At 44.2% G+C, this 57,671-nt stretch carries 43 protein-coding genes, 1 tRNA gene and 1 riboswitch (2 of these 45 only partly in view); of the genes, 20 read left to right on the top strand and 24 right to left on the bottom strand.

Annotated features, from left to right (window positions below):
• From D1614_RS05065 to D1614_RS05050, 4 genes are all read left to right on the top strand, one after another.
• A protein-coding gene (locus D1614_RS05065; protein WP_119436807.1) for an alpha-ketoacid dehydrogenase subunit alpha/beta crosses the window boundary here: on the top strand, positions 1–296 show its end. Its footprint begins 2,173 nt before the window's first position; only the last 296 of its 2,469 coding nucleotides appear in the window; its start codon lies off the left edge, out of view; its stop codon occupies positions 294–296.
• A gap of 345 nt (positions 297–641) precedes the next feature.
• Positions 642–854, top strand: coding sequence for a hypothetical protein (locus D1614_RS05060; RefSeq protein ID WP_119436806.1), 213 nt, complete (start codon positions 642–644; stop codon positions 852–854).
• Positions 838–2,418: a hypothetical protein gene (locus tag D1614_RS05055; protein ID WP_119436805.1), complete on the top strand. Its 1,581-nt coding sequence runs from the start codon at positions 838–840 to the stop codon at positions 2,416–2,418. The genes D1614_RS05060 and D1614_RS05055 overlap by 17 nt, the downstream gene beginning before the upstream one ends.
• A gap of 6 nt (positions 2,419–2,424) precedes the next feature.
• Positions 2,425–2,859, top strand: a complete 435-nt coding sequence (locus D1614_RS05050; protein WP_119436804.1) for a hypothetical protein — start codon at positions 2,425–2,427, stop codon at positions 2,857–2,859.
• A gap of 73 nt (positions 2,860–2,932) precedes the next feature.
• Here D1614_RS05050 and D1614_RS05045 read toward each other — a convergent pair whose 3' ends face one another.
• The 3 genes from D1614_RS05045 to D1614_RS05035 form a co-directional block, all read right to left on the bottom strand.
• Positions 2,933–3,658, bottom strand: a complete 726-nt coding sequence (locus D1614_RS05045; protein ID WP_119436803.1) for a hypothetical protein — start codon at positions 3,656–3,658, stop codon at positions 2,933–2,935.
• A 221-nt stretch (positions 3,659–3,879) separates the two neighbouring features.
• Positions 3,880–4,665, bottom strand: a complete 786-nt coding sequence (locus D1614_RS05040; protein WP_119436802.1) for a peptidoglycan DD-metalloendopeptidase family protein — start codon at positions 4,663–4,665, stop codon at positions 3,880–3,882.
• Between the two features lie 115 nt (positions 4,666–4,780).
• Entirely contained in the window at positions 4,781–5,158 is a 378-nt protein-coding gene (locus D1614_RS05035) for a DUF423 domain-containing protein (protein ID WP_119436801.1), read from the bottom strand.
• A 144-nt stretch (positions 5,159–5,302) separates the two neighbouring features.
• Here D1614_RS05035 and D1614_RS05030 point away from each other — a divergent pair, with 144 nt between their 5' ends.
• From D1614_RS05030 to D1614_RS05015, 4 genes are all read left to right on the top strand, one after another.
• A complete protein-coding gene (locus D1614_RS05030; RefSeq protein WP_119436800.1) occupies positions 5,303–6,541 on the top strand; it encodes a PHP domain-containing protein in 1,239 nt (412 codons plus the stop codon).
• 107 nt (positions 6,542–6,648) lie between these two features.
• Positions 6,649–8,613, top strand: a complete 1,965-nt coding sequence (locus D1614_RS05025; RefSeq protein WP_119436799.1) for an SDR family NAD(P)-dependent oxidoreductase — start codon at positions 6,649–6,651, stop codon at positions 8,611–8,613.
• A gap of 3 nt (positions 8,614–8,616) precedes the next feature.
• Complete coding sequence (locus tag D1614_RS05020; RefSeq protein WP_119436798.1) at positions 8,617–9,288, top strand: HAD family hydrolase; 672 nt, start codon at positions 8,617–8,619, stop codon at positions 9,286–9,288.
• A gap of 173 nt (positions 9,289–9,461) precedes the next feature.
• The gene (locus D1614_RS05015) at positions 9,462–10,736 is read left to right on the top strand and encodes a zinc-binding dehydrogenase (protein ID WP_119436797.1); all 1,275 of its coding nucleotides are present in this window, start codon (positions 9,462–9,464) and stop codon (positions 10,734–10,736) included.
• Positions 10,737–10,740: 4 nt separating this feature from the next.
• Here D1614_RS05015 and D1614_RS05010 read toward each other — a convergent pair whose 3' ends face one another.
• The gene (locus D1614_RS05010; protein WP_119436796.1) at positions 10,741–11,466 is read right to left on the bottom strand and encodes a L,D-transpeptidase family protein; all 726 of its coding nucleotides are present in this window, start codon (positions 11,464–11,466) and stop codon (positions 10,741–10,743) included.
• A gap of 92 nt (positions 11,467–11,558) precedes the next feature.
• Complete coding sequence (locus D1614_RS05005) at positions 11,559–13,196, bottom strand: ABC-F family ATP-binding cassette domain-containing protein (protein ID WP_119436795.1); 1,638 nt, start codon at positions 13,194–13,196, stop codon at positions 11,559–11,561.
• 162 nt (positions 13,197–13,358) lie between these two features.
• Here D1614_RS05005 and D1614_RS05000 point away from each other — a divergent pair, with 162 nt between their 5' ends.
• On the top strand, positions 13,359–13,802 hold the full coding sequence (locus D1614_RS05000; protein WP_119436794.1) for a DMT family transporter: 444 nt from the start codon (positions 13,359–13,361) through the stop codon (positions 13,800–13,802).
• Positions 13,803–13,829: 27 nt separating this feature from the next.
• Here D1614_RS05000 and D1614_RS26410 read toward each other — a convergent pair whose 3' ends face one another.
• From D1614_RS26410 to hpt, 13 genes are all read right to left on the bottom strand, one after another.
• Positions 13,830–16,280 (bottom strand): helix-turn-helix domain-containing protein, encoded by a 2,451-nt coding sequence (locus tag D1614_RS26410; RefSeq protein WP_119436793.1) that lies wholly within the window; start codon positions 16,278–16,280, stop codon positions 13,830–13,832.
• Between the two features lie 175 nt (positions 16,281–16,455).
• Positions 16,456–18,750, bottom strand: a complete 2,295-nt coding sequence (locus D1614_RS04990) for a T9SS type A sorting domain-containing protein (protein ID WP_119436792.1) — start codon at positions 18,748–18,750, stop codon at positions 16,456–16,458.
• A 2,097-nt stretch (positions 18,751–20,847) separates the two neighbouring features.
• Entirely contained in the window at positions 20,848–21,480 is a 633-nt protein-coding gene (locus D1614_RS04980) for a response regulator transcription factor (RefSeq protein ID WP_119436790.1), read from the bottom strand.
• A 551-nt stretch (positions 21,481–22,031) separates the two neighbouring features.
• Complete coding sequence (locus D1614_RS04975; protein ID WP_119436789.1) at positions 22,032–27,026, bottom strand: FIDD domain-containing protein; 4,995 nt, start codon at positions 27,024–27,026, stop codon at positions 22,032–22,034.
• Between the two features lie 585 nt (positions 27,027–27,611).
• Positions 27,612–29,246, bottom strand: coding sequence for a thiamine pyrophosphate-binding protein (locus D1614_RS04970; protein ID WP_119436919.1), 1,635 nt, complete (start codon positions 29,244–29,246; stop codon positions 27,612–27,614).
• A gap of 171 nt (positions 29,247–29,417) precedes the next feature.
• Positions 29,418–29,918: a shikimate kinase gene (locus D1614_RS04965; protein WP_119436788.1), complete on the bottom strand. Its 501-nt coding sequence runs from the start codon at positions 29,916–29,918 to the stop codon at positions 29,418–29,420.
• 62 nt (positions 29,919–29,980) lie between these two features.
• The gene (locus D1614_RS04960; protein ID WP_119436787.1) at positions 29,981–32,602 is read right to left on the bottom strand and encodes a DNA gyrase/topoisomerase IV subunit A; all 2,622 of its coding nucleotides are present in this window, start codon (positions 32,600–32,602) and stop codon (positions 29,981–29,983) included.
• 49 nt (positions 32,603–32,651) lie between these two features.
• Positions 32,652–34,487: a DNA topoisomerase IV subunit B gene (locus tag D1614_RS04955; protein ID WP_119436786.1), complete on the bottom strand. Its 1,836-nt coding sequence runs from the start codon at positions 34,485–34,487 to the stop codon at positions 32,652–32,654.
• Positions 34,488–34,871: 384 nt separating this feature from the next.
• Entirely contained in the window at positions 34,872–36,650 is a 1,779-nt protein-coding gene (locus D1614_RS04950) for a MutS-related protein (RefSeq protein WP_119436785.1), read from the bottom strand.
• Positions 36,651–37,343 (bottom strand): phosphatase PAP2 family protein, encoded by a 693-nt coding sequence (locus D1614_RS04945; protein ID WP_119436784.1) that lies wholly within the window; start codon positions 37,341–37,343, stop codon positions 36,651–36,653.
• Positions 37,343–38,332, bottom strand: a complete 990-nt coding sequence (gene obgE / locus D1614_RS04940; protein ID WP_119436783.1) for a GTPase ObgE — start codon at positions 38,330–38,332, stop codon at positions 37,343–37,345. The genes D1614_RS04945 and obgE overlap by 1 nt, the downstream gene beginning before the upstream one ends.
• A gap of 97 nt (positions 38,333–38,429) precedes the next feature.
• Positions 38,430–39,002: an adenylate kinase gene (locus tag D1614_RS04935; RefSeq protein WP_119436782.1), complete on the bottom strand. Its 573-nt coding sequence runs from the start codon at positions 39,000–39,002 to the stop codon at positions 38,430–38,432.
• A 23-nt stretch (positions 39,003–39,025) separates the two neighbouring features.
• Positions 39,026–39,568: a hypoxanthine phosphoribosyltransferase gene (hpt, locus tag D1614_RS04930; protein ID WP_119436781.1), complete on the bottom strand. Its 543-nt coding sequence runs from the start codon at positions 39,566–39,568 to the stop codon at positions 39,026–39,028.
• Positions 39,569–39,675: 107 nt separating this feature from the next.
• On the opposite strand from hpt, the gene purE reads away from it, so the two are divergent.
• From purE to D1614_RS04905, 5 genes are all read left to right on the top strand, one after another.
• Entirely contained in the window at positions 39,676–40,182 is a 507-nt protein-coding gene (purE, locus tag D1614_RS04925; protein ID WP_119436780.1) for a 5-(carboxyamino)imidazole ribonucleotide mutase, read from the top strand.
• Between the two features lie 66 nt (positions 40,183–40,248).
• On the top strand, positions 40,249–41,067 hold the full coding sequence (locus D1614_RS04920; protein WP_119436779.1) for a hypothetical protein: 819 nt from the start codon (positions 40,249–40,251) through the stop codon (positions 41,065–41,067).
• Entirely contained in the window at positions 41,064–43,106 is a 2,043-nt protein-coding gene (locus D1614_RS04915) for a helix-hairpin-helix domain-containing protein (RefSeq protein ID WP_119436778.1), read from the top strand. Before D1614_RS04920 ends, D1614_RS04915 begins: the two co-directional genes overlap by 4 nt.
• 38 nt (positions 43,107–43,144) lie before the next feature.
• Positions 43,145–44,287, top strand: coding sequence for a 1-acyl-sn-glycerol-3-phosphate acyltransferase (locus D1614_RS04910; RefSeq protein WP_119436777.1), 1,143 nt, complete (start codon positions 43,145–43,147; stop codon positions 44,285–44,287).
• A gap of 1 nt (position 44,288) precedes the next feature.
• Positions 44,289–44,936 (top strand): HAD family hydrolase, encoded by a 648-nt coding sequence (locus D1614_RS04905; RefSeq protein WP_119436776.1) that lies wholly within the window; start codon positions 44,289–44,291, stop codon positions 44,934–44,936.
• Between the two features lies 1 nt (position 44,937).
• Here D1614_RS04905 and recJ read toward each other — a convergent pair whose 3' ends face one another.
• Positions 44,938–46,668 (bottom strand): single-stranded-DNA-specific exonuclease RecJ, encoded by a 1,731-nt coding sequence (gene recJ, locus D1614_RS04900; protein ID WP_119436775.1) that lies wholly within the window; start codon positions 46,666–46,668, stop codon positions 44,938–44,940.
• A 354-nt stretch (positions 46,669–47,022) separates the two neighbouring features.
• On the opposite strand from recJ, the gene lysS reads away from it, so the two are divergent.
• From lysS to D1614_RS04885, 3 genes are all read left to right on the top strand, one after another.
• Entirely contained in the window at positions 47,023–48,729 is a 1,707-nt protein-coding gene (gene lysS / locus D1614_RS04895; protein ID WP_119436774.1) for a lysine--tRNA ligase, read from the top strand.
• Positions 48,730–49,402: 673 nt separating this feature from the next.
• Positions 49,403–49,768: a lipocalin family protein gene (locus tag D1614_RS04890; RefSeq protein WP_119436773.1), complete on the top strand. Its 366-nt coding sequence runs from the start codon at positions 49,403–49,405 to the stop codon at positions 49,766–49,768.
• A gap of 115 nt (positions 49,769–49,883) precedes the next feature.
• A tRNA-Thr gene (locus tag D1614_RS04885) sits at positions 49,884–49,956 on the top strand.
• 177 nt (positions 49,957–50,133) lie between these two features.
• Here the strand turns inward: D1614_RS04885 and D1614_RS04880 are convergent.
• Positions 50,134–50,781: a hypothetical protein gene (locus D1614_RS04880; RefSeq protein WP_119436772.1), complete on the bottom strand. Its 648-nt coding sequence runs from the start codon at positions 50,779–50,781 to the stop codon at positions 50,134–50,136.
• Between the two features lie 51 nt (positions 50,782–50,832).
• Positions 50,833–50,928: riboswitch (SAM-I-IV-variant riboswitch) on the bottom strand.
• Positions 50,929–51,731: 803 nt separating this feature from the next.
• Here D1614_RS04880 and D1614_RS04875 point away from each other — a divergent pair.
• Positions 51,732–53,498: a T9SS type A sorting domain-containing protein gene (locus tag D1614_RS04875; RefSeq protein WP_119436771.1), complete on the top strand. Its 1,767-nt coding sequence runs from the start codon at positions 51,732–51,734 to the stop codon at positions 53,496–53,498.
• Between the two features lie 130 nt (positions 53,499–53,628).
• Here D1614_RS04875 and tsf read toward each other — a convergent pair whose 3' ends face one another.
• The 4 genes from tsf to rplM all read right to left on the bottom strand — a co-directional run bounded on the left by tsf (position 53,629) and on the right by rplM (position 56,241).
• Positions 53,629–54,453, bottom strand: a complete 825-nt coding sequence (gene tsf, locus D1614_RS04870) for a translation elongation factor Ts (protein WP_119436770.1) — start codon at positions 54,451–54,453, stop codon at positions 53,629–53,631.
• 37 nt (positions 54,454–54,490) lie between these two features.
• Positions 54,491–55,294 carry a 30S ribosomal protein S2 gene (gene rpsB, locus D1614_RS04865; RefSeq protein ID WP_119436769.1) on the bottom strand — a complete coding sequence of 268 codons (804 nt, stop codon included), beginning with the start codon at positions 55,292–55,294 and terminating at the stop codon, positions 54,491–54,493.
• Between the two features lie 102 nt (positions 55,295–55,396).
• Positions 55,397–55,783: a 30S ribosomal protein S9 gene (gene rpsI / locus D1614_RS04860; RefSeq protein ID WP_119436768.1), complete on the bottom strand. Its 387-nt coding sequence runs from the start codon at positions 55,781–55,783 to the stop codon at positions 55,397–55,399.
• 5 nt (positions 55,784–55,788) lie between these two features.
• Positions 55,789–56,241, bottom strand: coding sequence for a 50S ribosomal protein L13 (rplM, locus tag D1614_RS04855; RefSeq protein WP_119436767.1), 453 nt, complete (start codon positions 56,239–56,241; stop codon positions 55,789–55,791).
• 479 nt (positions 56,242–56,720) lie between these two features.
• Here rplM and D1614_RS04850 point away from each other — a divergent pair, with 479 nt between their 5' ends.
• Together D1614_RS04850 and D1614_RS04845 are read left to right on the top strand one after the other, a co-directional pair.
• Positions 56,721–57,599 carry a cell division protein FtsX gene (locus D1614_RS04850; RefSeq protein WP_119436766.1) on the top strand — a complete coding sequence of 293 codons (879 nt, stop codon included), beginning with the start codon at positions 56,721–56,723 and terminating at the stop codon, positions 57,597–57,599.
• A 29-nt stretch (positions 57,600–57,628) separates the two neighbouring features.
• A protein-coding gene (locus D1614_RS04845) for a DUF3098 domain-containing protein (protein WP_119436765.1) crosses the window boundary here: on the top strand, positions 57,629–57,671 show its 5' portion. The gene runs 215 nt beyond the window's last position; 43 of the gene's 258 nt are visible here — the first part of the coding sequence; its start codon is at positions 57,629–57,631; its stop codon lies beyond the right edge, outside the window.

Genomic DNA, 57,671 nt, shown 5'->3' with positions numbered 1-57,671 from the left:
TCAAAAAAACCGGCAGAATCGTTGTTTCGGGCGATGCATCGGCACGCGGATCGTTCCTGCGCGACCTGGCATCGAACATTACCGAGCTGGCTTTCGACTACCTTGATGCACCGCCGGTGGTGGTGGGCTCGCGTAACTGGATCACTCCGGCACACGAACTCGAAGACTATTTCTTTCCGCAACCCGAATGGATCATCGACGCCATCCACGAAAGAATTGTTCCTTTAAAAGGCCATGTTTGTGAAAATGATTTTACCGAGGCAGAACAATTGGACAGGAATGCCAGAGGTATTTAATTCATAGTTAAGGATGCACTAGTTGGTAAAAGCATCCAAAGTTTTGGTTTTTATTAGAATTAAAACCGGTTTCAGAGGAAGCCGGTTTTTTTATGACTTCAGCAGTTACTCAGATGGCTAAAACTTCTATTTCCACAGACAATTAACTTTGATAATCAATATTTTTATTTTTCAAAACTTTTTTTTTTAATTTTATTCCCAACTATAAAAACCACCATACATTATGAGACCCAGTAATACACATCCAATAATTCTCAAAAAACAAGACCATGTAAATTATCCCAAAAGCAACTCATATTTTAACCCAGGGCGGTTAACACATCCGTCCATTAAACATTCCAAATTATGAAAAAGCTATCTGTATTAATCTCGGCATTGGCACTTCTTGCCATTCTTAGCGCTTGCAATAAAGATGAACTCCTCCCATCTCAAATGCCTCCTGAAGAAATAAGCACAGAAAACTATATCATTAAAGAAGGGCAGATGTTACTGGGCGAACAACTCAAAAACCCGTATTCTGTTGAAAACATGAAGATTGCCTATGAAAGTACTGAATGAAAATAAACTCAAATCGGGATTAAAAATAGAACCCACACATTATTATGTGCGTTTTAGACCCAAAGACGAGAAAGAAAGGCATCTAATAGTACGAGACACAACTCTTTACGTTTACGATTATCCGCTGGATGTTGAAATAAAAAGAGGAGGCACACATTACCATGATCCGAAAATCCCGAAAAATGAAATTACCTGGCAGTACACAATTGTACCTATTGACTATGAATTTCCGAAGGTGCAATACCAGAAACTGGCAGATTTGTATTTACCTGAATACGGAAGAGAATTGACTGAACTAAAAAGTGCTAGAATTGAACATTTCGATTGGCTGAAACTCGAAAACGAAGCACTGCGTATTACCGGAAACATAGAGGAAAAGACACAAAACGAAAGCACATTAAAATCTACAAGCTGGCGACCTGCCGGAAACATAAAAGTGTTTGACGATATTATCGATTCTTACTCTACCCGGATTAAAATTTTTAGCCATTATGATTATTTCTACTGTGACACTGGCGAACCAGTTAACACAAGCGATCCAACAGTAGAGGCACCGGCAGAAGAAGAAAATACAGGCGAAATTCCCGAGGGCGAGAACATTTGTGCCAGGCCCATATATAATTATATAACCAGCAGTGTCAACAGCCACTATATCCCGCTGGAAGGGGTTGAAGTGCGCGCCCGCAGATGGTTTACCACCTATTCGGACATTACCGATGCAAATGGCAATTATGTATGTAATGGGACTTTTGACAGAGATGCCAATTACAGCATAAAATGGGAAAGGGCCGATTTTGACATACGAGATGGCTCTTACGGTCAAGCCTATTTTAATGGTCCCGATATGACCGGCGACTGGAATCTTGTAATCAGAGATGAAGGCCTTAGTCCAAAATCATTTCTTTTTGCACATATTTTCAGGGCGGCTTATACCTATTATTACAAAAACTATTTATGGGGAATTAAGACTCCTGACGAAAGAGGGTTTCTTGAGCAAAGACTTCATATTGGAGGTAGAGTTGAATCCAATTTTGCTTCACATTTTTTTGATTTTAATGTACTTTTTCAGTCATCAACCGTACTAATACATCAAAATGATAAAAATAGTCAAGAGATTTTTGGAACCACCATCCATGAGTTAGCTCATGTGTCACATTGGGATGCTGGAGGATTTTCTGATATAAATTGGCTTTTAGATAATCGAATGACCGAAAGTTGGGCAGAAGGAGTTGAAGCAGTTATTACAAATGATGTATATGACACGAATAATTATGGTACAAATCAAAATCGAACAATTGCAAGTATGACGACTGACGGTGGTGATTTTGATGGCTATACATCCATTGTTTGGGATTTGATTGATAATGTAAATCAACGAATGGATTTATACGGAGGGAATACTGCTTATGTTAACGACCGGGTTTCTGGCTATACGCTATCTCAGATCGAAAATGCGTTACCTAGCCTTTTGGGTTCTTGGTGGACTTGGCGTTCTAACCTAGTAGACGACAACAATAATCCAACAGAAGGATATGTTACAGAATTATTCCAACAACTAAACTAATCCGTTATGAAATACATTGTAACATTATCATTGGCAATTTTATTGTTTGCTTGTGAAAAAATAAGTTATTACGAGTTGGCAATTAATAACACTACTGAACATGAGATTAGAATAGAGGCGTTTTTTAAACAAAACGAATTGGAGGTAATTAATATTCCGGCAAACGATATATATACCCGTTCAGTGTCAAAAGAGAAGAATGAAGATATTCCCATTATTTTTTCAACTTCATTGATTGACTCGGTAAATATTATTTTTGATTCTGTAAAAATAATTATCCAAAACTGTGACCAATCTGTTCTCGAGTATTGTCCGGATGTGTATCGAAATATCTTACGGTTATATGACGAATATGAAAAAGAAATAAAGGGTAAGGATTCTTATTACTATACCTACACCATCACCGAAGAAGATTACAACAACGCTGTTCCAATAGAATAGTAATATCGGTTGAAATAGATCCGGCCTCTTTCGAGGCCTGATCTATTATCGCAGCAAATTCAGAGGAATCAGTTTACCTACCATTCTTCCTCGTAAAATGATATGTATAAATCAGACTAAATCCGCTATATGCATTAGGCACATGACTATCAAAATGAACCGGGAATTTGCCGACTTCTGCATTCAAGCCCTTTACTGCTTTATCAAAATGAATATTGTTGCCACCAAGGTATAATTTCATGGCCCAGTGCCTGGAGAAGGAACCCCACAAACCAATCTCAAAACCACGAAAAAAATGTCCATCGGACTTAGACGATGCTTTTATTGCCTGGCCTGTTTTGTAATACTCCAGTTTCCCATCCACCGAAATAGCGCTTGTAACCCCGCCCACCATGGAGACAAAACCCTGAATACGGGTAACATCATCATCGTCGCGCCAAACAGGCAGATATGCAGTAAGCTTTCCCCGGACTAACCGGAAACTACCACTCATTTCCCGCAGATACAGTTTCTCATAAGCCCCAATGCCAGCCGAAGTTTTTTGTAGGTCGTAACAGCTTAACCACCCAAAGCCACCACCCAAATCGAGGCCAAAGTAGGGGGAAGGCTTCCATTCGTGCGATAAATCTACCAGCCCGAAATGATTACAGCCCTCGCGGGCAATATTTGTCCAACCATTAATGGCAAAGCTATTTTCGCGGGCAGGTTCCTGCGCTTTGGCTGAAGCTATTGAAACCAACAGCAAGCCGGCCATTAAATACCTGATGATGCTAAACATATTTTCAATGTAATAAGTCATACAACTTTCAACTATTCTCTTCTTGCATCAAACCAATCAAAAGACCCGAGAACATCTGCCAACACAGTCGCGGGATCTTTCTTATTTCGTGGCTTTATGTGCTTACGAGCAGGGGCTCATGTGCATGAGATAAATATAAATGACTTATTGAAAAAAACACTGCACAGATATCATTTTCAAGCAGTTTAGAATTATTCTAAAGCTATCTGACGAAACTAATTTTAATACATCCTCAGCGGCTGCCCTATCTGCAGTACCGAATTCTCAGAAATGTTATTCAGGCGGCAAATATCCTTGATCGGGGTTTTGAATTTTCTCGATATCACCCAAAGCGAATCACCTGAGCGTACTTTGTAGTACTCGGGAATAGCAGCATTGTTCGAATATCCCTTGGGCTTTAAAGTTTGATGCAAAGCCACGAGTGTTTCAAAATTTCGGGCTTCGTCCCTGATTTGCTGACCGCCAAAGTCAAACACCAGTTCGGGGTCAAAAGCCCTTCCTTCCTGATGTATCTCGAAATGCAGGTGCGAGCCCCGGGCACGGCCGGTACTCCCAGCTAACGCGATGGCTTCGCCTTTGGCCACCCATTCTCCCTCTTTTTTCAAAAACTTTGAAAGATGGGCATAATAAGTTTCGATGTTATTGGCGTGCTGAATAATGATAATATTTCCAAAACCGCTCCCCCAGCCCGACCGGGTAATGTTTCCGTCGTTAACCGCATAAACAGTATCGCCGCGTTCCATTTTCAGATCGGTACCGTAATGCATCCTTCCCGAACGTGGACCGTAATCGCTGATCACTTTTCCACCGTTTCCGGGGATAAGAAAACCTGCCAGGTAATTTTCGTATTGTTCTTTTTCCTGACTTTTTATGACTTCGTATTCAGCTAAAGAAACAGGTGCTTCCAAACCGGGGACAATTACCAGTTCATCCGTGTTTACATACTGTGCTTTACTCTGAAAACCAATAAAAAAAAGAAGTAGTAAGAATAGAAAAGCTCCTCTCATACGATAAAAATCGGGTCAATTTCACGCAATAGTAGTGAAAAATATGTTTTCTGCGACATCCGGCTTCGGCTTTTAGAAACGCTAACAAATCATTTACGAACCATTAACAAAGCTGTCAGGCAGGAAATTTTCGCCAGGCTGCCAGAAACAACAGAACCCAGCCGCCAATAAAACTTAAGCCACCAATGGGCGTAATGGCCCCCAGTATTTTAATTCCGGAAAGCGACAAAACATACAGACTACCCGAAAACAAAACAATCCCGGCAAACAATAAAATAGCCGACCATTTCAGGTAAACCGAAGGCATAAAAAACGACAAAACGCCCACCAGCAATAAGCCCAAAGCATGGTAAAAGTGATATTTAACACCCGTTTCCCAGGTTTGTAACATTTCGGAACTTAGATGCGTTTTTAAGGCATGTGCACCAAAGGCACCCAATCCGACTGCCAGCGCCAGCAATGCGGCTGACAATAATATGATAATTCTACTCATTTGAATTGATTTTATTTTATGCATGAACAACAAGAAAAGCCGTATGAAAGTTTCCCGGCCCCGTAATCTTTAAAACAGGATACCAAAGGACACCTGAAAATAAGCAGTTTTGTTTCTTTGTACCTAAATTCAGATCAGAATATTATGACACAGGCAAAAAGCATATTTACCACCTTCCCCGACACGGAAGACTTATTAAAATGGTACAAAGGACAGGCGGCAAAAGCAGTCCCGAACATTAACGGACACATACACACGCCGCACTCGTTCAGCGCCTTCTCAAACATTGAACAGCCTTTTGAAATGGCAAAAGCGGAAGACGTTTCGGTTTTGGGCATCAACGACTTTTATACCACCGACGGCTATAACGAATTTGCGGAAATGGCTCAAAAGCACCAGATTTTCCCACTTTTCAACATTGAGTTTATGGCGCTGCAGAACGATCTGCAACAAGCTGGTATTCGGGTAAACGACCCCAGCAACCCCGGCCGCACGTATTTCAGCGGGAAAGGACTTCGCCAACCAGCGAAGATGAGCGAGGCCTCTCTCCAAAAGATCAGCAGTCTGCAAACCGAAAGCAACCGCCAGACTTACGAAATGGTGGAAAAGCTAAATGCTTTCCTGGCAGAAAACGCTATCGATCTTCAATTCGACGCAGCGGAACTGCAAAACCGTTTGGCAAAAAACCTGTTTCGCGAACGCCACATTGCACAGGCGATACGGATTGCGGTGTTTGAAAAAGAAGACACCGACCTGGGTAGAGCCAAACTTTTCAATGCCATTTTCCAGGGGAAAGCGGTTAAATCAGCCATCGACGATGTAGCCGGGTTGGAAAACGAAATACGCGGCAACCTGTTAAAGGCGGGCGGCGCTGCTTTTGTGCCGGAAGATCCCAAAGCTTTTCTTTCGTTGGAAGAAGTGAAAGAACTGATTATTGATGCTGGCGGAATTCCGTGTTACCCGGTTTTACTGGATTTTGGCAACGCTAATTTCACCGACTACGAAGCCGACAAAGAAAAACTGCTGGCCGAACTAAAAAGCAAAAATGTATTTAGCATTGAGTTGATTCCGGGAAGAAACAACTTCGATATTTTCAAGGACTTTGTACAGTTCTTCCACCAAAACGACTTTGTGATTACTTTCGGAAGCGAGCACAACACTCCGCAACTCGATCCGGTTAAACTATGTTGTGGCGGCGGCATCGATCTGGATGAAGAACTTAAACAAATTAATTACGAAGGCACTGCCATTGTTGCTGCTCACCAGTACCTGGTTGCCAACGGAAAAGAAGGTTATTTAAACGGGCAAATTGCCAAAACCGAAGAAAAAGCCGCCTTTGTTGAATTAGGAAAAGCGGTAATCGCAAAATTTCTAAGTATGTAATTCGAACTCTGCGAGAAACTCAGTGCTCTCTGTGGTTAGTCGGTTGAAGGATTTTTTACCACAGAGGACACAGAGAAGACACAGAGAACCACAAAGAAATAAAAACCATGAACCAGGGAATTAAAGATTTAATTGAAGTTTCGCGCAGCTACGGTCGCCAAAAGGAATACGTGATTGCAGGCGGAGGAAATACTTCGTTTAAAACGGACGATCAGCTTTGGGTAAAAGCAAGCGGATTTGCTTTGTCAACCATAGGCGAAGAAGGTTTTGCCGTGATGGATCGCAGCAAGCTGGCTAAAATATCAGTAAATGAATACAGCTCCGATCCTTTTGAGCGTGAAAGCCAGATAAAAAATGATTTAGCCGACGCGACGATAACAAAAGACAAGCGTCCTTCGGTGGAAACATCGTTCCACAATGCCATCAACTACAAATTTGTAGTTCACCTGCACCCAACTGCGGTAAACGGAATCATGTGCAGCAACCAAGCAGAAAAGTTGGTAAAGCCTGTTTTTGGCAACGAAGCGGTTTACATTCCTTACATCGACCCCGGTTACATTTTATTCAAAGCAGTTGAAGCCAAAATCATAGCGTTCAGAGCAGAAAAGGGATACGACCCGAAAGTTATTCTACTTCAGAACCACGGCATTTTCGTTAGTGCTGATACCATTCAGGAGATCACTGATATTTACGACGGGATTATCGCCAACATCGAAAAAGCAGTTTCCAACCCGGTGGATGAAACGGTACTTCCGGTTGCTGAACACGTAACCGAAGTAGTTCCCGCCATTCGAGCCATTGTTTCGCAGGAAGGGCTGAAAACGATCAAAGTAACGAACTCGGCACTGGTTGAAAAATTCAATTCAGGCGCTGAAGCGTTCGAAAAAGTGAATTACCCATTCACACCCGATTTGATTGTTTACTGCAAGTCAAAATACATTTACATCGATGAAGTTTCATCGTCTGAAGCAACCATCGAAGCGTTTAAGACAAAATACGAAGCCTTTGTTTCCGACAATGGATTTGGGCCAAAAGTAGTTTTCATAAAAGGCATCGGAATGCTTTCGATTGGCGACAATGCAGCACAGTCGAATATCATCAAAGAGGTTTTTGAAGATGCCATGAAAATTTCGTGGTTGTCGGAATCGTTCGGCGGTCAGCATTTTATGACACCCCAACAGATCAACTTCATCGATACCTGGGAGGTGGAGAATTACCGCCGTAAAGTTTCGGCAGGAGCCGCTGCCGGTCGCGTTGAAAACAAAATTTCGATTGTTACCGGTGCTGCACAGGGATTTGGCGAAGGAATCGCCCGTGTTATGAAAGAAAACGGTTCGAACATCGTGGTGGCCGACCTCAACGAAGCAGTTGGTAAAGCTACCGCTGAATCGTTCAACGAAATAAAAAACAGCAGCCGTGCCCTGTTCGTTCAAACAAATGTTGCTGATCAGGAATCGTTAAAGAACCTGATGCACCAAACCATTTGCGAATTTGGCGGACTGGATGTATTTGTAAGCAACGCCGGTATTTTACGCGCCGGAGGATTGGAAGAAATGACACCCGAGAGTTTCGACCTGGTTACAAAAATCAATTACAACGCCTATTTCTACTGCACAAAAGCGGCTACGCTAATTATGAAATTGCAGAACAAATACAATGCTTCGTTGTATGCCGATGTGATTCAGATTAACTCAAAATCGGGTTTGGCCGGAAGCAAGAAGAACTTTGCCTACGCCGGTGGAAAATTTGGTGGCATTGGTTTGACCCAGTCGTTTGCACTGGAGTTGGCACCCGATAGAATTAAGGTGAATTCAATCTGCCCGGGTAACTTTTACGAAGGCCCGCTTTGGAGCGATCCTGAAAACGGATTGTTTGTGCAGTACCTAAATGCCGGGAAAGTTCCGGGTGCAAAAACCGTAGAGGATGTAAAAGCGTTTTACCTGGCACAGGTTCCGCTGGGAAAAGGCTGTTCTCCGGTGGATGTGGCCAAAGCGGTTTTCTATGCCATCGACCAGGAAAATGAAACAGGACAGGCCATTCCGGTTAGTGGCGGACAAATTATGCTGAATTAGTTGATGACATTTAAAGCGATCATATTCGATTTAGACGGCACCCTGCTTCATTCGATTGTGGATATAGCAGATGCCTGCAACCATGTGTTGAAACAAAACAATTTGCCAACACATGATACTGAATCGTATGTTTCGTGGATTGGGAACGGGGCAGCTAAGCTGGTGGAGCGGGCACTTCCCGACCACATAAAAAACGATGCGAACAAACTGGATTGTTTCGTTCAGGAATACAAAGATTATTACCTCGCCCATTTGATGGTGAAAAGCCATTTGTACGAAGGAATCGACAACGCTCTTGCTTTCCTGAAACAACAAAAAATACCGTTTGCAGTAAATACAAACAAGCCACACAGCCAAACCATACCGATCGTAGAAAATTACATGAAAGATTTTCTTCCTGACCTGGTATTCGGTCAACAAGATAATATTCCGAAAAAACCTGACCCGTTTGCAGCCAATCTGATTGCGGAGAAATTCAAGGTAAATAATAAAGATGTTCTGTTTGTGGGAGACTCCTATGTTGACATAAAAACGGGTAAAGCCGCCGGAATGCAAACACTCGGAGTGACCTGGGGATACGGCAAATCTGAAGATATGGAAGAAGCAGGTTGCGTTGATTTTATAAACAGCCCTGCCGAGTTACTGGAGATTGTAAAAAGAAGCACCAAATATTAATGGAGTGCAAGATTTGAAATTAAAATGGTAAATAAGTTGATAACCGACTCTCCCTCTTCTCCCTCTCTACGCGTAGAGACGATCCCGAGTGCTCGGGATCAGGGTGAGTGCAATCACAAAACCATAAATTATTCAAGTCACGGCAAAAGAAAGAATTAAAATAAGAAACAGATATGAAAACAAAAGCAGTAAGATTATACGGAAAGAAAGATTTGCGTTTGGAAGAGTTTGAACTCCCGCAAATCAAGGAGGATGAAATTTTGGCAAAAGTAGTAAGCGACAGCATTTGTATGTCGAGCTACAAAGCTGCCACACAAGCAACTGACCACAAACGTGTTCCCAACAATATTTCCGAAGAACCGATCGTGATCGGGCACGAATTTTCAGGAGAGATTGTAGAAGTAGGTGCAAAATGGCAGCACAAATTCAAGCCCGGTCAGAAATATTCGATCCAACCGGCTATTTACTATGAAGATGGCCCTGTGGGTATTTTAAGCGCTCCCGGATACTCTTATCAACACATTGGCGGTGATGCCACTTATGTGATCATTCCGAAAGATGTGCTGGAGCAGGATTGTTTACTGGCTTATGACGGCCCCGGATTTTACCCGGCTTCGCTTTCAGAGCCCTTAAGCTGTGTAATTGGTGCCATGCACGCCAACTACCACACTAAACCCGGTTCGTATATTCACGAGATGGAAATAGTTGAAGGTGGCAAAATGGCGATTCTTGCGGGTGTAGGCCCCATGGGACTGGCTGCTATCAATTACGTAGTCAGTCGCGAAGACCGCAAACCATCACTCCTGGTAGTTACCGATATTGCTCAGGATCGTTTGGATCGTGCCGCTGAAATTTTCCCGGTGGAATGGGCGAAAGAAAAAGGTATTGAGCTTGTTTATCTGAATACAGGAAATGTGGAAGATCCGGTGAAAGCATTAAAAGATGTTTCGAGCGGAGAAGGTTACAACGACGTATTTGTTTTTGCTCCGGTAACACCGGTAGTTGAACAGGGCGATGCCATTCTGGCTCACGACGGTTGTCTCAACTTTTTTGCCGGCCCTTCTGATACCGAATTCTCGGCAAAACTGAATTTCTACAACGTTCACTATGCTTACACGCACATTGTAGGAACTTCGGGTGGAAACAACGACGACATGGTGGAAGCCCTCGACGTAATGAGCAAGGGACTTGATCCTGCCGGATTAATCACCCATATTGGCGGATTGAATGCAGTGGCGGAAACTACACTGAACCTGCCCAATATTCCGGGAGGCAAAAAACTGATTTACACGCACAAAAATCTTCCATTGGTTGCTATTTCTGACTTTGCAGAGCGGGGAAAAACGGAACCGTTCTATGCTGAATTGGCCGATCTGGTAGCCGAAACGAAAGGTTTGTGGAACGTAAAAGCTGAAGAATATTTGCTGGCGAACGCGCCGGAAATCTAAAATATTACCGGACAGGCTGACGAGACAACGTTAGCCTGTCCCCCATTACAATTACAGGATAAGCATCCGGATTCAGCCATTTTAGAAGTTGTTCCATATCCCTCTCCGAAACAGCCACACAACCAGCCGTAGTCTCGTCGGCTTTTTCCCGCAGATGTATAAATATCGCACTTCCCTTTCCCTTAACTACCGGATCAGTATTGTATTCGATCACCAGGCAATATTTGTAGTAGTCGCTTTTCAGCTTCAACTTTTCAAATGATTTAGCGTTGGTTTCACCTTTCACATGTTTGTTGTAATCCTCGGATTCAGGATCGTCGATCCACTTGTCTTCATCGGTTGAGATGGTGTAAGGCATTTTTGTATTGAGGGTATCGGCATAAGTAAACAACTGCCCCAGGCTAAAAACACCCGAAGGAGATTTTCCGTCGCCCTCCAGTTTCTCGCCAAGTGCAGCAAAACCATTCCGACCAATCCCGGCAGCTAGGGGACCTATTTTAACATTCCAATTATTATCTGCTTTTTCCAGGGCAAAAAGGCTGGCCTGAGTATTTCCGGACTGTTCAGCAACTGCAACTAACAGCTGATCAACATTTGCCGGAATGGATGATTCCTGCACTTTTAGAATTTGCCTGATCTGTTCCGTTTCTGATTTGGGAGAGGAACACGCCCAAAGCAGCAGGAAAATAAAACCCAGGTATTTCAAATATTTGAAAGAATCGTTTCGCATAGCGCGAAAGATAAGGAATATCCGTCACAATTTTCGTTACCGCCCGGGAAGTCAAACTACGGCGGATTTATCGCCAATAAAACAATGCTCCGTTACTTTTTCACTTCCAGCTCGCGCAAATGCTCCATCTTTTTTCGTTCCAGGAACTCGCGGATACTTTCTTCGTATTCTTTTACGCGTTTATTTCCAAACTCATACACTTTATGAACCAATCCATCCAGAAAGTCGCGGTCGTGCGATACCAGAATCAAGGTGCCATCGAATTCCATTAAAGCCTGTTTCAGGATGTCTTTTGTCCTAATATCCAGGTGATTGGTAGGCTCATCAAGAATCAACAGGTTCACCGGTTCGAGCAACAATTTGATCATTGCCAGCCGCGTACGTTCTCCCCCCGAAAGCACACTTACCTGTTTGTCCCAGCTATCGCCGCCAAACATAAAAGCTCCCAGAATATCTTTGATTTTGGTACGAATGTCTCCTTTTGCCACATCGTCGATGGTTTGAAAAACGGTTAGCTTTTCATCCAGCAACGAAGCTTCGTTTTGCGAAAAGTAGCCGATCATTGAATTGTGCCCCGGGCTTAACGTTCCGCCGTGTTCCAGTTCTCCCATAATGGCTTTAACCAGCGTCGTTTTTCCTTCACCGTTCTTGCCGACAAAGGCCACTTTATCTCCGCGGTGAATCGTAAAAGTTGCCCCCGAGAACACCAGATGATCGCCGTACGATTTTTCAACCTGATCGGCAATTACAGGAAAATTTCCTGAACGAGGCGACGGAGGAAAGCGAAGTTTCAGGTGAGAGGTGTCCATTTCGTCCACTTCCACCAACTCCAGTTTTTCCAGCATTTTTACGCGCGACTGCACCTGCAATGTTTTTGAATACGTTCCTTTGAAGCGCTCGATAAACTGCTCGGTTTCCGCAATCATTTTTTGCTGATCGTCGTATGCTTTCTGTTGTTGCTCGCGGCGCTCTTTGCGAAGTTCCAGGTATTTCGTATAATTCACTTTGTAGTCGTAAATACGTCCCATGGTAACTTCAATCGTGCGGGTGGTAATGTTATCGACAAAAGCCCGGTCGTGCGAAATCACAATCACGGCCCTGGCTTCGTTCACCAGGAACTCTTCGAGCCATTGCACCGATTCAATATCGAGGTGGTTGGTAGGCTCATCGAGCAAAATCAGGTCGGGCTTTTTAAGCAGAATTTTGGCGAGCTCGATTCGCATACGCCACCCCCCGCTAAAATCGGAAGTCGGCCGCTGAAAATCTTCCCGTAAGAAACCCAGTCCCAATAAAATCTTTTCAACTTCTGCATCAAAGTTTATCTCGCCCTGGCTGTATAGTTTCTCACTTAAATCAGATACTTCCTCAATAATCTTGCTGTATTCATCCGATTCGTAGTCGGTTCTGACGGTGAGCTCGTGATTCAGTTCATCGAGCCTTTTTTGCATGTTCAGCACATCGGAAAAAGCCTGCGAGGCCTCATCAAATAAACTGCGGCTGTTATCCACAAGTAAATGCTGCGGAAGGTAGGCAATTACTGCATCTTTGGGCGCCGAAACTTTTCCTGCTGAAGGAGTTTGAACGCCTGCAATAATTTTCAACAAAGTTGATTTTCCTGCGCCATTCTTCCCCATCAAGGCAATACGGTCCTTTTCGTTCACCACGAAATTGATGTCTTTAAACAAAGTTGTCCCGCTAAATGTAACCGCCAGTCCGTCAATCGAAATCATAATTATCTTCTGAAAATAAGGCCGCAAAGATAATCATCCGTCCGGTAAGTTTTCCATGGAATTAATTTTACCGTTTCCTTTTCACAAATGATAATATTTCCCGGGAGAAAACACTCAGTCGTGGTGAAATGCTTATACTTGCAATTCAAAACAGCAGAAGTCATGAAAGCATTTTACACCCTTATAGATCTGTTAATAGGTTTTTTACTGGCCATTCAGGGAAGTATCAACACCCAGCTAACTACTTTTTTAAAGCATCCGATTCAGGGAGCGCTTGTTAATTTTCTGGTAGGTTTTATTTGTTTGCTGGCTCTCAATGTTATTTTCAAAACGCAAATCCCTGATTGGGGGCACGTAAAAACAGCGCCCTGGTATTTACTGGCTGGAGGAATGCTCGGAGCTATTTTTGTTTCGTCGGTGATCTTTTTTATTCCCCGGATTGGAGTCAGCACGGTATTGGCAGCTTCCATTGCAGGGCAATTAATTGCAGCTTCCATTATCGACCACTATGGTTTTTTCGGATTAAACGTTCACCAGATTTCAGCCGGACGCATCGCCGGAATTCTATTGCTGATCAGTGGAATCTTTCTGATACAGAAGTACTAAATCACACCTTCCCAGGTGTCTTTGTGCTTAATCTTTCCGCGATTCCAGGTAGCTCAAACCTATCCGCAAATCGCCGTAGCTGAATTCATTTCCCAAGGCTTCGCGTGCAGGTGTCAAATTGCGTTCCTTCGTATTTTTGAAATACTCTAACATTTTTTCAAGCTTTTCTTTTGTGAGAAACTGAAACACGTCCAATTCGCCTGTTTTTACAAAATGAGCGAGATGCCCCTCGATTGTGTTTTCAGTATAAGCACGCTCTTTGGCAATTTCTGCCACTGTTTTTCCCGACTGAAACATCTCCATACTCACCTTCTTGGTATCCACTTTTGGCTTTTTCTCCTTTTTCGGATTTTCCTTTAGCGGAATTTCTCCGCGATCGATATGGTTCTCCTCGCAGTAGCCCCGGATTTCTTCGATGATCTCAGCCCCGAACTGCTCAATCTTTTTGGGTCCCATTCCATTGATAAGTTTCAGGGAAGCTTTATCCACTGGAAGATAATGCACCAACTCGAGCAAAGATCTCTGAGCAAAGATCATGTACGGAGGAATACCCTCTGCCACCGACTTCTCGTAGCGCCAAGCCCTCAAATGATTGTAGAGATCGGGATGCGGAATATGTTCGGAAGAAAGAACTTCTTTGGCTTTCGAGGCCTTTCGCTTAACGCTGGCAGTGTCGATGAGCACATGAGCCCGCGCTTCCATTATTTCTTTTACTGAGAATCCTTCCTTACAAACGGCATAAGCCGCCAGCTTTATCAATGCTTCGGCTTTCAAATCATCGGCGCGGCCGGTGATCTGCTTCCGAAGGGCACGGTTGTCCACTTCCAGATCAAGCTCATCCAGCGCATCCACAATAATCGCCTGGACTTTTGTTTCAAAATAGTCGGCTGCCTTTTTAATGCGCTCGTCCAGCTTTTCATTTTTCCCTACATCGGGATTCGCTTTTAAATATTGGTCGATCTGTATTTGAAATTTTTCAGCCACCTCAATCAGTTCGTTTTGAATGAGCGACTTCATCTCCCGGAAACCGTTAATCACGGGCTGTGTAAAACTCCCGGCATTTTCATCGATGGTTTTTAAAATCTGGTTAACGAGGTACATTTCGCGGTAAAAGCGAAAAAGTTCACCCAGTTGTTCGCGCTGGAAAGCCTGTTTCGCCACTTCCAGTTCCTTTTCTCCGGGCGGGTTTGCTTCCACTTCCTGAATAAAGCCGTTCACCGTTTTGTCAGAAATAATACTGTGGCCGGCAATCGGAGTCCGAAGCACCAGTCCGTCGAGCGTGCGGCAGCGGCTAAGCGCCACATACACCTGCCCGTGCGCAAACGAAGCTTCGGCGTCGATAATCGCCTTATCGAACGTAAGTCCCTGGCTTTTATGAATGGTGATGGCCCAGGCCAGCTTCAGCGGTATCTGCGAAAACGAGCCCTCCACCTCTTCTTTAATTTCCGAGGTATCTTTATCGATGGTGTATTTTACATTCTCCCACAAAAGTGAGGTCACTTCAATTTCGTCTTCTTCTCCGGGACATTGAACCCGCACCGTATCTTCATCAAAACTAGTAATCCGCCCGATCTTACCGTTAAAAAAACGTTTCTCTGCTTCCGGATCATTCTTAACAAACATTACCTGGGCGCCCTCTTTCAGGCGCAGGCTCGCTTCGGTGGGAAAAGAATACTCCGGGAAATTCCCTTCAATGCGGGCGTCGAACGTTTGCTCTCCTGACGAAAGACTACGCAGCTTATGCTCATTCATACGCTGTGCCTGTGCATTGTGCGTACAAAGGGTAATGTAGCCTTCCTCGTCGGTTGGTTTGAAATGCGGATTGCAACGGCTGTTAAGTTCAGTCCGCGCCGCTTCATCCAGCAAATTTTCACGCACCTTGTTCAGAATTGAAATGAATTTATCGTCCTGTTGCCGGAAAACCTGGGTAAGCTCGATGCTGACATACGAAGTCTCGCGGAGTGCCTTGCTGCTAAAAAAGTACACGGTGTTGTACTCGGCCCTTAGCAATTCCCATTCGTCTCTTTTTACCACCGGCGCCAGTTGCTGCAAGTCGCCAATCATCAGTACCTGGGCGCCGCCAAAAGCTTTTTGCCGGTTCCGAAAGCGACGCATCACCCGGTCGATGGCATCCAAAACATCGGCCCGCACCATACTTATTTCGTCGATCACCAACAGATCGAGACTGCGAATGATATTGATCTTTTCCTTGCTAAAACGCATTTGCCGGCTGTCTTCTCCCGGTTGCCCGATCTGCGGGCCAAAATTCAACTGAAAAAAGGAGTGAATGGTTACCCCTCCGGCATTGATGGCCGCCACACCCGTTGGAGCGACTACAATCATACGCTTGGGCGAACGAAGTTTCAGATTTTTCAGAAAAGTGGTTTTGCCGGTTCCTGCCTTACCTGTCAGAAAAACATTCTGCCCGGTATACTGAATAAAATCAAACGCCAGCTCGAGTTGTTTGTTGGTTTGCATTGGTTGTCCTTTTTTAAACCTGCATAAAGATATTGAATTCCTTGTAGTTTCAGAAATAAGAAAAGAGGCTGACCCAGCCAGTCAGCCTCTTCGAGAATCCCATTGAGTGTTACCTCAACCTAAAGCAGAACACTTTAGTTTTTATAGTTGATAAAAATAAGGGTGCCATTATCAGTTATTCCCTATAAGTAATTCTTCCAACCTGGGTTCGGCCATCCAAATCCAGTTTGTACAGATAAACTCCGGTAGCATCAGTGGCAGGTTCATATTCTACCCTGTTCATTTCACCTCCCAGAACCTGACGGTCCAGAATTCTGGCTACCCGTTGTCCTGTGATGTTGTAAATTTCGAGGATACCGTATGCATCTACTGCTGATACAAATTCGAATGTTACTTTATCAGAGAATGGATTCGGATATACCTTCAGTTCCATTTCCTCGAACGAAGCACTAACTTCCGAACCTTTAACGGTTACTGATTTCAGGAGCAATTCAACAGGTTCTGAAGTATATACAATATCACAATATCTATCCCAGATTGTGATGTAAACTTCCATCGGCGGTTCTGTAAGTTCCGGCAAACCAAACCAGATGGAATTCAATCCTTCCGGACTGTTCAGTGCACAGAAGCCATAGAGTTTCTGATCATTGGAAGCGTCGAAAATATCGACCCAGGTACGTGATGAATTTGTATTCAAACCACATGGCGGCAGATATGGAGCCTGCAAGAACAAGGCTTGCGGATAAACATTCCAATTGCTTACATCCAGTTTATACATGATGGCATTATCACCTCCTGCAGTTACATAAGGTTCAGAGCCTTCGTATTCGAGTATTGGATCAGGCAATCCGGGATAACACGGCATTGGGATCGAAGGATCGCAAACCGGTTTTTCGGGTGAATATCCAACCAAAATACGACACTCATCAAATACATTGTTGATCTTGTCAACCGCACCGGCAACTGCTGTCATCTGACTTTCGGTGTATGGGCCAATAACTCCGGGAGCGTAATAATTCCCCAGCATTTGGTTGGCCAGTTCATACAATCCGTCTACTGAAGGCGGAACTCCGATAGCCATAATCATGTCAATGACATTCTGATCAATTTTTGTATACCAGAAAGGATTCAGAACATCAACCAGATCAAGCACTCCGTTGAAATTAGCATCTATTTCTTCGTAGATGCATTTCTGGAACAGCGGATCTTGTGAACCGCAACCTCCGTCGGGTTCAGCTGAAACAATGTAGCCTTGATCGAGCATAACACCACCCAGAGGTGTTCCCAGTCCGAGGTTCAATCCTAGAGCTAAAGTCTGGGCGAGTAATTTATTGTCGATTCGTCCTTGTTTGGTTAAAAGATCGTATTCACAAATCGGCGTATTGCCAACAGGAAGTATACCAATGTCTTTACCTCCAGGCATTCTGTCGATTACACACTGAGCATCTCCAGTATAAACGGTTACTGTATGTCCAGGCCATCCAATTCTCAATGAATCGCCATCACCATGAACATCGACAAGAATAGAATTCTCAATCGTTTCCATGGTTGTGTGCAATTCTTCCCCGTCACAAGCCATTCCGCCACTGTTGCCATAAAATCCCTGAGTATATGTACAAACAGTACCTTCAGTCTGACATGCCGGTGGTTCAACCATTACTTCACACATGGTGTAGCCACACACATCGTATATTTCAACAATGTGGTTTTCGGCTTCTTGTCCGATAGGAAGATCAACAATTGTTGTATTCATGTTCGGATTGCCATCCCAAACGATTGTATAAGGTTCACAACCACCTCTGATTGTAACTTCTGCCTGTACCGTTTGATCGCCGCATTCAGGTATCGGACCAATTAAGTTGGCTTCGCAATACAACTCGTTCGGGTATTCGCCGATTGAGAAAGTACAAGTAGTAGTTAATTTATTACAATGATCTTCGGCAATTGCGGTAACAGAAACCTGGATAGCTTTGCAAGGCTCTGGCTTCAGAAGATTATCAAGCGGAGGATCAAATTCAACTTTACCATCTGAACAGGTTCCTTCTTCTTTCATATCCATCAGACCTAAAATCCATGCTTTCCAAGCCACATCAATGTCATCTTGCGTACTGCATCCGCCCAGATCCGGATCACCGGGACATTCGCTCAGTTTCAGATCATCCGGGTAAGCTTTCACCGTAAACGTACAGGTGTGAGTAATCGTGTTGCAGTGGTCTTTCGCCGTTGCTTTTACCGTTACTACCTGATCCGTGAGTACACATTCGGCAGGCATTTGCAAGCCGTCAAGTGCAGGATCAAATTCTACGGTACCATCCGCACACGTTCCGGTTTCTTTCATTGCCTTCAAATCCGCCATCCAAAGATCCCAGGCTGTTTTGATGTCAGCATCTTCCACACAGCTGCTTAGCATCGGGTCGGCCGGACATTCGTCAAGTTTCAGATCGTCCGGGTAAGCTTTCACCGTAAACATACAGGTGTGAGTAATCGTGTTGNCAGTGGTCTTTCGCCGTTGCTTTTACCGTTACTACCTGATCCGTGAGTACACATTCGGCAGGCATTTGCAAGCCGTCAAGTGCAGGATCAAATTCTACGGTACCATCCGCACACGTTCCGGTTTCTTTCATGGCCTTCAAATCCGCCATCCAAAGATCCCAGGCTGTTTTGATATCTGCATCTTCCACACAGCTGCTTAGCATCGGGTCGGCCGGACACTCGTCAAGTTTCAGATCGTCCGGGTAAGCTTTCACCGTAAAGGTACAGGTAGTGGAAGTTTCCTGGCAAAGATTGGCAACCGATATTTTTACGGATACTACCTGATCGGTTTTGACGCATTCGGCCGGCATTTTCAGATTAACCAGTGCGGGTTCGAAAACCAAGTCGCCGGGGGTACAGGTGGCGGTTGCTTTCATCCCTGCCAATCCGGTTTTCCAGGTATTCCATGCGGTCAGAATATCGTCGTCGGTAGTGCATCCATTCAGTTCCGGATCTCCCGGACAGGCGCTCAACTTAAGATCGTACGGATCTCCGTGAACGACAAAAGTACAGGTAGCGGTGTCTCTCATTCCGCAGAAATCTTCGTAAATAAAGTCATACGAAGTACTGAATCCCTGACAATTTGCATCATCCGGAAGATCATCAAATGACCCCACGAAAATTAAACCAGGTCCACCTGGTTCTCCGGGATCAACAACTGTAATATCTTTGCCTGCTTTCCAATCAGCGTAAGCACTTTCGATGGCTGACTGATCGGCACACTCCATAAATTCTACATTCCCACAGGCAATTTCCGGTGGTTCCAGAATATTTCCGATTTGGAATGGCGGACCGGCAAGATCGGCCAATTCAGCTGAAGAAGAATGAGATGTTTTTGTACGGCACCAAACGGTACTTAAGTGTCCGCACTTTTCTTCTCCAATGCCCATCAATTTAGTCAGGTTGATCGCTCCTTCAGCATACTGGTTAATCTTATAACTCATTTCTCCGGTATCGTATACATACCAGGGGGCAGGCTGTATCACCGTATTTTCGGTACAATACACTGCGTTTGCCCAAAATGGATCAGTAAGATCAACAGCTACCCAGTCATAAGGCTCACCAATGGCCGCTTTCTGCCAGGTATCAACAAACAGAAGGGCTTGTTTTCCACCCTTTTCAAAAAGAATCGTGATAAGAATATCACCCGGTGTCCGGCCACCCGTCGGGTCGCCGTCGCCGTCTAAAGCCGGAGCATAGCTCACTACCATCCCATCGCCGCCGATTTCAATTTTGGCTTTTGAAAATTCGAAGTCGATGTAACTGGATCCGTTCACTTCCCAACGATCGGCAGCAAACATACACCACAGATCACCTGCAACGCCTCCCGGCAACGAAGGATCGGCATAGGCAAAATAGGCAGCTGCACGTTCCATATCGTCTTTTGATGGAACATTTTCGGGGCCTACTTCATACGTTCCGGGATCATCGGCAATTTTGTTCCTACCTGGAAATGCCGTTGGATCCAAGTCTTTAAATACATCAACGTACAATTTAAACCAGGTTCCATCACCTTCCGGAACGGTAGGTACCCCTAAATCATCAATTAACCAACCTCCGGGACCGGTACCAAATTCAAACCAGTCTCCAGCGGTTCCACCCAACATTCCTGCCGGTGCTTGATTTGCAAATGCATCGCCATCAATGGCCAATCCGTTGGCAGGCACTAATACAGGGGCGATCCCCGGATTATTGAACTGCCCATAGGCAATACTGCCCATCATTAAAAAGCAACAGAGAAACACCGAAGCCAGCACTCCTCTGCACCATCGGTAATTTTTTCCCATAATCTGATAATTTTTTAATTGAATAACCTCTAACTCGCATCAGATCATCAGCAAACAAACTCCGATAAGACAGTATCTTTTCGTGGTTTTTGGTTTTTTTAAACGGGGTAAAGAGAATAATAAGTTCTGCTTCTAATCAATTTTAACAAGGTAAAAGGTACAACAGAAAAGGGGGCGTAGTCAATCAGGATTTATACTCATTTATTGGGGTCCGGTGCCCAAAAACGAGACTTTAGGTGAATGAAAAATTACGTAAGAATATGATGCCGGTAGGCATACTTTACCATATCGGCAGTAGTGTTGATTTTTAGTTTTGCCAGAATATTTCGTTTATGGGTTTCCACGGTACGCGGGCTAATATTTAATTCAGAACCTATTTCCTTGTAAGTCATTCCACTTGAAAACAGCTTCAAAATAGACACCTCCCTGTCGGTTAGCCGCTGATCCTGAACCTTGTGCTTTCGCGACTGAATGGAACTTTTAAATATCCTCCAAACTTTGCTGTTGAAATATTCTTCACCTTCCTTCAACTTCTTTATGGCTTTTATTAGTTCCTTCGCATCCGAATTATTAAAAACAAAGCCCTTAACTCCCATGCGAATGTATTCTTCAAAACAATCAGCATAGTTGGCACTTACTATCAGCAATAACGGGGTAGCAGGAAAAACACGGCGAATTCTTTTTACGGACTTCACACCGGAGTTGTCTCCATGGATGACATCTATTATAATTACATCCGGTATGGATTTGCCCAACTGCCTGATCAGCTCCTCTTTTGTTTGGGCAACGATTACTACATCACATTGATTATCAGTACTAAGAATGGATGCTATACCAGCGCCTAAAAGGGTAAACCGTTCCAAAATCGCGATTTTACACATGGCTTTTAACTTTTCTGATTCATGATAAATGGTTTATTCATCTACAGCTGACCAAACACCATCCGTTCTGACTCAATGTCACCCCAGGCAGAAGGTTAAATTATCAACTATAAAATCCATTGATCAGTCAACTTATAAAAGCCATCTAAAATCTATTTTGCAAAGGGTAAGGTTCCGCAATTCCATGTACAATTTACGTATAAAAACGCATACAAGTCAATCCGTAAATATCCTTAACAATGAATGATGAGAGTACGTAACCGAATAAAACAAAGCAAGCTCTGCCTTTGTGGAGCGAAAACGGCGTACCAGCAAAATACAGCATCAAAAAGCGACAACCCGCACTAATAAAAGACTCATTACCTACATAAATTCAGCTATTCACATAGATACTTTGTTATCCTCTGACATACCAAAATCTTTCTGAAAGAAACATCAGATTCGAAAAAAAGAAAGAGGCTGACGTTGAAAGTCAGCCCCTTTGCAGAACCCTGCCCCTGGCAGAATTATCCTGAATGTATATCAGATAAAAAATAAGGGTCTACCATTCATTATTCTCGTTTGTAAATAACCCTTCCAATTTGAATTTCGCCATCCAGGTCAAGTCGGTACAGATAGATACCTGAAACCTCATTGCTTGGTTGGAATTCAACTTTATTCAGTTCTCCACCGATAACAAAGCGATCCAGTACCCGGGCCACTCTTTGTCCGGTAATGTTGTACAATTCAAGTGTTCCATATGCATCAACCGGCGATACAAATTCGAAAGTTACCTTGCTGGTGAACGGGTTGGGGTAAACCTTCAATTGTCCTTCGGTAACAACTCCAACATCATTGATCTCGGCACTTTTCTTACCATTTGTTCTTGTGGTTACGATCGTTGCTGACGCTAATGAGATGTCAGTTCTAACCGTTTCCGGGCAATCGCAAGTTGGTATACATACTACTGAATGAACGATTACAAAAATGTAATCACCATCAGAAACACCTGTAAGGACAACGTCGAGACCGGTTGCAGGTGGTTCGTTTTCCCATACTACCGTATACTGTCCCGGAGCAACGGTGTATTCACCCTTGTGCTTACCATTTTTCCTTGTTGGATACATGTTGGTGCCTGCATAAATATGTGCTTCACTTATTACATAACCCTCTAATAGATCGTATACCACGTTCATGGTAGAACCACTAAAGGATAAAGTAACGGTTCCAACCCAGGTACCTTTACTCAGGTCGCACTGACCGGCACCGGCGTAAACGTCCAGTATGTAGACAGAATCCTGACCAACTTTGACTCTGTTAGTCCAGCCCCAACGGTTGAATATGGCAGTGTCAGGCTCATCCAGGAAGCATCTTGCTCCAATTTCGGTCGTATAAGGCGCAGGCCCCAAATCCGGCTCCGGTAAACGAGCAAATGCTGTTTCACAATCGCCTTCAGATTCAGTAAACCGGTATAGCGTATCCGTTGCTGTTGCAGAATTTCCACAACTGTCCTCAGCATAGAATGTATAAATCCAATATTCATCGCACTTATTCGGATCTGATGGATCAACTGCAACCTTATTAAGTGATTGCAGAGTTGCATTACCTTCTCCCTGACAGTCGACATATGTTGCTGTGGCATCCGGGTCAGCGTTACAAGTTGAATCCTGCAAAATGTTGATGGTAATAACGGGCGCTTCCAAATCATACTCTACCTTGAACGTTGCCATACAACTGTCAGCCTGTTCACAGCTGTCCCATGCCTTGAACTTGATCGTGATCGAGTCGCCACATGCCATCGCTGTTGCTACATTGCTTAAATCGGTTTCTTCGGTATTACAACCTCCTTCCGAGCCAAATTCTGCAAGCCATGCGTCAAAGGCTCTTGTTACTGAATCCTGCGTCAAACAGCTGCTGAGTGTCAAATCTCCCGGACAGCTTACTTTCAACTCAGGCGCATAGTCTACTTTGAACGTAGCCTCACAACTATCAGCCTGTTCACAGCTGTCCCATGCCTTGAACTTGATCGTGATCGAGTCGCCGCATGCCATCGCCGTTGCTACATTGCTTAAATCGGTTTCTTCGGTATTACAACCTCCTTCCGAGCCAAATTCTGCAAGCCATGCATCAAAAGCTCTTGTTACTGAATCCTGTGTCAGACAGCTGCTTAGTGTCAAATCTCCCGGACAGCTTACTTTCAATTCAGGTGCATAGTCTACCTTGAACGTTGCCATACAACTGTCAGCCTGTTCACAGCTATCCCATGCCTTGAACTTGATCGTGATCGAGTCGCCGCACGCCATCGCTGTTGCTACATTGCTCAAATCGGTTTCTTCGGTATTACAACCTCCTTCCGAGCCAAATTCAGCAAGCCATGCATCAAAAGCCCTTGTAACTGAATCCTGTGTCAGACAGCTGCTGAGGGTCAAGTCGCCCGGACAGCTTACTTCCAACTCAGGTGCATAGTCTACCTTGAACGTTGCCATACAACTGTCAGCCTGTTCACAGCTGTCCCATGCCTTGAACTTGATCGTGATCGAGTCGCCGCACGCCATCGCGGTTGTCACATTGCTCAAATCGGTTTCTTCGGTATTACAACCTCCTTCCGAGCCAAACTCGGCAAGCCATGCGTCAAAGGCTCTTGTGACTGAATCCTGTGTCAGACAGCTACTTAGTGTCAAATCTCCCGGACAGCTTACTTCCAACTCAGGTGCATAGTCTACCTTGAACGTAGCCTCACAACTGTCGGCTTGTTCACAGCTGTCCCATGCCTTGAACTTGATCGTGATCGAGTCGCCGCACGCCATCGCGGTTGTCACATTGCTCAAATCAGTTTCTTCGGTATTACAACCTCCTTCCGAGCCAAATTCGGCAAGCCATGCGTTAAACGCAGTGGTTACTGAATCCTGCGTCAGACAGCTGCTTAGTGTCAGATCTCCCGGGCAGTCTACTTTCAACTCAGGTGCATAGTCTACCTTGAATGTTGCCGTACAACTGTCAACCTGTTCACAGCTGTCCCATGCCTTGAATTTGATCGTGATCGAGTCGCCGCATGCCATCGCTGTTGCTACATTGCTCAAATCGGTTTCTTCAGCATTGCAACCTCCATCTGAGCTGAACCCTGCAAGCCAAGCGTTAAACGCAGTGGTTACTGAATCCTGCGTCAGACAGCTGCTTAGCGTCAGATCTCCCGGACAGGTTACCACCAAAGCTGGTGCATACGCTACCATGAAAGTAGCTTCACAGCTATCCATCAGTCCACAATAGTCTGTAACTATCATTTTAATTGCCACAAGGCCACCACATGCCGATGGGGCATCCACGGTATCTAAATCAGCTATTATATCATCTACTTTATAGATTGTATCAAGAGGATCAGTTCCACCGCTTACCATAAAAGCGGTATCCAACCAATTGGCAAAAGCCTGATCTACCGCGGACTGGTCCATGCATGAGTCAAGTGTTAAACTTGAACATTCGACTACAACAGGATTATAAGGAGGTTCCTTGATTGTATCTCCACAAGTTGTAGTATTCGGATCAACGCTGTTTTTTATCTCAACTACGTAAACTCCAGCTCCCAAGCCAAACATGGTATCAACCATGCTATTGGTTACAGTCGAGTCTAAAAATACCTGATCGAATCCTGTCCCTTTGTACCAATAATATGTATAGGGAGGGAAACTATCCGGTCCGGTTGGAGTTACTACGGCCCAAGCATAACCGGTTTCTGCTCCAAAACATTCAACATCAGCTGTAAAAAGCTCACAGGTTGGCGCTGTAGGAGCCCATCCAACGGAATCGTTACATGCTGTTGTACATCCGTTGGCATCCACTATGTTAACATAATATCTCCCAATACTCAAACCATATATACTGTCAGTTCCTTGTCCACCTCCAATTGAACCATTATCGGTTGACCATACGTAAGTAAACGGTCCTTCACCTCCGCTAACTGTTACTTTGGCTGTTCCATTTGTTGTCGAAAAATTTGTCTGATCTGTAGTTGCTACGCTACAGGTTGGATTGTCGTGAACGGTTACCATAAACGAATCAACGGCAAAACATCCCTGATCTTCGGGGTTTGAACTTCGTACCCAGAACATGGTATCTCCCACCGGTAAGTTTTGGATGGAAGAAATAGCATTTACAGGAGGAGTAGCAAATGCATCGGCGCTCATAGCATAAAATGTTACATTCCCGTCTCCAAAGCTATCTACAGCTGTCATCAAATCGAACTGATTATTCCCATCATCACAGGAATCCAGATCCATCGCCACTATTTTGGTTTCCAAATCGTAACCAAAGGTCAATGGGCCAACAAAATCATGCATTTCCGATTCAAAACTTGGCGAGCTTCTGGTCTTCACCAACAGGCTTCCCAGAGTTTTGTTACAGGCATCTCCGCCAAATGCATCCAATCCCAGAAATGACATATTAATGGCAAATTCTGCAAATTGAAGCGGAAGATACTCATCGTTTACGTCGGCTTGCGGACCTTCTATAGTTCCCCAAGGCGGTGCAGGTGAAACACTGTCAATGTTTACGACTGCCCAGGCAGCCGGATCTCCTCCTGCTACTGCGGGTTCTATTTCTGCATAGCCAAAACCAACACCAGATTCAGTAGTGAAAGCTCCCGTAAAATTGAAAGATGAACCAGCATCGAAATTTGCAAGTCCATTCGTGTAGTCAGTTTCGCTTACCCAAACACGTATACTAGCCACCGGGTCACCACCACCTTTTTCGTAGTCAATACTCACAATCAGGTCTCCGGCTGTTAATACTACCCCATCTGCATCAAACGTCCATGAAGTATGACCGTGATCAGTACCGGTATTGGTAAAATGTGCCCCATCATATCCTATCTGATTAGCAAAAAACTCAAAATCAGCATGAACGGATCCTGAAGTTGAACGGGTGGAAAAAGCACCGATTCCCCAAACATCTCCGTCCGGGTCCTCCCGCATATGACCATAAACATCAATTAGGTCTCCCTTTTGATAGGGATCTTTAATACCAACATTCCATGTTGAAGGATCCTGAAAGTTTTTATCCGAGGTCCCCGCAAAAGCAGTACTGTCTTTCCCGTTTCCGGCAGTATTGTTGTCCCTTGCATATACCCCGTCGATCCATAGTATTGAATCTCCGGGAGATGAAGGAATCTCCAATTTGGAGTTTCTCGGCACACCCATCCTAATTGTAAAACTGAAATTCTCATCAATTGCCATCTGGGCAATGATCGCATTAATAAATGTCGGAGATGGTGTGAAAACCGGTGATCCGTTCCCGGGATACAGCGATAAATTTTCAAACCAATCGTCTGTCCCATTAGCTGTAGTCCCTGAAAGTGAAGGATCCAATAAATAGTTCGTGTAAACATCCGCATCTATTCCAAAATTTGCTTTTACAGCAGCTCCATCGGTAATTATTTGGCTGGTGGCCGAAAGAGTTGAATAGCCGACAATAAATGCCAAAAGTAAGAAGCGGCAACACCAAAAGAATGTTCGCTTCATTAAACCAGACAACAACTTTGGTGTGTCTGGTAGTTTCAAGTAATTTTGTTTCATAATCTGATGTATTAAAAATAAGTTCGTTTTAACAGTATCAGATCACTTCAATCATTGTCCACACACAGTATCGGAACTCGGGTTATGCAAGAAAAACGGGGTGATAAGTCAAGCTTTTGCTTCCAGTACAATTTTCTTACAGCAAGTTACAACACCAGCCCTCCGCTTGTCAATCGGGTTTACTACGCAATTAATACAAGAAAAAAACACCAAATAAACACTTTTTTGTATTTTATCTGGAAGTGAACATTTTCTCACAACCAGCAATACTAACTTTACCGAAAGTCTATATTCCAAAAGGCTCTCACAGGTAATAAAAAACGGTACAGAGCGCTGCAAAAACGGAGTAAACGATCTGTTTTTCGAGATTTATCTGGAGTCTCAAATTTTAAGGAAATGCACATTTATGCACCAAAAGCGTCCCAACAAACTCTACGTAATTTCCCGTATAAACTAACAGGAAATTACTTACCTGTTTCGGTCTAAAAACCCAGCGAATGAAGAGCCTGGGAACCTCATCATTTAAAGGGAAACGGAGGCTATCCCGTAAAATATACAGCAATTATTCCGACAGAAAGCTGCCATTTATAACCGATTTGCCCGAAGCAACAAGTCACTGTATTCGCCTGCATCAACAAATACTTCCAGCACTACCGGTCCTTGTGCACTAAATGCAGTTTCGAGTGCTTGTTGATAGGTACCCACATCAGTTGCCCGAAGAACAGGCACTCCAAAATAATGGTTTGTGGCTACTTCGGGAAGCAAGTCCAGATCAGTCCCATAGTGCGGGTTGTATGCTTTCTTTTTCTGTTTGATGTGGATGAGTGACAGGCTTTGATCGTAAATCACTACAAATACGATATTCAGATGGAGTCTTTTTGCTGCTGCCAGTTCACCCACAGTCATGTAAAAACCCCCATCGCCCAACAAAGCTACCACCGGAAGTGTAGGATTATTCAGCTTGGCAGCCATTGCCGCCGGAATTGCAAATCCCATCCCCGACCATCCGTTTGTCATGAACAATTTTTCAGGAGAAGGCGTTCTCCACATCTGGCCCAGCAAATGCAGATGAGCCCCAACATCCACAGTTAAAATTCCCTCCGGGGGCAAGGCTTCTCTTAGTTTGTGCAAAATTGTCCGCGGCCCAAAAGTTTCAGGTGGCGGCAACAACTTTTGAAACATTCTGTTTCTTCGCTCCGCCAGCTCATCCCGGTCCCACTTTTTGGGTGAACTGCTTAGGTTTAACAACTCCAGCAAAGCCACCTCAATGTTTCCGGTTACGTTCAAAACCTCGCGAAGTTTTCCGGTATCCACATCGGCTTCTTTTTCATCAATATGAATCAAGGGAACTGCCGGCATCCAATCTTCATAGTTAAATTCTACCGGATCGTAACCAATCCCGACAATCAAATCGGCTTCGCCGTGAGTTTCCGCCACCGTATCCGACAATGCATGAAACAGCACACCCACGTAGAGGGGATGATCTTCGGGAAAAATACCTTTTGCCATGGGCGTTAATACCACCGGAATATTGTTTTTCTCCGCCAACTCAACAATCAAATCTTTTACTCCGGCCCGCACAGCAGCCATTCCAACGGCCAAAACGGGCTTTTCGCTTTTCTTCCATAGTCTTTCGATTTTACGAACCTGTTCGGGCACCAGCGGAGACCATCGCTTTTTCTCCACACGCAAATACTCCAGTTCGTTACCGGTCTCCCGAACCTGTTGCCTTCCGATGTCTGCAGGAACGCCGATATGAACCGGCCCCGGCACATCGGAGGTGGCAATGCCCGCCGCTTTCAAAATAATATCTTCCACATTACCGGCATTCATGCGCGTGGTATGTTTTGTAAGCGGAAAAAATAACTGCTGATGATTGACATTCATTTGCACCACCCGGTTCAATAAATGATCGGGCATCTCGTCGGTAAAAGCAAGAACCGGTGAGCGGTCGAGCAAAGCTTCTCCAACACCCGTGCTTAAGTTGGTGGCTCCCGGCCCAAAAGTGGCAAAACACACTCCCGGAATGCCAGTGAGCCGCCCGCAAATATCGGCCATGATGGCTGCTGTAGCTTCGTGTCCCACCAATATAAAATCGATTCCCTCTTCCTCCCGAAGAGCCTCGATGTAATCAATCATGTTTCCACTGGGAACGCCAAATACATACCGCACGCCTATATCGCGAAGGGTGTGCGCAAATTGCTGTGCTACCGTTGGCATAAGAATTTCATTTTTAATCAAGGAATATACAATAAATGAGGGCAAGAAAAAAGGCTCTTTTAAAAGAACCTTTCTTATTCATTTTCTTATGTATTTACGTTCCAACAAGTGTAGGAATGACTTCCAGAGGTCTCGAAAACAACCGAAACTTTGGATTCTAAAAAGTCCGATTCAAGCCTTCAGCAGTTCTTCTACAGAAGACAGCTCTACATCAGGAAGGGTAATCTGATACTTTGCCTGCATGTAAAACTCGTTGCGTTTTTTTAAGGTATCATCGATAAAAGCGACCAACTCGTCGCGCGATTTTCCTTTAATCAGCGGACGCTCGGTTTTCGAATGAAGCAAACGATCCGCAAGAATGGTTGGGTCAATGTTCAGATAAATGGTTTTACCTGTGCGGTTCATGAGATCGATGTTGTCGAAAAAACAAGGTGCTCCACCTCCGGTTGCAATCACAATGTCGGTAAACTCCGAAAGTTCTTCCAGGGCTTTCCGTTCCTTTTTGCGGAATTCAGCTTCTCCTTCTTCCTCAAAAATTTGCGGAATGGTTTTGCAGTTTCTTTCTTCGATGTAATGATCCATATCCACAAACTGAACGCCCAGATGGTTTGCCAATCTTCTGCCCAACGTGGATTTCCCACACCCCATGTATCCGATCAAATAAATTCTCATACAAAGTAGTTTAGAGTTTAGAGTTCAAAGTTTAGAGTAGACTCTAAACACAGAACACTGAACTAAAAAAGTGACATCTGGTTTGAATTGTCGTCTTCCTTCTTTGGCTGGTTTACCTCAAATGGAATATCGTCAATATCCTGGTTAATCTCATCAGATTCAGGACGATCGTCTTCATCCTTGATTACCGGTTCAATCTCGGTGATGTCTTTTACTTCGTAAGTTGACAGACGTTTCCCTTTTGCTTTCCACGATTTGACGCCAATAAACTCGGCCACTTCTATAATTTCATTTTCACGCTCTTCATTCTTCCCGCCAAAGGTGATTTCCAAACGCGGATAATGCACCCAGGTAATGCTAACCAATTTATTGTCGGGATGTTCACCGATAAAACGAACCAGCTTCCCTTCCGGTTCATCAATTTCGAAACGTTTCACATAGTAGAACTGCTGTTCGGCGTCAAAATAAACGGCCGAAAGGATTTTCTGCTGATCAAATTTTTCGATCGTGAGAATATTATCGCCAAAGTGGTTGCTCAGGTCGTAATTATACAACTGGAATTCCCCGCTTTTGTAGATAACCAGAATCTCATCTTCTCCCGAGAACTCGCCCAGGAAAACTCCCCGGCTATCGGCATTCAAGCGTAAAACATCGGGATCGAACCAGATTTTGCGGCCACCCAAGGTAGAAACTCCTTTTTCCTTGAGCGAAATCTTATGCACATCGTATTTGGTAAGAATGTTCCCCATCGACTGACGGCCTTTGATGGCCAGCTCACCAAGATCGACTTCAAAAATCAGCTTCTTAATACGCGGTTTTGGTTTTAAAACCACCCGCAATGTTTCGGCTTCTCCGTTGGGGTTGGCCGAAAAATAAGCAATCCTCGAACCTTTGGTTTCCTTGGTCAGGTTGTATTCTTTGTCGCGGGTTACGCCGGTTACCGAAAAGCGTTTCATGTAAAACACACCCGATTCGCCGTCTTTGTATACCACGTTGTAAATGGTACGCTTGTCGTTCTTTTTGAAAACCGCCACGTACAATGGATTTTTCCCAATAAAGGCTTTGTCTGAAACTTTGGAGATAAAATAGGTACCATCGCGGTGAAAAACGATCACATCGTCAATATCGGAACAGTCGCAAACGTATTCCGCTTTTTTCAGCGAAGTTCCCAGAAATCCTTCAGCCCTGTCGATATAGAGTTTTTCGTTGTTCACCACCACTTTGGTTGCAACAATGCTTTCAAAACTCCGGATTTCAGTTTTTCGCGGAAAGTTTTTCCCGTATTTATCTTTCAGATGCTGGAACCATTTGATGGTGAACGGCACAATGTTCTCGATGTCGTTCAGCACTTCAGCAATCTCGTCTTCGATGGCTTGCAGCTGATCGTTGGCTTTGTCGGTATTGAATTTCAGAATACGCGCCATCCTGATTTCCATCAGCTTAAGAATATCATCGCGCGTAATTTCTCTTCTTAGCTTAGGTTTCCACGGCTCCAGACGCTGGTCGATGTGAGCGATCGCCATGTCCATGCTCTCAGATTCTTCAAACTTCTTATCCTTGTAGATGCGCTCTTCAATAAAAATTTTCTCAAGCGACAAAGAATGCCATTGTTCCTCCAGTTCGTTTTTCCGGATCTCAAGCTCCAGTTTCAGGAGTTCCAGGGTGCTGTCAGCCGATCGTTTTAATATCTCGGAAACGCCAATAAACAAAGGTTTGTCGTTTTCGATGATACAGGAGTTGGGTGCCAGCGAAACCTCGCAATCGGTGAAGGCATACAATGCATCAATGGTTTTATCGGATGAAACACCCGGAGCCAGATGCACCAAAATTTCAACGTTCGCTGCCGTATTATCGTCGATCCGTTTGACTTTAATTTTACCCTTTTCGTTGGCCTTTATAATAGACTCGATCAGCGATGTGGTATTTTTACTGAAAGGTATTTCGGTAATAACCAGGGTTTTGTTGTCCTGCTTTTCAATTTTGGCCCGCACTTTAATCGTACCTCCGCGAACTCCATCGTTGTATTTACTAAAATCGGCCGAGCCCCCGGTCGGAAAATCGGGGTAAAGCTCAAAGTCCTGCCCTTTCAGGTAACAGATCGAAGCATCGAGCAATTCGTTAAAGTTATGCGGGAACAACTTGGAGGCAAGTCCCACAGCGATACCCTCTACTCCCTGAGCAAGCAACAAGGGGAATTTCACCGGAAGTGTCACCGGCTCACGTTTACGCCCGTCGTACGAAAGCTTCCACTCGGTTGTTTTCGGGTTAAAAAGCACTTCGAGTGCAAATTTCGATAAACGCGCTTCGATGTATCGGGGAGCAGCAGCTCCATCGCCGGTCAGAATGTTTCCCCAGTTTCCCTGCGTATCAATCAATAGTTCTTTCTGTCCCAACTGAACGATTGCATCACCAATGGAAGCATCGCCGTGGGGGTGATATTGCATGGTTTGCCCGATAACGTTGGCCACCTTGTTGTAACGACCATCGTCCATCTCGCGCATGGCGTGTAAAATACGACGCTGCACAGGTTTTAATCCGTCGTTGATATAAGGGACGGCACGTTCAAGAATAACATACGAAGCATAGTCGAGAAACCAATTGCGGTACATCCCCGACAAATAGGTTATTTCCTCCCTTGTGTTATCGTCCTGAATTTCTTCCTGATTCAAATTCTCTTCAAACATTCTTTCTCTTCAAAATTAGCGGTCTGCCCTTTCGGGCCAAAATATTTTTTTAAGCCACTTCGTCTTTTTCCACGTACAGGTTATCGATAATAAAATCCTGACGTTCGGGGGTATTCTTCCCCATATAAAATTCGAGCATCTGGGATATCGATTCGTGTTTTTTCATCTGCACCGGATCCAGACGAATACTGTCGCCAATGAAGTTTTTAAACTCATCGGGCGAGATTTCACCCAATCCTTTAAAGCGGGTAATCTCCGGTTTCCCTCTCAACTGTTCAACCGCCACCTGCTTCTCTGTTTCCGAGTAGCAATAAATGGTTTTTTGTTTGTTCCTGACCCTGAATAAGGGAGTTTGCAGGATAAACACGTGTCCTTTTCTGATCAGCTCCGGAAAAAACTGCAAAAAGAATGTGATCAGCAACAGGCGGATATGCATTCCGTCAACATCGGCATCGGTTGCGATAATCACTTTGTTGTAACGCAGGTCTTCCATGCCGTCTTCAATGTTCAACGCTGCCTGTAAAAGATTGAATTCTTCGTTTTCGTACACCACTTTCTTGGTTAAACCAAAGGTGTTGAGTGGTTTTCCCCGCAAGCTAAATACAGCCTGTGTATTCACATTCCTGGATTTGGTGATGGAACCACTGGCCGAATCGCCCTCGGTAATAAAAATACTCGAAGCTTCCTTCAATTCGTGAGAGCTGTTGAAATGCACCCGGCAATCGCGCAGTTTTTTGTTGTGAAGGTTGGCTTTTTTTGCCCGTTGCTTGGCTAGCTTTTTAATTCCGGAAATGGCCTTTCGCTCTCTTTCCGACTCCACAATGCGCCGGTGCAGCACTTCTGCCGTATCCGGATTTTTGTGCAAAAAGTTATCCAGTTCCTTTTGTAAAAAATTACCGACGTGTGCTCTTACCGAAGGCCCGTCGGGACCAATATCTCTCGAACCAAGTTTGGTTTTGGTTTGCGACTCAAATACAGGCTCCTCAACCTTAATACTGATGGCCGCCACAATCGATGCACGAATGTCAGACGGATCAAATTCCTTCTTGTAAAAATCCCTGATCGTTTTTACCAGTACCTCGCGAAAAGCCTGTAAGTGGGTTCCCCCCTGGGTCGTGTGTTGTCCGTTAACGAACGAATAATAGTCCTCCCCATATTGGTTTCCATGCGTTATGGCCACCTCAATATCTTCTCCTCTTAAATGTATAATTGGGTAAATTGGGTCATGATCCATGTTCTCTTCCAACAAGTCGCGCAACCCGTTACGCGAATAAAAACGCTCTCCGTTGAACTCTACGATAAGCCCCGAATTCAGGAAAGTATAGTTTTTCATCATGTTCACAATGTAGTCGCTGATGTAGCGGTACTTTTTGAACACGGTTACATCGGGAATAAAAGTAACTTCTGTTCCGTTTTCCTCCGGAACACCCTGAAGATCTTTTTCGCCCTGCTTGATACCTTTGCTGAAATAAACTTCTTTTGCCACCCCTTCGCGAACGGCTTTGATGGTAAAATCGGATGAAAGCGCGTTAACTGCTTTAATCCCGACACCGTTCAATCCTACTGATTTTTTGAAAACCTTGTTATCGTATTTGGCGCCGGTATTCATTTTACTAACCACATCCACCAGTTTTCCGAGAGGTATACCACGGCCATAGTCGCGAATGGTGACCCTGTCCTGATCCACATTCACCACGATCTTTTTACCAAAGCCCATCATAAACTCATCGATCGAGTTGTCCATCACTTCCTTCAACAGTACGTAAATACCGTCGTCGGCTGATGACCCGTCGCCAAGCTTCCCAATGTACATACCCGGACGCCTCCGGATGTGCTCCTGCCAATCTAAGGTTTTAATAGTTCCTTCGTCGTAGTTTGCGCTCATAAGCTAATTTCCAGATTTATATTCCGGATATTGAACGCCGACATTATTGAAATTTACCTGGGGAATGCTGTATTTCAAATAACTGCGGAGTTCACCGGATTGCCACAAATATAATTAAATCAACCTGTTTTTTGCCTTTTTGGCGGCTTCATTAACTAACAATGATTAGTTGAAAAATAGTGAATAAGAATCCCCCGAAAAGCGCCCAAATAAAGAGAAAATATGAGAAACAGCCACCTTGGAAAGAAAGCTTCCTGCTATTCTTGACAATTTATTCAACTGCTGCCCAACCGGCAACCGGGACGGCACCCAAAAGAAGCAAAAGTTTATTGAAAATACTGATTTCTCGCAATCCCTGATTACTCAAATTCACCGGGTACGGCGCTAGATAATTCCCATTTTTTTCATCAGGAAAGTAGCATTCATGGTTTTGGTAAACCCGTCCGAAAGTTTGTAATCAAACACCAGTTCGTCGTTCTCGATTCTGATTTCAAAACACTTATTGAATACCTGCTGCGGGAATTCCTCCTGCATCTCGCTTAATTTAAGATCGTGGGTAGCGATCAGCGAGACCGACTGGTATTGTACCAGCTTCCGGATGAGTTCTTTTGAGCCGTTTAGCTTGTCGACCGAGTTGGTCCCCTTCAGCATTTCATCCAGAATCACAAAAATACGGTCACCGTTCTGCAGACGGTCCAGCACTCCTTTAATTCGCTTCAGTTCAGCAAAAAAGTACGATTCATCCTTTAAGAGCGAATCCGTTGTCCGCATGTTTGTATAAAGATCGATGGGTGTTACCGTCATATTTTGAGCGCAAACCGGTGCCCCCGACTGTGCGAGCAGTAGATTTACGCCGAGCGTACGCAAAAAGGTACTTTTCCCGGCCATGTTCGCCCCGGTCACAATCATTACTTTCGACCAACCTTCAATCCCAAAATCGTTGCAAACCCGCTTTTCCTGCCGGATCAGTGGGTGTCCCAACTCCTTTGCATCAAAAATAAAATCGTTGTTATTGATAAGCGGATATACAAAATCGGGATGATTGTCGGCATAATTGGCCAAACTGATTAGCGCATCCACTTCGGCAACAACATCTATCCATTTCACCAGGCTCCGGTGATTCTCCCTATGCCAGCGCCAAAGCTGAAACACACAACGAATATCCCACAACAAGAACGAGTTTAGAACAGAACCCACCAAAAGATTTTGACGGTACTCAAACTCTTCCACCCGCTTCTTTAGCTGTCCGAATGTATGGCCCGCCGAAGGATGCTTTATCGCTTGCTGAAGATTGCGGAGATAGGCCGATTGAAAATCCTGCTGCTCCACCTGCTCCAGCAGCAGCATATATTTGGAAAGCAACCGCGATTTCCGGCCAAAGAAACCGAAATAATACACGATGCGCTTCCGGTAAAAATACATCATTAACCACTGGGCAAAAATGGCAAGTACCAAATATGTATTGGAAAATCCCAGAACTGCCGGAATGATTGCGAGCAACGTCAAAGCCGGAATCAGCCGAATGATCCATTTGGTTATTTCCGGACTTCTGAGGTTAAACTCCGTCTCCGACCAACCGGTAATTTCCCGGCTCAGGGCTTCTGTCTCTTCAAAAAGCTTCCCTTCAGCTAAAAACTGCAAACGCCACTCTCGCTTTTCTGAAAGCTCGCGTACCGCTTGCTGCCTGCTTTCAATTTCTTCTTTGTTTGTTGATGATTTTATAAACCACGAAGCCAGCTTTTTGGCCCCGCCAATTGTAGACGTCCGGTTCAGGTACTGATAAAGCGACCCGTCGCCAAACAAATCAAGGTCGTACGAAAAAAAGTGATTGGTATCGAGAAATTCCGCACCGTTTTTAAAATGCAAAAATGAATGATCATGTGCCAGCAATTCATCTTCTGTCAGCTGTTTTAACACCGCACACTTTTTCCGTTGCCGGTCGAGCCGGAGATTTACTTTTATGAGGAAGAAAAACAAAACAAGCAAACCCAAGGTCAGCACTCCTGCCACCCAGCTTAAGCCCAGAAACGAAAACGGAAAGAAAAGCGCGATGAAAACAGCCAACCGATACCAGGCCAGCCACCTGATCTTGCGGGTGAGATTTTTCAGTTCTTTTTCAAAAAGCTTGTTTTGTTCCTGATTAAATGTGCGGGCGTTGTTCATTTACAAATAATTATAACGGTGCAGGAGATAAGCAACAATAAATACGGTTGCCACAAGCGCGGTAAACACCAGCCAGATAATACCTGATTCTTCACCACGCAGTGCTGTTTTTTCGATTTTAGGCGACCGGGTGTAAAAAAAGTGATTTTCCACAAACATGACCAGCTTGAAAACAAGCAGTCCCACGCCTACTCCCAGCAATGTGCCTCCCAGTATATCGAACGGGTAATGAACACCGGAATAAATACGCGAATAACTAAAGACAGCTGCCCACAAAAAGAGCAGCAACGTATAGCCTCTTTGCTTAAAAATCAGCGAAGTAAAAACCAGGATGGCCACCGAGTTGGCTGCATGCGCCGAGACAAATCCGTACATGCCTCCTTTGCGCAACACATTGTGCACCAAATGCTCAATGGCTGGATCGTGCACCGGCCTCAAGCGTTGAAACCCGGCTTTCATCAAACCGGAAATCTGATCGGCACCGAGCACAACCAGCGCCAAACCAATAACGATCAGAATGGCTTTGGATCGGTAATTCTTGACAAAGTAAAACAGGATTATCGCAAAAAACGGAAACCATGTTTCCTGCCGGGTAACCAGCATCATGACCGTATCCCAAAAATCGTTGTGAAAACTGTTCAAGTACAAAAACAGCTCCTTATCCCATTCCAATATCGTGCCTAAAAATCCCATCAACTATTTAATATTTCCCAAATTTTATCTTTCAATACCTGGATATTTTTCCCTGTTACCGACGAAAAGAACATGTGCGGAATGTCTTTTAATTCGTGGCTGATCTCTTTCATCAGTTCCTCATCAAGCATGTCGGATTTACTGATCGCGAGATAACGTTGTTTGTCGAGTAATTCCGGGTTGTATTTCTCCAGTTCATCCATTAAAATGCGGTATTCCTTCAGATGATCCTTGCTGTCGGCCGGCACCATAAACAAAAGCATTGAATTTCGCTCGATGTGCCGCAAAAAGCGCAGCCCCAAACCACGCCCTTCGTGAGCACCCTCAATAATCCCGGGAATATCAGCCATCACAAACGAACGTTGTTCTCGATGCCCCACAATTCCAAGATTTGGCACCAGGGTGGTAAACGGATAATCACCAATTTTTGGTTTGGCCGCCGAAACTACCGACAAGAGAGTAGATTTCCCTGAACTGGGAAAGCCAACCAGACCAACGTCGGCCAGCACTTTCAGCTCCAGAATCATCCAGCTTTCCTGCCCCTCTTCTCCGGGCTGTGCAAACCGGGGCGTTTGATAGGTAGCCGATTTAAAGTGATCGTTGCCCAGACCACCACGCCCACCTTTCATTAAAACCTTGCTTTCGCCGTGCTGCGTTATCTCAAACAAAAATTCACCCGATTCGGCATCGCGGGCAATCGTTCCGAGCGGCACCTCCAGTACGATGTCTTCACCATCGGCACCAGTACTGCGCTGCTTTCCGCCCGACTCTCCGTTTCCGGCCTTAATGTGTTTTTTATACTTTAAATGAAGAAGGGTCCACATGTGCTGGTTTCCTTCCAGTATAATGTGTCCACCCCGGCCGCCATCACCGCCATCAGGGCCACCTTTGGCCACAAATTTTTCTCTGCGCAAATGCGCTGACCCTGCACCTCCGGCACCCGATTTACAGTGTATTTTTACGTAATCAACAAAATTCGTCTCGGCCATTTTTCTTCTTTTAAATGTTCCTTTACTTTACCAACAAAGGTGAGAAATCCGGTTAGCATACAGAATTCCCACCTTTCTAAGCGACTTCAACTGAAGCCTATAACTTTTCGATCACCTGTTTTAACCTGTCGGCAATCTCTTCTATACTTCCCATTCCGTCGATACCAAAATGCTTGCCCTGCGGCTTGTAGTATTCAATCAACGGAAGTGTTTTATCACGGTACACCTGAATACGGTTCTCGATCACTTTCTGATTCTGATCATCCACCCTGCCCGATACTTTTCCCCGGCTTAGCAGACGATTGATCAGCTCCTGCTTCTCCACTTCAAGGCTCAGCATCCCTGCAATTCCGGTCTCGTGCGCCTCAAGCATAATATCCAACGCTTTTGCCTGGTCCACTGTTCTCGGAAAGCCATCAAAAATAAATCCCCTGGCTTCGCTGTGGGTCTCCAGGATCGCTTCAATCATTTTTACTACCAGGTGATCGGGCACCAATTCGCCCTTGTCCATAAACTTTTTGGCCTCCACCCCTAATTCAGAGCCGGCGGCAATCTCACTCCGTAAAATCTCTCCGGTCGATAAATGTATCAACCCGTATGATTTTATCAGGTATTCAGCCTGGGTTCCCTTTCCTGCTCCGGGGGGGCCAAATAATACAATATTTAACATGTTGACTTTTGGTTATTTTTCGGTTATTCTTTTACGATTGAATATATATCAATCAAATTTCGGCCATGTCCGTCATAATCCAACCCGCAGCCTACAATAAAATCATTCGGAATTTCAATTCCGACATACTTCAGGTCTACGTCCTTTTTTAGGGCATCTGGTTTCAAAAGCATGGTTGCCACCAAAACTTCTTTCGGATTCATGCGTTTTAACTGCTGCTGAATGTTGTCGATGGTAATCCCGGTATCCACAATGTCTTCGAGTACTACCACCGTTCTCCCCTCAATGTCTTCGTTCAACCCGATCAGTTCTTTAACCGTACCGGTTGTTTGGTCGCCCACATAGGAAGCCAGTTTTACAAATGAAATTTCGGATTCAACAAAGTTTATCCGTTTAAAGAGTTCAGCGGCAAACATAAACGATCCGTTCAGAATGCAAAGAAAGAGCGGATTTTTACCTACCAGTTCGGCGTTCATTTTTTCAGCCATTTGCTCAACTACCGACTGAATCTTTTCGTGAGAAATGAATAACTCGAACTCTTTATCGTGAATTTTAACCCGCTTCATGAAAATCTTTGATTTTTATTAATACTTAAATTGCCTTAAATTCGCCTTGAAAATTTGGGCTACAAAATAACAAAAACAATTCGAGTATCAGAAAATAAAACTTAAATATGACACCAAAAGTTAGCATTATCATGGGCAGCACTTCCGATCTGAATGTGATGGAAAAAGCAGCCAAACTATTTGATGAATTCGAAATCCCTTTTGAGATCAATGCTTTGTCGGCCCACCGTACGCCGGAGGAAGTGGAAGTTTTTGCCAAAGGTGCCAAAGACCGTGGCATAAAAGTGATTATTGCAGGTGCCGGAATGGCTGCTCATTTGCCGGGTGTTATTGCCGCTATGACACCGCTTCCGGTAATCGGAGTCCCCATCAACGCAAGCCTTTCTGGCTTCGACTCGGTTCTCGCCATTCTGCAAATGCCTCCCGGAATTCCGGTAGCAACCGTTGCGGTTAATGGTGCCATGAACGCCGCCATTTTAGCCGTGCAAATGATGGCAACCGGCGACGAAGCTCTGATGCAAAAAATGATACAATACAAGGAAGATCTGAAGAAAAAAATTGTAAAGGCCAACCAGGAGTTAGCCGAAGTTAAATTTAAGTTCAAGACAAACTAAGCGTAACAAAACATTTTTTTCGTACATTTAACAGGGCGCATAAATTTTATATGCGCCCTGTTTTGTATGAGAAAACCCTTTCAAATACAATTGCTGTTTCTGTTTTTATCGATTACGTCGATAGCCTCTGAGAACCGCACCGCCGGAGCCCGTTCGGCAGCACTCTCGCATGCCAGCGTTTCTCTTAGTGACGCCTGGAGCACCTTTCACAACCAGGCCACGCTTACCGGCGTCTCCCAACTTTCGGCCGGAATCTACTACGAATCACGCTTTATGCTGGAAGAACTCTCGCTCTCTGCCGGAACTTTTTCGTCTCCTGTTTTTGGAGGTATTGCCGGAATAAGTTTTTATCAATTTGGAAAAGGAAGTTACAAAGAATCAAAGTTGGGGCTGGCCTTTGCCAAGCAGCTTTCAAAACGATTAAGCGCTGCGCTTCAGCTCGACTACTTCTCGAACCGCTTCCCCGAGAACAACGGCGCCTTTGCTTTCTTGACCTTCGAATGCGGCCTGCTTTACCAGCCCACCCGGGAACTGGCGTTGGGTGCGCATATTTTTAACCCGGTACGAAATGGTTTTGAAACCTACTACGGCTCGCAAAGAATGCCTTTTACCTACCGACTGGGAGGCCATTATCAGCTCTCGGAAAATGTACTGCTAAGTGCCGAAGTTCAGAAATCTTCGGATTTCCCCGCGCAGATAAAATCGGGATTGGAATTTATGCCGGTAAAAAACCTTGCCTTTCGACTAGGAGTTTCGGGCAAGCCCTTCCATTATTCGGGAGGAATTGGTTACTCTTTTGGAAACATTTCCACCGACTTTGCCTATAGTTACCACGGCAATCTGGGGTTCACTCCCTCTGTTTCGATTCAACTTCGTTTAAAATGAAAAGAGCGACCCAACATATTATCCTGCTTCTGCTTTTGGGGATTCCGTTTTTATCCCTTGGGCAAAACATTTCGCCGGATAAGATCATTGAAACCATCGTGGAATCGCAGCTCGAAAACATGGAAGAAGAAGCCGATGCAGCGCTGATTACCGAAGATCTGGAACAACTGCTGAATGATCCGATCAACATTAACGCCACCACTGCCGGCGAACTTTCAAAAATGTACTTGCTAAACAGTATTCAGATCAACAAGCTGCTGGCATATGTCGATGCATACGGCCCGGTTTATTCCATTTTTGAATTCACTACCATCGACGGATTTACGCCGGAACTGCTTCAGAAAATGCAGCTTTTTATTGTTTTCGGCCCTCCGACAACAAGCCCCACTTCCTTTAAAGAAGAAACCAAATACAAGCGACAGGAACTGCTGTTACGAAGCCTCGGAACGATTCAAAAAGCGCGTGGATATCGGACAAACGACGAAGGGACCAAGCCTTACGAAGGAAACCGATTCCGCTATTACAGCCGCTACCGACTGGAAGCCGGCGACAAACTCTCCGCCGGGCTAACCGCCGAAAAAGATCCGGGGGAAGCATTTTTCAAAGGCTCCAACAAGCAAGGCTTTGATTTCTACTCGGGCAATGTAAGTATGAAGATCAACCCTGTTTTTGAGCGGATAACTGTAGGTGATTATATTGTTCGCAGCGGGCAGGGTTTGGTACTTTGGCAAGGTTTCTCTCCCGGAAAATCAGCCGATGTTTTGGGAATCATGAAATACGGTCAGGGAGTCAGACCCTATACTTCAGTGGATGAGAACCTGTATTTCCGCGGAGCAACCACCAGCATTCAACTAAAAAAGAATACCATTCATCTTTTTGTTTCGCAAAAGAATGCCGATGCCAACCTGGATACGGAAGTAGACGGAACATCTGTTTTTACCAGCCTGCAAACATCAGGTTATCACCGTACCCAAAGCGAAATTGCCGATGAAAAATCAGTTAAATACCGAAATGCAGGAGTTGTTTTTTCTCGAACCTTTTCGAAACTAAAATTGGGAACCACTTTCATCTACCAGCATTTCGACACGCCCTTTTCTCCTGCTGACCAATTGTACAATCAATTCAAATTTAAGGGAACAGAAAATTTCACAGGAGGAATCGACTACCTGTTTAGCACCGGAAAATACCAGTTTTTTGGAGAGGCAGCCGTTTCAAAATCGGGAGCAAAAGCTTTCCTGCAGGGAAGTATCATTCACCTGAATGACCGGCTGAATGTTGCAGCACAATTCCGTCATTTCGACAAAAACTACCACGCATTGTGGGGGCAGGCTTTTTCCGAAAGCAGCGCCGTTGCCAACGAAACCGGTTTTTACATGGGCATCCGCTTTCTTCCGGCCAAACGGATCACGCTAGCTGCCTATTCCGATTTTTACCGCTCGCCCTGGATTTCCTATACCACCGCCGGCCCCGCTTCGGGTTACGATGTTTTTGCACAAGCCGATTTTCAACTTTCGGAAAGGTTCAAATGCTACCTTCGGGTAAAATCAGAAACAAAAGACCAGAAAAACAAAGCAGAAAAACTTTCTGTGAATTTACCGGAACGCACGCAACGAATCAGGCTTCACGCTGAATATTTCATCACAGAAAAGCTGCGATGGAGCAGCCGGCTGGAGCACTCATCGTTTCGTGGCAGCAAAAAAGAACAAGGAATACTGGGTTACCAGGATTTGCTGTACAAACCAACAAACATTCCGCTCAGCCTGTCAGGAAGGCTTGCCTATTTCAACACAAGCAATTATGACGCACGTATTTACGCGTACGAGAACGACCTGCTTTATACCTTCTCGGTACCGGCTTTCTTTGGCAAAGGATGGAGAACTTACCTCAATTTCAAATACAAAATCTCGGACCGGGCAGAGCTTTGGTTCAAACTTGCCAACACACACTGGACCGACCGCAACATCATCGGATCAGGTTATAACGAGATAGCCGGGAAAGATAAAACCGAAGTAAAAATGCAGCTCCGGTTGAAATTTTAATTTTGAATGTGTTACTTTGCTGAGTTAAATAAATAAAAATGACGGGCTATAATTTCGATGACATTCGTCCTTATTACGATTCGGAAGTAAAGCAAAAAATGCGTTTACTACTGAAAGACAAGGTTTTTGATGAGGTACTAATGATCCTATTCAAAAATCGTCCGAAAGTGGAAATGGTAAAATTTCAGCTGCGACGTATCAAAAGCGTTAAACAGCTGCAGGGTGTTTTTGTTTATGACCTGCTGCATTGGCTGGTGGATAAAACCTCCAACGGGCTTAAATGCAGCGGAATTGATAAACTGGATAAGAAGAAACCTTATCTTTTTATTTCCAATCACCGCGACATTATTCTGGATGCTGCGCTTCTGAACGTACTCATTTTTGAACACGGGATGAATACCACGGAAATTGCCATCGGAGATAACCTCTTACAATACGAATGGATTGAACATACCGTAAAACTCAACCGTTCGTTTGTCATCAGACGAAACCTCGCTCCGCGCGATTTAATGACTGCTTCACGAAAAGTGTCTCACTTTATCCGGAAGTCGATTACCGAGGATAAAATGTCGATCTGGATTGCCCAGCGTGAAGGCCGCACCAAAGACGGGAACGACAAAACCCAGGACAGTGTTCTTAAAATGCTCAACATGAGCAACAAAAACACCATTTCAGAAGGTTTCAACGAGCTCAACATTGTTCCGGTTTCCATCTCATACGAAATTGAACCCTGTGGATTGGCCAAGCTAAAAGAGCTGATCAAAAAAGAACATTACGGCCAACTGAAAACCAGCAAAGACGATCTGAAAAGTATGTCGATGGGAATGTTTGCACCCAAAGGAAGAATGCGTTTTGCCTTTGGTGACCCGATTGAAACACATTTTCCGCCGGCCGAGAACAACGAACAACGTAACAAATACATCCGCGACATTGCCGAAATGATCGATACGCAGATCTATAAAAACTTCAAGCTGTGGCCCAGCAATTACGTTGCTTACGACATGCTGATGCAGGAGCACCGCTTCAAAGACAAATACACCGCCGAAGAGCAAATGAAATTCGAAATTATGGTGGAACAAGCCATGGTTCATGTGGATTTTCCGGTTACCGACATCCAGGAACGCTTTCTGAAACTATACGCCAACCCGGTGATTAACAAACTTAAAGTGAAGAATATCTAATATGCGTTCTGTTATTTGGGACTGGAACGGAACGTTGCTCAACGATCTGGACTTTTGTATTTCAACCATCAACCAGCTTCTTGAAAAAAGAGGCCTCAATCTGCTGGACCACGCTCAGTACAAGGATGTATTTTCGTTTCCTGTAAAAGATTACTATACCACCATCGGGTTCGATTTCAGCAAAGAAGATTTTTCGATACCCGCCCGCGAGTTCATAGATCTGTACAACAGCGGAGTAAAAAACTGTGATTTACACAGCCAAACCCACGCGGTTCTCGACTTTTTTAAAAACGCGGGTAAACGGCAGTTTGTGCTTTCGGCCATGCAACAAAACATGCTGCACGAAACGCTGGATCACCAGAATATTCTCAATTATTTTGAAGGAATTGCCGGATTAAATGACCACTATGCCGCCTCAAAAATTGAACGGGGAGAACAATTGATTGAATTGTACCAGATTCGAAAAGAAAATGCGGTGATGATCGGCGATACGATTCACGACTACGAAGTGGCCGAAAAACTGGGAATTACCTGCATCCTGATTGCCAACGGACATCAGTCGAAAGAAAGATTGGAAAGCACCGGGGCCTTTGTTGCCGATAAGCTGGAAGATCTGATGGATCCTGAATTTCTCCGATTACTACCTTAAACTACCAGCCAAACGATTCGCGCTTTTTGATATCGCGGATAAATAACTGAAGACTGGTTTTTCCACGGTATTCGTTTTCGTTGATCGAGTAGCAAATATCGAAGGGAGAACCGGAAGTGATCAGGTCGTAAGCATCCGACTGATTAAAAGCAATCCCGGGGAAAATACCGGAATTTACATCGGGCTCTACCAAATCCAGTTTCAGGTGTTCTTTGTTTTTCCCTACGCAGCGGCTGGTTCCGGCATCAAAAACATCTTCCGTAACAAATACAGGCATCATATTGTGTGGGCCAAAAGGAGCAAACTGCTTTAGTATGCGGAAGAAACGCGGGGTAATTTCACTCAGCGTAATTTTTGCATCAATTTCTATGGATTGAATTTGTTGCTGATCAGTAATCTGACGAGTAACAATTTCTTCAAAGCGTTCTTTAAACTCCGGAATGTTTTCGATTCTCATGGTGAGTCCGGCGGCATACATGTGGCCTCCGTACGACTCCAGCAAATCGCTGCACTGCCCGATGGCTTCGTACAAATCGAAATCGCGCACCGACCGGGCCGATCCGGTTGCCAGTCCATTCGATTCGGTCAGAATCACCGTTGGCCGGTAATAGTATTCCGTTACCCGCGAAGCTACAATCCCGACAACCCCCTTGTGCCAGTCGCGGTTGTACAAAACCGTACTGTTCATCGCTTTTAGCTCCGCACTGTTTTCAATGGTATCCAGTGCTTCCTGGGTGATGTCGCGGTCCAGTGTTTTCCGGATTTCGTTAAACGAGTCGATTTCTTCCCCTAAAAGGTCTGATTTATCCACATCATCAGAAACCAGAATTTGCACCGATTTTTTTCCGTGCTCGATCCTTCCCGAGGCATTTAACCGCGGCCCGATCTTAAAAACAATATCGCTGATGGTGATGTCGCTTCCGTTGATTCCGGCAAAATTGATAATGGTTTGCAGCCCCACTCCCGGATCTGAATTCAGTTTCTTCAGCCCATAGTAAGCCAGTACCCGGTTTTCTCCTGTAATGGGCACAATATCGGCCGCAATGCTTACTGCCACCAAGTCGAGCAGGTCGTAAATTTCTTCCAGGTCAATCTCGCTTTTCATACAGAAAGCCTGCAACAATTTAAAACCAACCCCACAACCTGAAAGCTCTTTGTAAGGGTATTCGCACCCGGGCTGTTTGGGATCCAGCACAGCTACTGCGTTTGGCACCCGATCTCCTGGGTTGTGATGATCGCAGATAATAAAGTCGATCCCAAGCTCTTTGGCCTTTTCAATCTTCTCAACCGCTTTAATTCCGCAGTCGAGCGCAACAATCAGCGTCACTCCGTTTTCGGCAGCGTATTCAATACTTTTGGGCGAAATCCCATAACCTTCGCTGTACCTGTCGGGAATGTAATATTCAATCTCTTTGATTCTTTCTTTCAGGAAAAGATACATCAGGGCTACCGACGTAGTTCCGTCCACATCGTAATCGCCGTAAACAATCACTTTCTCCTGTTTTTCAATGGCTCTTTCCAGGCGCTCCACCGCTTCCTTCATATTTTTCATCAGAAACGGATCGTGCAGATCGCTTAGGCGGGGACGAAAAAAAGCTTTGGCTTCGTTGTAGGTTTTGATGCCCCTGTCGACCAGCAGGCGGGCGATCACCATGTTTACGTTCAACGCAGCGGAAAGGTGTTTTACCTCGTTTTGGTCGCCTTGTTTTTTAAAGTTCCAGATTTTTTCCATTCCGCGTTTTTGTTGATTCCTGAAAAGAAGTTAGCAAAGATACAAAATGCCCGTTCATATAGAAAAAAAACCTAAAATTGTCCGATTATTTTTTCAACACTGCTACAAAGCCAAATACATCCGGAAATACAGGTTTCGTTTCTCTTCTCATCCGGATGAAACCGGCAAGCGATTCATGAACACTATGTTATCGTTTAAAAACTTTGGCGGCATTTCACAGACAGGAAAAAGCACGAGCAACTTGTTTTATTATCTTTGCCGAAATTTTTGCAAACATTCAGCAAGTTACCTCTTTGTTTCCGGCAAAACCGTTTGAATTTTCCGGCAGAAGGGGAACCAAAAACAGATTATAAAATGAGTCATCAGGAATTAAGCGAACAGGAGTTAATCAGAAGAAATTCGTTGCAAAAAATGCGGGAACTGGGGATTGAACCCTACCCTGCAGCCCAGTATCATGTAAACGCTACTTCTGCCGCTATAAAAAATAACTACAAGGAAGAAGACAATAATTTCCAGGATGTTGTGATCGCAGGACGACTGATGAGCCGCCGCATCATGGGAAAAGCAGCCTTTGCCGAAATCCAGGATCAGGAAGGGCGTATTCAGATTTACATAAACCGCGATGAGATTTGCACAGGAGAAGACAAAACCCTGTACAACGAGGTATTCAAAAAGCTGCTTGATATTGGTGACATCATCGGCGTAAAAGGCTTTGCTTTTATTACGCAGATGGGCGAACTTACTGTTCATGTAAAAGAGCTTACCGTGCTAAGCAAATCGTTGCGGCCGCTTCCGGTGGTTAAAGAAAAAGAAGGAAAAACGTTTGACGCATTTACCGATCCGGAACAGCGTTACCGGCAGCGCTATGTCGACCTGATCGTGAATCCGCAGGTGAAAGACACCTTTGTAAAACGTACAAAGATCTACAACACCATGCGCCAGATGTTCAACGAATACGGCTACCACGAAGTGGAAACGCCGATTTTGCAGCCGATTCCGGGAGGCGCTGCTGCCCGTCCGTTTATTACGCACCACAACGCGCTGAACATGCCTTTGTACATGCGTATTGCCAACGAGCTTTACCTGAAACGACTGATTGTAGGTGGCTTTGAAGGCGTTTACGAGTTTGCAAAAGACTTCCGCAACGAAGGGATGGACCGCACTCACAACCCGGAATTTACCGTAATGGAAATTTACGTGGCTTACAAAGACTACAAGTGGATGATGGAGTTTACCGAGGAGATTTGCGAACGTGTAGCGCTGGCCTTGCACGGAACAACCAAAGTTCAGCTGGGCGAGCATATTATCGACTACAAAGCTCCGTTCCCACGTGTGACCATGACTGACGCGATTAAAGAACATACAGGTTACGATATCTCCGGAAAATCGGAAGCTGAGCTGCGCGAGATTTGCGACAAACTCGGCCTTGAAACCGACGAGACAATGGGGAAAGGAAAACTGATCGACGAGATCTTTGGCGAAAAATGTGAGCACAATTACATTCAGCCGACATTTATAACCGACTATCCGGTTGAAATGTCGCCGCTTACCAAAAAACACCGCGACAACCCTGAACTGACCGAACGTTTTGAGCTGATGGTAAACGGAAAAGAGCTGGCCAATGCTTACTCTGAGCTGAACGACCCGATCGACCAGCGCGAACGTTTTGAAGACCAGCTGAAACTTTCGGAAAAAGGCGACGACGAAGCGATGTTTATCGACCAGGACTTCCTGCGTGCGCTGGAGTACGGCATGCCTCCCACATCGGGAATGGGCATTGGGATGGACCGTTTGACTATGTTTATGACCAATAGTCCGTCGATCCAGGATGTGTTGTTCTTCCCGCAAATGAAGCCGGAGAAAAAAGCCGTGGAATTGTCGGAAGACGAAAAAGTGGTATTCGAACTGCTGAAAGAAACTTCACCAATCGATCTGAACGACTTAAAAGCGAAATCGGAACTCAGCAACAAAAAATGGGACAAAGCCATTAAAGGACTGACCAGCAAAAAAGTGGCAAAAGTAGAGAATGCTGATGCCGGATTAACCGTTTCATTGCTATAGACAAATAAAACCAGATAATAGCAGGGCCTCTTCATCAACTGATGGAGGGGCTTTTTTTTTATCCGGGAAAGTTCCAATGATCAATAATCAATTTTCAATTTCTGGTTATTGAAAATTGGGAGTTTTATATTGAATATTTAATCTTTGAAAAGCATGGTTCTTCCGGGAAATACGAGGGTAAACTTTCCTTGACTGAGCAGTGCGCCTCAATCCATCCTCGGGGGATTTTCAGTAATTCGCTAACTACGTTAACGATTTTGCTTCAGATCCCGGTAACTTAGATACATCATCACAGAAACCACCATCAGCAAAAGAATTGCATAAGTAATAATTGCTACCATAATTCTAAGTTTTGTCCGACACTTTATGACCGGTGCCGGTTATTTCTGTTTTAAATTACTACGAAACAACCAACACAAGCATCTGTATTCAAGAAACTTATCAAACACCTGCTGTTTATATGCTTTCGCAAAAACCCCCAAAAGCCTTTGTGCAGAAGGCCTGCAAATGGCTATCCTCTGGTCATAAATTTGTTGTAACTTGTAGTGCACGTTTAATCCAGCGCCCGGTATAAAGCCTCCATTGTGAAATTCTCCGGAAGATTATTTGAACGCAAATACTATCCGAGTAAGCCCAAAATCGATAAGAGTAGGCAAAACAAAATCCTAAAATCATGAACCAGCTGCGTTTTTTTGCCATCATTACGATGCTTTTTGTACTGATCAGCCTCCCGGCATGCGACAAAGACGATTCCTCGGATGATTCAATTCTTGGGACCTGGGAACATGTTGAATCGTGGGAAGGATTCTCGATGACAGTTACCATGACCTTTAACGCCAACCACACCGGAACCTCAAAACTAGTGATGGTTATTGAGGGGGAAACAGAAAGTGAAACAACCAGCTTTACTTACAGCACCAACGGCTCCACACTTACACTCACCGAAAGCGGAGAAGTTACGGTTCTTTCTTTCTCGGTTTCCGGGAATACGCTCACCATCACGGAAGACGGCGAAAAAATAGTATTTACACGTAAATAAAAGTTTTGCGAAGCCTCGGGTTTGTCGCCTAAATGTAAAGTACCATTTTTGATAAAAATGCACCGATTTTCTGTTGTAAATTCTCGCTTAAATTGCTTACTTCGTACATCATTAAGCCTCTTTAGCTCAGCTGGTAGAGCAGCTCATTCGTAATGAGCAGGTCGCGGGTTCGAGTCCCGTGAGAGGCTCACGAACGGGAGGAGAACAAACTCCCTAAATACTCACAACCAACACCTTACACCAATCAGAGAACTTTTTACTTCTCAAAGCGAGAAACATTTGCGAAACATTTCCGGTTAATAATATTATTTCAAACCTATAAAATAGCTGCAATTAATACAACCTGCAATTAAAATTTTCGTCGCCTACTTCCCATTCTTGGAGGAACCTTCTTTGATTATTTTCATTGCATCTCGAAACTCTTCTTCTCCTTCACCATGAAAGCCACAGTAGGTGCATCCCCAGCGGAGGCTTTTATTCGAGAAGTAAATGTGAAATTTGCGACATCGGGGACAGCTTGCAAGCCACTGGTCAACTCCATTCTCGTTGGGATGAGGCTCTAACCCATATTCTTTGAACAGTTCAGTGAGTGGAGGAGGATTTTGCAATGCTGCTGCTTCGTTACGCTCAAATTCAGCGATGAGGTCAGCAATTAACGAATCAAACTCTTCTTTAGTGACAAGTCCGTTCTGTATTGCATTCGTTGGAAAGCCTATGGCAAATCTGGAGTTCTTGATATAGTCCTTCAGTATTTCCATAATCTGAACCTTGACAGGTTGAATTGATCTTTTAAACTGGGCGATGATAGCTGGACAGGTAAAATCAGTCTTCCCAATGATTTGAAGATAGCCATCCTCTGTTTCGAGGTAGTGTACTGATTGTGTTATCGTGTCGATTCCGATGAAGAGATAATAGGACACTACCAGTTTACACTGATCGAGATACTCACTGGGATTGCCAAAGTCATGGCGGGATGAAAGGTCGAAACCTTCTTTTTGTACTGATGCGTTCATAGTAACAATGTTTTTGATGAATAACTATAAACACCTCGAAAACCTTGGGATGGATGCATTTTATTTTGACGACCGTCCACATACTAAACCACCGTTGTGTTGCCCACTCGGTTGGTGACAGTATTCACTGTTCTCTTGATGTTGATTCGAAGATAATATTTAAATCAATTTCAGCAGTTGCAAATCACCATTTTATGCAATGCTTTGGATGGGGATTTCTCTAAGTAAAATATCTAAGCAGATTTTTAACTGGAATTCCTTTTATAATAAAGAAATCGAAAGAACGCAGACCTTCCCTTTCTGAGACTTACTACCCCAAGCGACAAAAAAGGAAAATATCTCTGATTCATCGAACCCAACACTTTTTCATCCATCATGTTTTACATCCTGATAGCTCAAATACAACACTACTGCAATCACAATCACCATCAGGACACCGTATGCGATAAGTGCTCCCATGACTTTTAACTTTTAAACGTTTTCCATCCGGCTTAAAAACCGGGCTCTTATTAACGCTCAGGTTTTCCCAACCATTCATCACAATTTCTTTTTTAGTGTTTTATCGTACTGGCTTATACGAAGAACATATCCCGATAGGTTCCTTTTAAGAGAAAAATCAGACATCACTCTCCGGTATTTATGATCCGAAACCTTCATCAGAGCAGCAAAACAAGGCCACCCAAAGATTACCTTTTAGCCAATTTCCGAATATTACTAAGAAGGACGCAAATAATTTATATAGCTTTTTTGATTGCCAATGGTGCCGGATAAAACCAGCATTCACTTGCTTTTTATGCTGACATTCAGTAAATTGAATAGCATTTTTTGACTGAGATACACCTTTCTGATACTGTTGGAAGCAATTGACCAGGCTTTATTCTTTTAAACCAGCTCCGGCAGCCTTCCGGCTAAGGAGCAAATTTTATGAATTCCCACTAAGAAAAAAACGTATGAAGAAATTTTACTCATCAACAAAACCCCTGTTAATCGCTGCGGCTTTACTTTTAAGCTTCGCAGCCCAAAGCCAGGAATCCCTGGTAATTACCGTTGGAGACATTATCCTGGCCCCGCAGGGTGACACCCTTGTTACAGCCGAATATACCGACGGCAACGGAAACCTGGTTTCGGATGCTAAAATTGGATGGATCACCGAACCCGGCTACCTGGGAAAAGTTGACAGGAACGGGAAATTAGTAGCCAACCACCCCGGCGAAGGTTATTTGATTGCCAAATACAAAGACCTCCGGGATACCGTAATGCTGACGGTAACAGGTACTCCAAAACCTGATGACGACGATGGAATGATGGAGGACGAATATCCCAAAATCAAAATTGTTCCGGATAATATCCGCGTTGAAATCAGTGATTCGGTCGAGCTTCGGGCATTTTACATCGATTCCACCGGAGTAAAAATCGACACCACTTTTGAATGGTGGGTGGAACCAATGGAAGTTGGTATGTTTTCGGACTCGGTTCCTAACCTGCTTTATTCAGCCGAAGCACCGGGAAAAGGAATTATCATTGCCCGCCTGGGCGATTTAGCCGATACCGCCAAAATTACGGTGTACGAAACACGTGACAAAAAGGAAAAAATCCAAAAGGAAAAAGACAAACAAAACAACAAGGGAAAACAACTCACCATCAGCCCGGACGACATGATGGTTTATGTAGGACACGCCCCTATTCAATATTCGGCAACATACAAAACAAACGGCAACAAGCACCAGAATGCGACCTACAACTGGAGTGTAACGGACACCACCGTGGCCAAAATTGATCAAGACGGTCTGCTTACATTATCAGGCGAAACCGGAATGACACTGGTAACTGCCAATTACTCCAATTTTGAAGCTTCGGTTGAGTTACTGGTTGTTGACTCTACGGTTGACCTGGAGGTAAACACCATCTCAATAAGGCGCGTTCTGCCTAACGGAAACGAACTACATCCCAAGTATTTCAAAGAAGGAGAATCCTATAAAATCGGCGGCCTTCCCTATCCACTGAATATCCTGAATGCCGGGATGTTACATTTCCCGTTTGGCTGTATTAGCGAAGACATCGATATCTACATGTTCATCCCGGAGAAATACGCCGAGATGAACGAAGACAGCACTGAGGTTGAATTTAGCGAAGGCGTTATTACAGGCGTAAAATTCAGTGTTGTGCCGGCAGGTTCTGATACCATTGTTGAGCCATACTGGTTTAATATTCCTGTTGAGTTAAAACTGGTTTACAAGCAGGATTTACTCGATTCGCTGGGTATTGATCCGATGAATCTGGACGTTTTCTTTGCCGAAAATACCGGCTTTGTTTCGGTAGACGATGAGATTGCCGTGGTTGATACAGCCCGGAACCGAATCTATGCTTCCATTGAACATTTCAGTACAATCGTTGTAAAATCGGCCGACTCCAAAACGACCGTGGATATTATCCCGGAAGAAAAAACGGCGTTTGACATTTATCCCAATCCATTCAGCACCCAAACAAAAATAGAATTTAAACTGGAACAGAATACCAACATTAATCTGAGCATCTACAACCTGTTTGGCCAGGAGATCAAGATACTCGCCAATGGAGAATTCCAGGAAGGCACCCATAAGTTTGTCTGGAAAGGAGACAAAGCCAACGGCGCCAAAGCCACAACCGGTATTTACCTGGTACGATTGATCCAGGACGGAAAAGTAAACAACGTACAACGCCTGGTGTTAAATCGCTAGGCAAACTTCAAACAGCATAAAGCTAAAAGCCTTTCGCCACATGGCGGGAGGCTTTCTATTATTCCAAAAGAGAAGCACAAAAAAAGGGCTGTCAAACGACAACCCTTTTATTTATTTCTTTAGCTTCGGATTAGGCATTCAACGAATAACGGTCAAAAGCTGTTACTGTCAATTCAGCATCGTTTTGCTTCAGGAAATCTTTGATGGAGATTTTTCCATCTTTCACGTAAGTCTGGTTCAAAAGCGTTACGTCTTTGTACCATTTGTTCAGTGAACCCATAGCGATCTTTTCGATCATTTCTTCAGGTTTACCTTCGTTACGGTATTTTTCCTTAGCAAAAGCAAGTTCCTTATCGATTTCAGCCTGTGGAATAGACGACTCGTCAACTGCAAGCGGAGACATAGCTGCTACCTGCATAGCCACATCTTTTCCTACCTGAGCTTCCACTTCTTTGTTGAAACTTACCATTGTAGCCAGCTTATTTCCGGGGTGGATATAACCAACTACAGCTGCATCGCTCAAACATTTATAGTACGAAAGTTCCAGTTTTTCGCCTGTTACACCGGTTTGTTCAGTCACCAATGTTTCAATGGCAGTTCCGTCAAGCTCAATGGCTTTCAGAGCTTCCAGGCTTTCAACTTTATTTTCAAGCGCTGCATTCAGAATTTTCTCAGCGAATGCAACAAAGCTTTCGTTCTTAGCTACGAAGTCGGTTTCGCAGTTCAGTACAACCAATGCACCGAATTTGCCATCTTCAGTAACTTTCGCCAGCGCAACACCTTCAGCAGCGTCGCGGTCTGCACGTTTGTTAGCAATCAGTTTTCCTTTTTCGCGGATAATTTCGAGTGCTCTTTCAAAGTTACCGTCGGCTTCAGCCAGGGCATTTTTGCAATCCATCATCCCTGCACCAGATACTTTACGCAGTTTAACTACGTCAGCTGTTGTAAAAGACATATGATAAAATCTTTTTAAAGTTTATAGAATGTTAACCTTACTCGTCGTCAGATGTTTCTTCGTCATCAACGTCTTCGTCGTCCGAATCTTCGCTAACAGCTTTCCCTGCTTTTTTACCGGAAGCGCCATCTGCGTCTTCTTTCTCCTTCTCAACTTTGCGTTCGCCCAATCCTTCACGAATGGCGTCGCACATAGCTCCAACAATCAATTTAATTGACTGGGAAGCATCGTCGTTGGCAGGAATTACAAAGTCAACATCTTCAGGGTTCGAGTTGGTATCAACAATCGCAAATACGGGGATTCCCAGTTTCTGAGCTTCACGAACAGCGATTTTTTCTTTCAATACGTCAACAACAAAAAGGGCTGCTGGCAAACGGGTAAGGTCAGAAATTGAACCCAACATTTTCTCCAATTTGGCACGCTGCCTTGTGATCTGCAGTTTTTCACGTTTCGAAAGGTTATCCCAACTGGTGTCCTTCGTCATTTTGTCGATGGAGATCATTTTTTTCACCGCTTTGCGGATGGTTGGGAAGTTGGTAAGCATACCACCGGGCCAGCGTTCAGTAACGTAAGGCATTCCTACCGCTTTTACTAAATCTGAAACCAGTTCTTTGGCTTGCTTTTTAGTAGCAACAAACAAAACTTTACGGCCCGATTTTGCAATTTGCTTAATGGCAGCCGCTGCTTCATCAATTTTAACTACTGTTTTTTGCAGATCGATGATGTGGATTCCGTTTTTCTCCATGAAGATATAAGGCTCCATGTTGGGATTCCACTTTCTTTTCAGGTGACCAAAATGCGCACCTGCTTCCAATAATTCTTGAAAATTTGTTCTTGGCATCTGTTTACTTTTTCTATGTTCTAAAAGCAACCGCTGGGTAGCCCCGAAACCTCGGAGATCTCAGCCGTTTTAGATCCATATAAGTGAATAATAATATAAATATTAACGTTTTGAGAACTGGAACCGTTTTCTTGCTTTTGGCTGACCTGGTTTCTTACGTTCCACTTCGCGCGGATCCCTTGTTACAAATCCGGCAGCTTTCAGTTGTGGTCTTGACTCAGGATCAATTTCCATTAAAGCACGGGTGATAGCCAAACGCAGCGCTTCTGCCTGTCCTTTTGGGCCACCGCCATCAAGGTTCACTTTGATATCGTATTTTTCAGAAACCTGAAGCAAGTTCAGCGGTTGCAATACGATGTACTGCAGAATTTCTGACGGGAAGTATTCTTTCAGTTCCCTTTTGTTGATGGTAATGTTTCCTTTACCTTCGCTAACGTAAATACGCGCAACTGCTGTTTTTCTACGTCCTAATGAATTAATTACTTCCATCTTGTTTATTTAGTTTTTAAATCAACAATTTTTGGTTGCTGCGCAGCGTACTTGTGTTCAGCACCAATAACTACATGCAAGTTACCGTACAGTTTGCGGCCCAGTTTGTTTTTAGGCAACATACCTTTTACGGCTTTTTCCACTAGGCGCTCCGGATATTTCGCAAGAATTTCCAGAGGATTTTGAAAACGCTGTCCGCCCGGGTAACCTGAGTGACGTACGTATTGCTTGTCGCTCATTTTTTTACCAGTCAATACAACTTTTTCAGCATTGATCACGATTACGTTATCCCCACAGTCAACGTGCGGAGTAAAATTCGGCTTGTTTTTACCTCTTAGCATTTTTGCCACTTCACTGGCCAAACGCCCCAAAACAAGTCCTTCAGCATCAATAAGAACCCACTCTTTGTTAACGGTTTCTTTATTCGCCGAAATTGTTTTATAGCTAAGTGTGTCCACTTTAAACTTCTTTTTTTGTATTCTACACTTCTGACCTCCCCTCAGCTAAACTGGTTGTCTCAACGGAATTTTTCGACAACAGCACTTACATCAAGAAAATCAATTACTTACACTCCTTATAAATAAGGATAATAATCGGGACTGCAAAAGTATTTTCTTTTTTCGGAAATGCAAAGAAATAAATGTCAAATTTTCATGCACTTAGCATCGTTTCGTATAAAATTAACATAAACGCGCTTCAATTGATTTTCAAAATATTAAAACGCCCTTCTTTCTACGAAGAAATACAGGAAAATCAACTGGGCTCAATGTTCGAACCTAAGTAAATTCGCTACCGAATAATCTTCTTGTTTTTTGACCGTTATCTTCTAAATAAAAAACGCGAAGCAACAAGTAGAATGTGAATAAAACCGGGCAACATTTCCGAAACAGCCCTTTAATTTACTTACATTTGTTGACCTGCAGATGAACGGATAAGCATGAAAAAGCAAAGACCCGGAAAATTAAAAAAGCGATTTATGAACTCGTGGATGACTTCACTGGTAAGCATTACACTGGTTTTGGTGTTGATGGGCCTGCTAAGCTTAATATTGTTGAACACCCGCCGTTTATCGGAATATGTGCGCGAGCAAATCGGGTTCACCCTGGTATTGAAAGACAACCTGAAGGAAACCGAGGTTCTTCGTCTTCAGAAGGCACTCAATGCCAGCGAATACGTAAAATCAACCCGGTTTATTAACAAAGAAGAAGCAGCCAAAGAATTAACCCGGCAATTGGGCGAAGATTTCTCCGGATTTCTGGGCTACAACCCGCTTTTTGCGTCGCTCGACGTAAAACTCTATGCGCCGTACACCCAAAACGACAGCCTGGTTATGCTGGAGCAGAAGTTCCTCGACTATCCGCAGGTAACCGAAGTTTACTACCAGAAAAACCTGGTCACGTTAATCAATGACAATGTTCAAAAAATAAGTCTGATCATCCTGATTGTAAGCTCACTGCTTACCTTTATTTTTTTCGGGCTGATCAACAATACCATTCGCCTGCTGATCTATTCGCAGCGCTTTATAATTAATACCATGCAAATGGTTGGCGCCAGCAGAAATTACATCCGAAAACCTTTTCTGAAAAGAAGCATTGGCTTGGGAGCCGTTGGCGCACTGCTTGCCAATATTATTTTACTGACCGGGATTTACACCTACAAAAAAGAACTTTACGGAATTATTTCAGAAAACGACCTGAAGGTTGTTCTATATGTTGTGGCCATTGTTTTTGCACTAGGCTTTATTATCTCCCTTTTATCGACATGGCTTGCGCTCAACAAATTCCTTCGATTGAAATTTGACGAGTTATTTTATTAACTATCTTTACGCACCAATTTATCCGAAATATGGCTAAAAGAACAAAAGAATCAAAAGATACAGCGGGATTTG

It is taken from the genome of Maribellus luteus (assembly GCF_003576475.1).
Classification (GTDB): domain Bacteria; phylum Bacteroidota; class Bacteroidia; order Bacteroidales; family Prolixibacteraceae; genus Draconibacterium; species Draconibacterium luteum.
This window is presented reverse-complemented; position numbering and strand designations above follow the sequence as displayed.

What these genes read in the sequence shown, in the direction of transcription:
- D1614_RS05060 (WP_119436806.1), top strand. Translation starts at nt 642, where the DNA reads ATGAAAAAGCTATCTGTATTAATCTCGGCATTGGCACTTCTTGCCATT.
- D1614_RS05055 (WP_119436805.1), top strand. Translation starts at nt 838, where the DNA reads ATGAAAGTACTGAATGAAAATAAACTCAAATCGGGATTAAAAATAGAA.
- D1614_RS05050 (WP_119436804.1), top strand. Translation starts at nt 2,425, where the DNA reads ATGAAATACATTGTAACATTATCATTGGCAATTTTATTGTTTGCTTGT.
- D1614_RS05045 (WP_119436803.1), bottom strand. Translation starts at nt 3,658, where the DNA reads ATGACTTATTACATTGAAAATATGTTTAGCATCATCAGGTATTTAATG.
- D1614_RS05040 (WP_119436802.1), bottom strand. Translation starts at nt 4,665, where the DNA reads ATGAGAGGAGCTTTTCTATTCTTACTACTTCTTTTTTTTATTGGTTTT.
- D1614_RS05035 (WP_119436801.1), bottom strand. Translation starts at nt 5,158, where the DNA reads ATGAGTAGAATTATCATATTATTGTCAGCCGCATTGCTGGCGCTGGCA.
- D1614_RS05030 (WP_119436800.1), top strand. Translation starts at nt 5,303, where the DNA reads ATGACACAGGCAAAAAGCATATTTACCACCTTCCCCGACACGGAAGAC.
- D1614_RS05025 (WP_119436799.1), top strand. Translation starts at nt 6,649, where the DNA reads ATGAACCAGGGAATTAAAGATTTAATTGAAGTTTCGCGCAGCTACGGT.
- D1614_RS05020 (WP_119436798.1), top strand. Translation starts at nt 8,617, where the DNA reads ATGACATTTAAAGCGATCATATTCGATTTAGACGGCACCCTGCTTCAT.
- D1614_RS05015 (WP_119436797.1), top strand. Translation starts at nt 9,462, where the DNA reads ATGAAAACAAAAGCAGTAAGATTATACGGAAAGAAAGATTTGCGTTTG.
- D1614_RS05010 (WP_119436796.1), bottom strand. Translation starts at nt 11,466, where the DNA reads ATGCGAAACGATTCTTTCAAATATTTGAAATACCTGGGTTTTATTTTC.
- D1614_RS05005 (WP_119436795.1), bottom strand. Translation starts at nt 13,196, where the DNA reads ATGATTTCGATTGACGGACTGGCGGTTACATTTAGCGGGACAACTTTG.
- D1614_RS05000 (WP_119436794.1), top strand. Translation starts at nt 13,359, where the DNA reads ATGAAAGCATTTTACACCCTTATAGATCTGTTAATAGGTTTTTTACTG.
- D1614_RS26410 (WP_119436793.1), bottom strand. Translation starts at nt 16,280, where the DNA reads ATGCAAACCAACAAACAACTCGAGCTGGCGTTTGATTTTATTCAGTAT.
- D1614_RS04990 (WP_119436792.1), bottom strand. Translation starts at nt 18,750, where the DNA reads ATGTTTACGGTGAAAGCTTACCCGGACGATCTGAAACTTGACGAATGT.
- D1614_RS04980 (WP_119436790.1), bottom strand. Translation starts at nt 21,480, where the DNA reads ATGTGTAAAATCGCGATTTTGGAACGGTTTACCCTTTTAGGCGCTGGT.
- D1614_RS04975 (WP_119436789.1), bottom strand. Translation starts at nt 27,026, where the DNA reads ATGAAACAAAATTACTTGAAACTACCAGACACACCAAAGTTGTTGTCT.
- D1614_RS04970 (WP_119436919.1), bottom strand. Translation starts at nt 29,246, where the DNA reads ATGCCAACGGTAGCACAGCAATTTGCGCACACCCTTCGCGATATAGGC.
- D1614_RS04965 (WP_119436788.1), bottom strand. Translation starts at nt 29,918, where the DNA reads ATGAGAATTTATTTGATCGGATACATGGGGTGTGGGAAATCCACGTTG.
- D1614_RS04960 (WP_119436787.1), bottom strand. Translation starts at nt 32,602, where the DNA reads ATGTTTGAAGAGAATTTGAATCAGGAAGAAATTCAGGACGATAACACA.
- D1614_RS04955 (WP_119436786.1), bottom strand. Translation starts at nt 34,487, where the DNA reads ATGAGCGCAAACTACGACGAAGGAACTATTAAAACCTTAGATTGGCAG.
- D1614_RS04950 (WP_119436785.1), bottom strand. Translation starts at nt 36,650, where the DNA reads ATGAACAACGCCCGCACATTTAATCAGGAACAAAACAAGCTTTTTGAA.
- D1614_RS04945 (WP_119436784.1), bottom strand. Translation starts at nt 37,343, where the DNA reads ATGGGATTTTTAGGCACGATATTGGAATGGGATAAGGAGCTGTTTTTG.
- obgE (WP_119436783.1), bottom strand. Translation starts at nt 38,332, where the DNA reads ATGGCCGAGACGAATTTTGTTGATTACGTAAAAATACACTGTAAATCG.
- D1614_RS04935 (WP_119436782.1), bottom strand. Translation starts at nt 39,002, where the DNA reads ATGTTAAATATTGTATTATTTGGCCCCCCCGGAGCAGGAAAGGGAACC.
- hpt (WP_119436781.1), bottom strand. Translation starts at nt 39,568, where the DNA reads ATGAAGCGGGTTAAAATTCACGATAAAGAGTTCGAGTTATTCATTTCT.
- purE (WP_119436780.1), top strand. Translation starts at nt 39,676, where the DNA reads ATGACACCAAAAGTTAGCATTATCATGGGCAGCACTTCCGATCTGAAT.
- D1614_RS04920 (WP_119436779.1), top strand. Translation starts at nt 40,249, where the DNA reads ATGAGAAAACCCTTTCAAATACAATTGCTGTTTCTGTTTTTATCGATT.
- D1614_RS04915 (WP_119436778.1), top strand. Translation starts at nt 41,064, where the DNA reads ATGAAAAGAGCGACCCAACATATTATCCTGCTTCTGCTTTTGGGGATT.
- D1614_RS04910 (WP_119436777.1), top strand. Translation starts at nt 43,145, where the DNA reads ATGACGGGCTATAATTTCGATGACATTCGTCCTTATTACGATTCGGAA.
- D1614_RS04905 (WP_119436776.1), top strand. Translation starts at nt 44,289, where the DNA reads ATGCGTTCTGTTATTTGGGACTGGAACGGAACGTTGCTCAACGATCTG.
- recJ (WP_119436775.1), bottom strand. Translation starts at nt 46,668, where the DNA reads ATGGAAAAAATCTGGAACTTTAAAAAACAAGGCGACCAAAACGAGGTA.
- lysS (WP_119436774.1), top strand. Translation starts at nt 47,023, where the DNA reads ATGAGTCATCAGGAATTAAGCGAACAGGAGTTAATCAGAAGAAATTCG.
- D1614_RS04890 (WP_119436773.1), top strand. Translation starts at nt 49,403, where the DNA reads ATGAACCAGCTGCGTTTTTTTGCCATCATTACGATGCTTTTTGTACTG.
- D1614_RS04880 (WP_119436772.1), bottom strand. Translation starts at nt 50,781, where the DNA reads ATGAACGCATCAGTACAAAAAGAAGGTTTCGACCTTTCATCCCGCCAT.
- D1614_RS04875 (WP_119436771.1), top strand. Translation starts at nt 51,732, where the DNA reads ATGAAGAAATTTTACTCATCAACAAAACCCCTGTTAATCGCTGCGGCT.
- tsf (WP_119436770.1), bottom strand. Translation starts at nt 54,453, where the DNA reads ATGTCTTTTACAACAGCTGACGTAGTTAAACTGCGTAAAGTATCTGGT.
- rpsB (WP_119436769.1), bottom strand. Translation starts at nt 55,294, where the DNA reads ATGCCAAGAACAAATTTTCAAGAATTATTGGAAGCAGGTGCGCATTTT.
- rpsI (WP_119436768.1), bottom strand. Translation starts at nt 55,783, where the DNA reads ATGGAAGTAATTAATTCATTAGGACGTAGAAAAACAGCAGTTGCGCGT.
- D1614_RS04850 (WP_119436766.1), top strand. Translation starts at nt 56,721, where the DNA reads ATGAAAAAGCAAAGACCCGGAAAATTAAAAAAGCGATTTATGAACTCG.